At 62.8% G+C, this 56,561-nt stretch carries 54 protein-coding genes, 1 tRNA gene, 1 other RNA gene, 2 pseudogenes and 1 riboswitch (1 of these 59 running past the window's edge); of the genes and pseudogenes, 24 read left to right on the top strand and 34 right to left on the bottom strand.

All coding sequences use genetic code 11. The annotated features are described in order from the left end of the window. Positions 1-85: 85 nt before the first annotated feature. A complete protein-coding gene (gene pyrE / locus V1273_RS03245) occupies positions 86-649 on the bottom strand; it encodes an orotate phosphoribosyltransferase (RefSeq protein WP_334366230.1) in 564 nt (187 codons plus the stop codon). Positions 650-948: 299 nt separating this feature from the next. On the opposite strand from pyrE, the gene V1273_RS03250 reads away from it, so the two are divergent. Then, positions 949-1,575 (top strand): glutathione S-transferase family protein, encoded by a 627-nt coding sequence (locus V1273_RS03250; protein ID WP_065743862.1) that lies wholly within the window; start codon positions 949-951, stop codon positions 1,573-1,575. Positions 1,576-1,656: 81 nt separating this feature from the next. Here V1273_RS03250 and V1273_RS03255 read toward each other — a convergent pair whose 3' ends face one another. Beyond that, positions 1,657-2,292: a LysE family translocator gene (locus tag V1273_RS03255; protein ID WP_334408700.1), complete on the bottom strand. Its 636-nt coding sequence runs from the start codon at positions 2,290-2,292 to the stop codon at positions 1,657-1,659. A gap of 263 nt (positions 2,293-2,555) precedes the next feature. Further along, positions 2,556-5,612: a DNA polymerase I gene (gene polA / locus V1273_RS03260; protein ID WP_334408701.1), complete on the bottom strand. Its 3,057-nt coding sequence runs from the start codon at positions 5,610-5,612 to the stop codon at positions 2,556-2,558. A gap of 416 nt (positions 5,613-6,028) precedes the next feature. On the opposite strand from polA, the gene V1273_RS03265 reads away from it, so the two are divergent. Both V1273_RS03265 and V1273_RS03270 read left to right on the top strand, forming a co-directional pair. Beyond that, entirely contained in the window at positions 6,029-6,319 is a 291-nt protein-coding gene (locus tag V1273_RS03265) for a hypothetical protein (RefSeq protein WP_334408702.1), read from the top strand. Next, entirely contained in the window at positions 6,283-7,296 is a 1,014-nt protein-coding gene (locus V1273_RS03270; RefSeq protein WP_334408703.1) for an IS4 family transposase, read from the top strand. Before V1273_RS03265 ends, V1273_RS03270 begins: the two co-directional genes overlap by 37 nt. A gap of 26 nt (positions 7,297-7,322) precedes the next feature. On the opposite strand, the gene V1273_RS03275 is transcribed toward V1273_RS03270, so the two are convergent. Next, positions 7,323-8,375, bottom strand: a complete 1,053-nt coding sequence (locus tag V1273_RS03275) for an acyltransferase family protein (RefSeq protein ID WP_334408704.1) — start codon at positions 8,373-8,375, stop codon at positions 7,323-7,325. A gap of 181 nt (positions 8,376-8,556) precedes the next feature. Here V1273_RS03275 and V1273_RS03280 point away from each other — a divergent pair, with 181 nt between their 5' ends. The 5 genes from V1273_RS03280 to V1273_RS03300 all read left to right on the top strand — a co-directional run bounded on the left by V1273_RS03280 (position 8,557) and on the right by V1273_RS03300 (position 15,418). Next, positions 8,557-9,873 carry a UDP-glucose dehydrogenase family protein gene (locus V1273_RS03280; protein WP_334366234.1) on the top strand — a complete coding sequence of 439 codons (1,317 nt, stop codon included), beginning with the start codon at positions 8,557-8,559 and terminating at the stop codon, positions 9,871-9,873. Between the two features lie 139 nt (positions 9,874-10,012). Then, positions 10,013-12,625: an ATP-dependent helicase HrpB gene (hrpB, locus tag V1273_RS03285; RefSeq protein ID WP_334408705.1), complete on the top strand. Its 2,613-nt coding sequence runs from the start codon at positions 10,013-10,015 to the stop codon at positions 12,623-12,625. Positions 12,626-12,797: 172 nt separating this feature from the next. Further along, the gene (locus V1273_RS03290; protein ID WP_334412161.1) at positions 12,798-13,301 is read left to right on the top strand and encodes a TIGR02281 family clan AA aspartic protease; all 504 of its coding nucleotides are present in this window, start codon (positions 12,798-12,800) and stop codon (positions 13,299-13,301) included. Between the two features lie 39 nt (positions 13,302-13,340). Beyond that, on the top strand, positions 13,341-13,637 hold the full coding sequence (locus V1273_RS03295; RefSeq protein WP_334408707.1) for a nucleotidyltransferase family protein: 297 nt from the start codon (positions 13,341-13,343) through the stop codon (positions 13,635-13,637). Positions 13,638-13,918: 281 nt separating this feature from the next. Continuing rightward, a complete protein-coding gene (locus V1273_RS03300; protein ID WP_334383964.1) occupies positions 13,919-15,418 on the top strand; it encodes a phosphomannomutase/phosphoglucomutase in 1,500 nt (499 codons plus the stop codon). A 148-nt stretch (positions 15,419-15,566) separates the two neighbouring features. Here the strand turns inward: V1273_RS03300 and V1273_RS03305 are convergent, their stop codons facing one another. The 4 genes from V1273_RS03305 to V1273_RS03320 all read right to left on the bottom strand — a co-directional run bounded on the left by V1273_RS03305 (position 15,567) and on the right by V1273_RS03320 (position 18,539). Beyond that, positions 15,567-16,067 carry an Lrp/AsnC family transcriptional regulator gene (locus tag V1273_RS03305; RefSeq protein WP_028351627.1) on the bottom strand — a complete coding sequence of 167 codons (501 nt, stop codon included), beginning with the start codon at positions 16,065-16,067 and terminating at the stop codon, positions 15,567-15,569. 66 nt (positions 16,068-16,133) lie between these two features. Then, positions 16,134-17,096, bottom strand: a complete 963-nt coding sequence (locus V1273_RS03310) for a sugar kinase (RefSeq protein WP_334408708.1) — start codon at positions 17,094-17,096, stop codon at positions 16,134-16,136. 74 nt (positions 17,097-17,170) lie between these two features. Continuing rightward, positions 17,171-18,109 carry an NAD(+) diphosphatase gene (gene nudC / locus V1273_RS03315; RefSeq protein ID WP_334383962.1) on the bottom strand — a complete coding sequence of 313 codons (939 nt, stop codon included), beginning with the start codon at positions 18,107-18,109 and terminating at the stop codon, positions 17,171-17,173. A gap of 4 nt (positions 18,110-18,113) precedes the next feature. Continuing rightward, positions 18,114-18,539, bottom strand: a complete 426-nt coding sequence (locus V1273_RS03320; protein WP_334408709.1) for an HIT family protein — start codon at positions 18,537-18,539, stop codon at positions 18,114-18,116. Between the two features lie 245 nt (positions 18,540-18,784). Here V1273_RS03320 and ffs point away from each other — a divergent pair. The 5 genes from ffs to V1273_RS03345 all read left to right on the top strand — a co-directional run bounded on the left by ffs (position 18,785) and on the right by V1273_RS03345 (position 22,230). After that, positions 18,785-18,881: signal recognition particle sRNA small type (gene ffs / locus V1273_RS03325), an RNA gene on the top strand. 108 nt (positions 18,882-18,989) lie between these two features. Then, entirely contained in the window at positions 18,990-20,834 is a 1,845-nt protein-coding gene (locus V1273_RS03330) for a DNA polymerase III subunit gamma/tau (protein ID WP_334408710.1), read from the top strand. Positions 20,835-20,858: 24 nt separating this feature from the next. Beyond that, the gene (locus V1273_RS03335) at positions 20,859-21,179 is read left to right on the top strand and encodes a YbaB/EbfC family nucleoid-associated protein (protein WP_057841937.1); all 321 of its coding nucleotides are present in this window, start codon (positions 20,859-20,861) and stop codon (positions 21,177-21,179) included. Position 21,180: 1 nt separating this feature from the next. After that, positions 21,181-21,786 (top strand): recombination mediator RecR, encoded by a 606-nt coding sequence (gene recR / locus V1273_RS03340; protein ID WP_028351632.1) that lies wholly within the window; start codon positions 21,181-21,183, stop codon positions 21,784-21,786. 24 nt (positions 21,787-21,810) lie between these two features. Then, positions 21,811-22,230 (top strand): hypothetical protein, encoded by a 420-nt coding sequence (locus V1273_RS03345; protein WP_334408711.1) that lies wholly within the window; start codon positions 21,811-21,813, stop codon positions 22,228-22,230. Between the two features lie 164 nt (positions 22,231-22,394). Here the strand turns inward: V1273_RS03345 and V1273_RS03350 are convergent, their stop codons facing one another. Beyond that, positions 22,395-23,756 carry an AmpG family muropeptide MFS transporter gene (locus tag V1273_RS03350; RefSeq protein WP_334408713.1) on the bottom strand — a complete coding sequence of 454 codons (1,362 nt, stop codon included), beginning with the start codon at positions 23,754-23,756 and terminating at the stop codon, positions 22,395-22,397. 65 nt (positions 23,757-23,821) lie between these two features. Next, positions 23,822-25,030: a DNA recombination protein RmuC gene (locus V1273_RS03355; RefSeq protein WP_334408714.1), complete on the bottom strand. Its 1,209-nt coding sequence runs from the start codon at positions 25,028-25,030 to the stop codon at positions 23,822-23,824. Positions 25,031-25,212: 182 nt separating this feature from the next. Between V1273_RS03355 and def the strand changes: the two genes are divergently transcribed. The 3 genes from def to truA all read left to right on the top strand — a co-directional run bounded on the left by def (position 25,213) and on the right by truA (position 27,756). Further along, on the top strand, positions 25,213-25,740 hold the full coding sequence (def, locus tag V1273_RS03360) for a peptide deformylase (protein WP_334383956.1): 528 nt from the start codon (positions 25,213-25,215) through the stop codon (positions 25,738-25,740). A gap of 188 nt (positions 25,741-25,928) precedes the next feature. Next, a complete protein-coding gene (gene fmt / locus V1273_RS03365) occupies positions 25,929-26,861 on the top strand; it encodes a methionyl-tRNA formyltransferase (RefSeq protein ID WP_334383955.1) in 933 nt (310 codons plus the stop codon). Positions 26,862-27,018: 157 nt separating this feature from the next. Further along, positions 27,019-27,756: a tRNA pseudouridine(38-40) synthase TruA gene (truA, locus tag V1273_RS03370; protein WP_334383954.1), complete on the top strand. Its 738-nt coding sequence runs from the start codon at positions 27,019-27,021 to the stop codon at positions 27,754-27,756. A 121-nt stretch (positions 27,757-27,877) separates the two neighbouring features. Here the strand turns inward: truA and dapE are convergent, their stop codons facing one another. The 12 genes and pseudogenes from dapE to rpmH form a co-directional block, all read right to left on the bottom strand. After that, the gene (dapE, locus tag V1273_RS03375) at positions 27,878-29,044 is read right to left on the bottom strand and encodes a succinyl-diaminopimelate desuccinylase (RefSeq protein ID WP_334383953.1); all 1,167 of its coding nucleotides are present in this window, start codon (positions 29,042-29,044) and stop codon (positions 27,878-27,880) included. Then, positions 29,037-29,543 (bottom strand): DUF805 domain-containing protein, encoded by a 507-nt coding sequence (locus V1273_RS03380; protein WP_334383952.1) that lies wholly within the window; start codon positions 29,541-29,543, stop codon positions 29,037-29,039. The genes dapE and V1273_RS03380 overlap by 8 nt, the downstream gene beginning before the upstream one ends. A gap of 184 nt (positions 29,544-29,727) precedes the next feature. Continuing rightward, positions 29,728-30,573, bottom strand: a complete 846-nt coding sequence (dapD, locus tag V1273_RS03385; RefSeq protein ID WP_057846067.1) for a 2,3,4,5-tetrahydropyridine-2,6-dicarboxylate N-succinyltransferase — start codon at positions 30,571-30,573, stop codon at positions 29,728-29,730. A gap of 95 nt (positions 30,574-30,668) precedes the next feature. Beyond that, positions 30,669-31,652 (bottom strand): annotated as a pseudogene (locus V1273_RS03390) (IS30 family transposase); the annotation flags it as partial. Between the two features lie 155 nt (positions 31,653-31,807). Beyond that, positions 31,808-32,503, bottom strand: a complete 696-nt coding sequence (locus V1273_RS03395; RefSeq protein ID WP_334383951.1) for a pyrimidine 5'-nucleotidase — start codon at positions 32,501-32,503, stop codon at positions 31,808-31,810. A 429-nt stretch (positions 32,504-32,932) separates the two neighbouring features. Next, positions 32,933-33,976, bottom strand: coding sequence for a DUF1036 domain-containing protein (locus tag V1273_RS03400; RefSeq protein WP_334366252.1), 1,044 nt, complete (start codon positions 33,974-33,976; stop codon positions 32,933-32,935). A 32-nt stretch (positions 33,977-34,008) separates the two neighbouring features. Continuing rightward, positions 34,009-34,905: an acetylglutamate kinase gene (argB, locus tag V1273_RS03405; protein WP_028347942.1), complete on the bottom strand. Its 897-nt coding sequence runs from the start codon at positions 34,903-34,905 to the stop codon at positions 34,009-34,011. Between the two features lie 104 nt (positions 34,906-35,009). Continuing rightward, a complete protein-coding gene (locus V1273_RS03410; protein ID WP_334408716.1) occupies positions 35,010-35,381 on the bottom strand; it encodes a DUF423 domain-containing protein in 372 nt (123 codons plus the stop codon). Next, complete coding sequence (gene yihA, locus V1273_RS03415) at positions 35,381-36,031, bottom strand: ribosome biogenesis GTP-binding protein YihA/YsxC (RefSeq protein WP_334408717.1); 651 nt, start codon at positions 36,029-36,031, stop codon at positions 35,381-35,383. The genes V1273_RS03410 and yihA overlap by 1 nt, the downstream gene beginning before the upstream one ends. 152 nt (positions 36,032-36,183) lie before the next feature. Continuing rightward, positions 36,184-38,037 carry a membrane protein insertase YidC gene (gene yidC / locus V1273_RS03420; protein WP_334366255.1) on the bottom strand — a complete coding sequence of 618 codons (1,854 nt, stop codon included), beginning with the start codon at positions 38,035-38,037 and terminating at the stop codon, positions 36,184-36,186. A gap of 20 nt (positions 38,038-38,057) precedes the next feature. Continuing rightward, positions 38,058-38,402, bottom strand: coding sequence for a ribonuclease P protein component (rnpA, locus tag V1273_RS03425; protein ID WP_334366256.1), 345 nt, complete (start codon positions 38,400-38,402; stop codon positions 38,058-38,060). A 27-nt stretch (positions 38,403-38,429) separates the two neighbouring features. Continuing rightward, complete coding sequence (gene rpmH, locus V1273_RS03430; protein ID WP_008542748.1) at positions 38,430-38,564, bottom strand: 50S ribosomal protein L34; 135 nt, start codon at positions 38,562-38,564, stop codon at positions 38,430-38,432. 420 nt (positions 38,565-38,984) lie between these two features. On the opposite strand from rpmH, the gene V1273_RS03435 reads away from it, so the two are divergent. The 6 genes and pseudogenes from V1273_RS03435 (at position 38,985) to V1273_RS03455 (ending at position 44,133) form a co-directional block, all read left to right on the top strand. Further along, the gene (locus V1273_RS03435; protein ID WP_334366257.1) at positions 38,985-40,460 is read left to right on the top strand and encodes a HAMP domain-containing sensor histidine kinase; all 1,476 of its coding nucleotides are present in this window, start codon (positions 38,985-38,987) and stop codon (positions 40,458-40,460) included. Positions 40,461-40,783: 323 nt separating this feature from the next. Next, a tRNA-Arg gene (locus V1273_RS03440) sits at positions 40,784-40,860 on the top strand. Between the two features lie 30 nt (positions 40,861-40,890). Next, positions 40,891-40,986, top strand: a pseudogene (locus V1273_RS33985) (hypothetical protein); the annotation flags it as partial. A 146-nt stretch (positions 40,987-41,132) separates the two neighbouring features. Next, complete coding sequence (locus tag V1273_RS03445; RefSeq protein WP_334408719.1) at positions 41,133-41,759, top strand: glutathione S-transferase family protein; 627 nt, start codon at positions 41,133-41,135, stop codon at positions 41,757-41,759. A gap of 486 nt (positions 41,760-42,245) precedes the next feature. Further along, positions 42,246-42,701 (top strand): VOC family protein, encoded by a 456-nt coding sequence (locus V1273_RS03450; protein ID WP_334369121.1) that lies wholly within the window; start codon positions 42,246-42,248, stop codon positions 42,699-42,701. Positions 42,702-43,602: 901 nt separating this feature from the next. Beyond that, positions 43,603-44,133, top strand: a complete 531-nt coding sequence (locus V1273_RS03455; protein ID WP_334383946.1) for a dihydrofolate reductase family protein — start codon at positions 43,603-43,605, stop codon at positions 44,131-44,133. Between the two features lie 91 nt (positions 44,134-44,224). Here the strand turns inward: V1273_RS03455 and V1273_RS03460 are convergent, their stop codons facing one another. The 6 genes from V1273_RS03460 to V1273_RS03485 all read right to left on the bottom strand — a co-directional run bounded on the left by V1273_RS03460 (position 44,225) and on the right by V1273_RS03485 (position 49,112). Next, a complete protein-coding gene (locus V1273_RS03460) occupies positions 44,225-44,998 on the bottom strand; it encodes a type III pantothenate kinase (protein ID WP_334366292.1) in 774 nt (257 codons plus the stop codon). Between the two features lie 142 nt (positions 44,999-45,140). Then, a complete protein-coding gene (locus tag V1273_RS03465) occupies positions 45,141-45,512 on the bottom strand; it encodes a hypothetical protein (RefSeq protein WP_334408720.1) in 372 nt (123 codons plus the stop codon). 71 nt (positions 45,513-45,583) lie between these two features. Then, a complete protein-coding gene (locus V1273_RS03470) occupies positions 45,584-47,311 on the bottom strand; it encodes an ATP-dependent Clp protease adaptor ClpS (RefSeq protein WP_334408722.1) in 1,728 nt (575 codons plus the stop codon). Positions 47,312-47,681: 370 nt separating this feature from the next. Further along, positions 47,682-47,966, bottom strand: coding sequence for a GYD domain-containing protein (locus V1273_RS03475; protein WP_334366296.1), 285 nt, complete (start codon positions 47,964-47,966; stop codon positions 47,682-47,684). Between the two features lie 140 nt (positions 47,967-48,106). Next, positions 48,107-48,625, bottom strand: coding sequence for a methyltransferase family protein (locus V1273_RS03480; RefSeq protein ID WP_334408723.1), 519 nt, complete (start codon positions 48,623-48,625; stop codon positions 48,107-48,109). 55 nt (positions 48,626-48,680) lie between these two features. Further along, positions 48,681-49,112, bottom strand: a complete 432-nt coding sequence (locus V1273_RS03485; RefSeq protein ID WP_334408724.1) for a nuclear transport factor 2 family protein — start codon at positions 49,110-49,112, stop codon at positions 48,681-48,683. 125 nt (positions 49,113-49,237) lie between these two features. Here V1273_RS03485 and V1273_RS03490 point away from each other — a divergent pair, with 125 nt between their 5' ends. Next, on the top strand, positions 49,238-49,849 hold the full coding sequence (locus V1273_RS03490; RefSeq protein ID WP_334408725.1) for a GyrI-like domain-containing protein: 612 nt from the start codon (positions 49,238-49,240) through the stop codon (positions 49,847-49,849). Positions 49,850-49,905: 56 nt separating this feature from the next. Here the strand turns inward: V1273_RS03490 and V1273_RS03495 are convergent, their stop codons facing one another. The 4 genes from V1273_RS03495 to V1273_RS03510 all read right to left on the bottom strand — a co-directional run bounded on the left by V1273_RS03495 (position 49,906) and on the right by V1273_RS03510 (position 53,494). Continuing rightward, entirely contained in the window at positions 49,906-50,868 is a 963-nt protein-coding gene (locus tag V1273_RS03495; RefSeq protein ID WP_334408726.1) for a Bug family tripartite tricarboxylate transporter substrate binding protein, read from the bottom strand. Positions 50,869-50,972: 104 nt separating this feature from the next. Further along, complete coding sequence (locus V1273_RS03500) at positions 50,973-51,752, bottom strand: alpha/beta fold hydrolase (protein WP_334408727.1); 780 nt, start codon at positions 51,750-51,752, stop codon at positions 50,973-50,975. 29 nt (positions 51,753-51,781) lie between these two features. Beyond that, entirely contained in the window at positions 51,782-52,396 is a 615-nt protein-coding gene (locus V1273_RS03505; RefSeq protein ID WP_334366303.1) for an NADPH-dependent FMN reductase, read from the bottom strand. A gap of 57 nt (positions 52,397-52,453) precedes the next feature. Beyond that, entirely contained in the window at positions 52,454-53,494 is a 1,041-nt protein-coding gene (locus tag V1273_RS03510) for an LLM class flavin-dependent oxidoreductase (RefSeq protein WP_334408728.1), read from the bottom strand. Positions 53,495-53,609: 115 nt separating this feature from the next. On the opposite strand from V1273_RS03510, the gene V1273_RS03515 reads away from it, so the two are divergent. Then, complete coding sequence (locus tag V1273_RS03515) at positions 53,610-54,548, top strand: LysR family transcriptional regulator (RefSeq protein ID WP_334408729.1); 939 nt, start codon at positions 53,610-53,612, stop codon at positions 54,546-54,548. Positions 54,549-54,576: 28 nt separating this feature from the next. On the opposite strand, the gene V1273_RS03520 is transcribed toward V1273_RS03515, so the two are convergent. Then, positions 54,577-55,464: a bifunctional 5,10-methylenetetrahydrofolate dehydrogenase/5,10-methenyltetrahydrofolate cyclohydrolase gene (locus V1273_RS03520; RefSeq protein ID WP_334408730.1), complete on the bottom strand. Its 888-nt coding sequence runs from the start codon at positions 55,462-55,464 to the stop codon at positions 54,577-54,579. 14 nt (positions 55,465-55,478) lie between these two features. Beyond that, positions 55,479-55,558, bottom strand: a riboswitch (ZMP/ZTP riboswitch). A gap of 146 nt (positions 55,559-55,704) precedes the next feature. After that, positions 55,705-56,561, bottom strand: the 3' end of a protein-coding gene (locus V1273_RS03525) for a serine hydrolase (protein WP_334408731.1). It continues 1,075 nt past the right edge of the window; only the last 857 of its 1,932 coding nucleotides appear in the window; the start codon falls outside the window, past its right edge — the gene reads right to left on this strand; its stop codon occupies positions 55,705-55,707.

The following is a 56,561-nucleotide window of genomic DNA, read 5'->3' on the forward strand; positions in this document are numbered from 1 at the left end:
ACGCGCTGAAGCGCGACGGCTTCAGTTCGGGTAACCTTAACGGCGGATGGTAAATGAGTGATGAGCGGGGACGGGGAAGACCTATTCACCCCTTCAAAAATTCACCCGCCTTGTACAGCGAACGAAACTCAAGCCCTGCCTCGGCAAAGGCTTCGGTCGCGCCTTCCTCGCGGTCTACCATCGTAAGCACGAGCACGACCTCGCCGCCGGCTTCGCGCACGGCCTCGACCGCCTTCAACGCCGAGCCGCCCGTGGTGGTGACGTCTTCCACGATCACGATACGCTTGCCCTGCAGGGTCTCGCCCTTGGCCAGCCCCTCGACCGCGAGGCGGGCGCCATGTTCCTTCGGCTTCTTGCGCACGAAGAAGGCGGCGATCGGGTGGCCCTTGATCCAGGAGAGCTGCGCGATCGCGCCCGCCAGTGGGACCGCGCCCATCTCCAGCCCGCCGACGAAATCGAGATTGTCGTCCTTCAGCGCCTCATAGGTCAGTTCCGCCAACAGTGCCGCACCTTCGGGGTCGAGCATGGTCGGCTTGAGGTTGAAGTAGAAGTCGCTCTTGCGGCCCGAGGCCAACGTGATCTCGCCGCGGCCGAACGAGCGCTTGCGGATGATCTCGGCGAGGCGGGCGCGGGAGGCTGATTTGGACAAGACGGTTTCCCCGAAGGTTTCAGGCGGGGCGCAATCTATCGGCGCTGCTGGGCAGATTCTAGCGCCGATCCGACGCCGTCAACAGGGCACAATGTCGTCTCGGCCATCGGGTCGGCGCACCGCGCAGCCCGATGACAGGCTCCAGCGGATGACCCCGTATTCCGCAGCGGCGGTTGTAACGCCCTGAAGTTCCGGGGTACTGGATACCCCGCTTGTCGCCTTCGCTAAAGCTCCGGCGGACCCATTATCGCAAACCCCGGCGGAGCCTTGGCGGAGACGGGTCGCGGGGATGACAAAAAATGACGATCGAACTGCACACCTGGAACACGCCGAACGGCCGCAAGATCTCGGTTGCGCTGGAGGAAATGGGGCTGCCCTACAAGGTGATCCCGGTGAACATCACCAAGGGCGAGCAGATGGCGCCTGCCTTTCTCAAGCTCAGCCCGAACAACAAGATCCCGGCGATTGTCGATCCCGACGGTCCCGGCGGTAAGCCGGTCGGCATCTTCGAATCCGGTGCGATCCTGCTTTATCTCGGCGAGAAGACCGGCAAGTTCCTGCCCAAGCCGTTGGCGGAGCGCATTCCGGTCTATGAATGGCTGATGTGGCAGATGGGCGGCTTTGGTCCGATGCCCGGCCAGGTGCATCATTTCATCGCGCTGGAGAACGAAACCGACCGCGCCTACGGCCTCAAACGCTTCATGGCCGAAACCCGCCGGCTCTACGGCGTCCTCGACCGCAGGCTGGAGGGCCGGGAGTTCGTCGCCGATGCCTTGTCGGTCGCCGACTTCGCCATCCTCGGCTGGGCCTGGCGCCATCCGCGCCACAAGGTGGAGCTGAAGGATTTTCCGAACGTCGAGCGCTGGTACAACGCGATGATGGCCCGCCCGGCGACCAAGCGCGGCATGGAAGCCAAGCTGGATTGATACGCGCTGTCCCGACCCACCATTGTCGCCGCCCGGCCTTGTGCGCAATTGCGTACAAGGCCGGGCGATGACGGCCGGAGCTCACGCCCTTTTCGCCTCGAACGCCATCTTCACCGCAAGCCCGGCCAGCACCGTTCCCATCAGCCAGCGCTGCAGCAACAGCCACGTCGGCCGCGAGCCGAGAAACATTGCGATCGATCCGGCGGCAAGTGCGATCACTGCGTTGACGCTGACGCTGATCACGATCTGGATCGCGCCGAGCGCCAGCGACTGCGTCAGCACGCTGCCCACCGTGGGGTCGATGAACTGCGGCAGCAGCGCCAGGTACAGCATCGCGATCTTCGGATTGAGCAGATTGGTGACGAATCCCATCGCAAACAATTTGCGCGGGCCGTCGATTTGCAGCTTTCTCACCTGAAACGGCGAACGCCCGTTCGGCTTCAGCGCCTGCCACGCCAGCCACAGCAGATAGGCAGCGCCCGCGAAGCGCAGCGCGTCGTAAGCATAGGGCACCGCGAACAAGAGCGCGGTGATGCCGAACGCCGCGCACAGCATGTAAAACACAAACCCGAGCGCGACGCCGCCCAGCGACACGATCCCGGCCGCCGGCCCTTGCGTGATCGAGCGCGAGATCAGGTAGATCATGTTCGGCCCCGGCGTCAGCACCATGCCGAGCGAGATCAGGGCAAAACCAAGCAGGGTAGGGAGATGAGGCATGGGAGACTCGCGGCGAGGAATGCGCATGTTTCTAGCGTGCAGCGCGCGGCGATGTCATTTCGTATATTGCTCCGAGGACATTTCTATGGAGCCGCATCGGCGGTGCGCTCCCTCTCCCGCGTGCGGGGGAGGGCTGGGGTGGGGGTGTTGCCGCATAAGAGATGTCAGAGTTCGCGGAGAGAACCCCCACCCGCCGCGCTCACGCGCGTCGACCTAAGAGCGAGCTTCGCTCGTCTCGACCCCGCAAGCGGGAGAGGTAAGAATCAATGCGCCTCATCCCAGTTATTCGCCGCCCGAGCATCCACCTGCAGCGGCACAGACAGCGCCACCGCCGGGAACGGCGCGTCCTGCATGACGTGCTGCACGACCGGCAGCGTCGCCGCCACTTCGTCGTCCGGCACCTCGAAGATCAGCTCGTCATGCACCTGCAACAGCATCTGCGCCGACAGCTTCTTCTCCGCCAGCGCGTCCTCCATGCGGATCATGGCGCGGCGGATGATGTCGGCGGCGGTGCCTTGCAGGCGCGCGTTGATTGCGGCGCGCTCGTTGAAGGAGCGGACCGAGGCATTGGAGGCCTTGATGTCGGGGTAGTGCATCTTCCGGCCAAATAGCGTCGTGACGTAGCCGTTGGTGCGGCAGAAATCTCGCGTCTCGTCCATGTAGGCGCGAATGCCCGGGAAGCGCTCGAAGTACTTCTTGATGTAGGCAGAGGCTTCCTCGCGGGCGATGCCGAGCTGGTTGGCGAGGCCGAACGCCGAGATGCCGTAGATGATGCCGAAATTGATCGCTTTGGCGCGCCGCCGCACTTCGCCCGGCATGTCCTTGATCGGCACGCCGAACATTTCGGACGCCGTCATGGCGTGAATGTCGAGCCCGTCGCGGAACGCCTGCTTCAAAACGGGGATGTCCGCAATTTCGGCCAACAGCCGCAATTCGATCTGCGAGTAGTCCGCCGACACCAGCTTGTGCCCGGGCGTCGCGATGAAGGCGCGGCGGATCTTGCGGCCGTCCTCGGTGCGAACCGGAATGTTCTGCAGGTTTGGTTCGTTGGATGAGAGCCGCCCCGTGGTGGTCGCGGCCAGCGCGTAGGTCGTGTGCACGCGGTGGGTCTGCGGGTGCACGTAATTCGGCAGCGCGTCGGTATAGGTCGATTTCAGTTTCGAGACCTGCCGCCACTCCAGAATTTTCTTCGGGAATTCATGACCCTGCTCGGCGAGTTCGTCGAGAATCTGCGCCGAGGTCGACCACGCCCCGGTCTTGGTCTTGGTGCCGCCGGGGATGCCCATCTTGCCGAAGATGATGTCGCCGATCTGTTTGGGGCTGCCGACATTGATCGGCTCGCCGGCGATCTCCTGCAACTCGGCCTCGACGCGCGCCGCGGTCTGGGCGAAATCGCCCGACAGCCGCGACAGCACCTGGCGGTCAATCGAAATGCCGCGCCGCTCCATCCGCGCCAGCACGGTGACCAGCGGCCGCTCCAGGGTCTCGTAGACCGTCATCATGTGCTCCGCGGCGAGCCGCGGTTTGAGCACGCGATGCAGCCGCAGGATCACGTCGGCGCTTTCGGCTGAATAGACGGCCGCCTTGTCGATCGCGACCTGGTCGAAGGTCAGCTTGTTCTTGCCGTTGCCGATTAGCTCGGTTTCGCTCGTGACGGCATGGCCAAACCAACGTTCGGCGAGCGACCCCAGCGCATGTGAATTGCGTCCGGCGTCGAGCGCGTACGACATCAATTGCGCGTCGTCGACGTTGCCCAGGGTGACGCCGTGCTGCGCCAGCATCACGGCGCTGAACTTGATGTCGAAGCCGATCTTGATGATGCCCTGTGATTCCAACAGCGGCTGCAGCCCCGCCAGCGCCTCGGCAGCCGTGATCTGGTCCGGCGCGAGGCCAGCGTCGAACAGGCCGGCACCGCCGCCGGATTGCTTGTGCGTGAGTGGAATATAGCAGGCGTCGTTTGGCGCCAGTGCCAGCGCGATGCCGCAGATGTCGGCCTGCATTGGATCGTCCGAGCTCGCCTTGGCGACGATCGCAAACGTGCCGGCGTCATAGGCCCGCGCAACCCAGGCATTTAGCTCATCGAACGTGCGGATGGTCTGGTACTTGGTCCGATCGACCGGCAGTTTTCGCGCGGCCTCCGCGCGGACCGCGGCCAGCGATATCGGCGTACCCTTGTGGCTCGCCGCCTTGTCCTGCTTGTCGCCGCCGGTCTTGCCCGGTGCGGTGCCGGCTTTGCCGGCGGGCAGACTGTCGAACAGCGTGGTGCCTTCGACATAGCCCTCCGGCTTCTTGCCCGATGGCGGCACCGCGAACACACTGGCGCCGCTCTTGTTGCCTGCATCCGGCTCGATATCGGCGGGATCGATCTGCGAATATTCGGCGACACGGCGGGTAAGGGTGGAGAATTCCATCGCCTTGAGGAAGGCGATCAGCTTGCGCGCATCCGGCTCGTGCACGGCAAGGTCATCGAGCGGCACTTCGAGATCGACCTTGTCGTCGAGCAGCACCAATTGCCGCGAGATCCGCGCCTTCTCGGCGTTCTCGAGCAGTGCCTCGCGCCGTTTCGGCTGTTTGATCTCGCCGGCTCGGAACAGCAATTGTTCGAGGTCGCCATATTCGATGATCAGTTGCGCGGCGGTCTTGACGCCAATGCCGGGCACGCCGGGAACGTTGTCGGTGGAATCGCCGGCCAGCGCTTGCACCTCGACGACTTTCTCAGGCGGTACGCCGAATTTCTCGATCACCTCAGGGATGCCGATGCGGCGGTCCTTCATGGTGTCGTACATGGTGACGCAATCGGTCACGAGCTGCATCAGGTCCTTGTCCGAGGACACGATGGTGGCGGTGGCGCCGCGCTCGCAGGCGATGCGGACATAGGTCGCGATCAGATCATCGGCCTCGAAGCCGACCTGTTCCAGGCACGGCAGATCGAACGCCCGCACCGCCTCGCGGATCAGCGCGAATTGCGGGATCAGATCGTCCGGCGCCGCTGTCCGGTGCGCCTTGTAATCGGGATAGAGCTTGTTGCGGAACGTGATTTCCGACTTGTCGAACACGACGGCCAGATGCGTCGGCCGGTTATCCTCGGGCATCTCGCGCAACAGCTTCCACAGCATGTTGCAGAAGCCGAGCACTGCATTGACCTGCAGCCCGTCGGATTTGCGGTTCAGCGGCGGCAGCGCGTGATAGGCGCGGAAAATGTAGCCGGAACCGTCGACCAGGAAGACATGGTCGCCCTTGGCAGGGGCTTTGGCGGGCGCCTTGGCAGGCGCTTTGGCGGGAGCGGGTTTCGCGGCGGCTTTGGGGGCTGATTTCGGCATGGCCGAAATTTAGGGATTTTTGCGCGGATTGACAGCCTTGAGGGGCGGTAATTTGGGATTGCCGCACAGCCAATTTTCGTCGTCCCTGCGCACGCAGGGACCCATAATCCCGGAGAGTAGTTTTGTACTGGGCCGGGGCGATAGCCGATGTAACCACGGGGAACGGTGGTTATGGGTCCCTGCGTTCGCACTAGGGCATGCACACATCTAGTTCAGGTGCGGCGGATTGACTCAGGCCTGCTGCAAGGATTCCAGAATCGGGAAGTCGTGTGATTCCTATTTCGGCACTTCGGCTTTGGCAGAGGTGTCGGCATGTTGTCACAGATTAATTGGACGCTGGGTCGGTTCGGGGATCTCCGCCTTGATAAAGGGGGGCGGCGCTGCTCGAATGCATGGTCGCGGGCAAAGATGTGTGTTTGCGGCGACTTTCGAAGGGCGATCGGGCGCTCGAGGTGCGGTTCAACCGCTTCCTGCGCAATCCCAAGGTGACAACGGAGCAGATCATCGAAAGCTGGGGTGAAAGCACAGTCGCAGCGGTCGAAGGCCGCCACGTATTGGCGATCCAGGACACCAGCGAGATCAACTTCCATCCCACGGCGCGGCGCCGCCGCGGTCTCGGAGAGACCGCCAAGGCAACGTCCACGGCGCGCTACTCCATCCCCTGCTGGCAGTGGATGCCGACGACGGCACCTGCCTTGGCCTGTTGAGCGGCCAGGCGTGGACGCGCAAGGGCCGCCGCACCGTCTCACACGACCGGCGCGACTTGTCGGACAAGGAATCGCAGCGCTGGATCAGCACCGCCCTTGCAGCCAAGCCGTTGCTGGCCGGCGCTGCCATGGTCACCGTGATTGGCGATCGCGAGAGCGACATCTTCGCGCTTTATGCGAGCGCGGCTGAGGAACACTTCCATGTGATCGTCCGCAGCATGCATGATCGCAAGCTCGCGGACGACACCAGTTTGTACGCAGCCATTGAGCGCATAGCTGTGACAGACCGGCGTGCCGTCTGGCTGCCCGCGCGAGTGCAACGGCCGGAGCGTGTCGCAAATCTCGAACTGCGCTTTGGTGTGATCGAACTGGCTCGACCGCAGACCAAGTTCCTGCGCCATCTGCCTAAGAGCTTGCCGCTATATGTGGTCGACGTCCGTGAACCCAATCCCGAAGCTGGCGTCGAGCCCCTTCATTGGCGGCTTCTCACCACCCACCCGGTAACCGGCAAAGAAGAGGCCTGGCGCATCGTCGAATGGTACAAGCGGCGCTGGCTGATCGAACAGTTCTTCCGCGTCCTCAAGACGCAAGGCTTCAAACTCGAAGACAGTCAGATCGGCTCAGCCGAGCGTCTCCTCAAGCTGGTCGCCATCGCCGCCAAGGCGGCGGTCATCACCGTCCAACTCTTGCAGGCGCGCGATGGCCGCGGCAAGCAACCCGTCAGCCTCGCCTTCAATGCCGATGAAGTTGCGGCGCTCACTGCCCTTAACGCACAGCTTGAGGCCAAAACCATACGCCTGAGCAACCCGCATCCATCCGATAGCCTTGCCTGGGCTGCCCGGATCATCGGTCGGCTCGGCGGCTGGGACGGCTACCCGTCATCCAAACCGCCCGGTCCAATTACCTTCAAACACGGCCTGGAATACTTCCACGCCGTCGCTGCCGGATGGAGCCTCAGAAATGTGTGCATGCCCTAGTGCGTGCGCAGGGACGACGATAGAGATTACTCCGCCGGCTGCAGCGCCGGCGCGGCCTTTTTCGGCACGATCCAGAACGCGGCCGGGCGCTCGAACAGGAAGTTCGCCCGCAGCGCCAGTGCCAGGCGCCAGATCACCACCGCTCCGGCGACGCCTGCAACCGTCACGATCAGCGAGACCATCCCGATATCAGCGATCAGGCCGGCCTTCAAAAGCAGCGTTCGGGTCACCGCCATCGGTAGGAAGAAGGCGAGATAGATGACGATGGAATGCTCGCCGCAATAGCGCAGGAAATTCAGCCACTGCATGCGCGCCAGCAGCGTGCCCATGACGATGATGGCGCCGGCGCCCGCAAAGCCGAGCGCCAGTGAAACGAGCGGCCATTCGTCAAAGCCGGATACGACCAGCGCGCCGTTGACGAGCGTCCACAACGCGACGCCCACGAGTGCGAGGGCCGGGCGCGCCCGCGCGCGGTCCGACAACGCGAACACGTAGTTGGCGAACAGGTAGCCGGAATAGAAATAGACGAAACGCCCGCAGAATTCGTCGATCACGGTCCAGCCGGTCGTGATATGCGCCATCTCGAGCGCCGCGGCCGCGAGCCAGATCGCGAGCGGCGGGACGCCACGCAACAATTTTGTGACAACGAAGAATACCGGCAACAAATAAATGAACCACAGCGTGCCGAACGGCTCGATGAAGGATTCCAGATACATGAATCCGACATGCCGCCAACCCGATTCAGCGGCGAAGCCAGGAGCCTTGAAGCCGAACTGGATCGTCACCCACAGCACATAGAAATAAGCGAAGTGCAGGACCTTGCGGTCGAGATAGGTGCGCCAGTCACGGTCGATGACAACGGCAAGAAACAGGCCCGAAATCAGGAAGAAATCCGGCATCCGGAACGGTTTTGCGAACATCACGAACGCATGCATGAAGCCGCTCTGGCCGGCCGCCGCTTCGACCCCCAGCACCGAATGCATCATCACCACCATGATGATGCAGATGCCCTTGGCGTAGTCCACCCAGTCGATGCGGGTGGAGCGTTCCGTGACGGCGGATGTACCGTTTGAAGTCATCGGTGTCCCTTTTCGGCGCGAGGCGGCCGCATCTTCGGCCCGATCCGTTGCTTTCTCCTTTATCCATACAAAGCACATGCCCGGATCGGGCGCTTTTTCCGGTTTCCCCCTTTGGTGAAAAATGCTCTAAGACGCCCGCAAAATCGGGATTGGCGTTAACCATCAAATACGGATTGTTTTCATGCGAATCGCCATGATTGGCACGGGCTATGTGGGGCTGGTATCCGGCGCCTGCTTTGCCGATTTCGGCCACCAGGTCACCTGCGTGGACAAGGACGCCGGCAAGATCGAAGCCCTGCGCCGAGGTGAGATCCCGATTTTCGAGCCCGGGCTCGACGCGCTGGTGGCCTCCAACGTCAGGGCCAAGCGGCTGGATTTCACCACCGACCTGAGCGCGCCGGTGGCGGAAGCCGACGCCGTGTTCATCGCCGTCGGAACGCCCTCGCGGCGTGGCGACGGCCATGCCGACCTCACTTACGTCTACAGCGCTGCGCGCGAGATCGCAGCCGCGCTGTCCGGCTTCACCGTGGTGGTCACCAAATCGACCGTGCCGGTCGGCACAGGCGATGAGGTCGAACGACTGATCCGCGAGGCCAATCCGTCGGCCGACGTCGTGGTCGCCTCCAATCCGGAATTTTTGCGCGAGGGCGCCGCGATCCGCGACTTCAAATTCCCCGACCGAATCGTGGTCGGGACCGACGACGAACGCGGGCGCAAGGTGCTGGGCGACGTCTACCGGCCGCTGTCGCTCAACCAGGCGCCGTTGATGTTCACGGCGCGGCGCACCGCTGAACTGATCAAATACGCGGCCAACGCGTTCCTCGCCACCAAGATCACCTTCATCAACGAGATTGCCGATCTCTCGGAAAAGGTCGGTGCCGATGTGCAGCAAGTCGCGCGCGGCATCGGGCTCGACAACCGCATTGGCTCAAAATTCCTGCATGCCGGTCCGGGCTTCGGCGGCTCCTGCTTTCCGAAGGATACCCGCGCGCTGGTCAAGATCGCCCAGGACCATGACGTGCAGCTCCGCATCGTCGAGGCCGTGCTCGGCGTCAACGACATCAGAAAGCGGGCGATGGCGCGCAAGGTTTCCAACGCAACCGGCGGCCTGCGCGGCAAGACGGTGGCGGTGCTCGGCCTCACCTTCAAACCCGATACCGACGACATGCGCGAGGCGCCGTCGATCCCGCTGGTGACAGGTCTCCTCGACATGGGCGCCAAGGTGCGCGCACACGATCCGGTTGGCATGGAGCAGGCGAAGAAGGAATTGCCCGAGATCGAATATTGCACCGACCCCTACGAATGCGCGCGCGGCGCCGATGCGCTGGTGATCGTCACCGAGTGGGTCCAGTTCCGTGCGCTTGATCTGGAGCGCCTGAAGAATGAAATGGCGCAGCCCGTGGTGGTCGACCTGCGCAACATCTATCGCCCCGAGGACATGGCCGCGCAGGGCTTCACGTATGAGAGTGTCGGACGGGCGCCTGAGCCGAAGGTGTAGCCGCAACCACAGTTGTCATACCCTGCGCAGGCGGGGTACCCAGTACGCACGATCTTCGTAATCAGTAGCGTCTGCGTTTATGGATCACCCGCCCCAGTGCGCAATCGCGCACAAGGCGGGTGATGACGGATGAGAGACATTGCCTCTTACCTTCGACACGCCCCTGCCGATCGACGCGGTGCTCGACGAACTCGGGCGTACGCTCGCGGCCAACAACGCGGCGGTGCTGGTGGCGCCTCCGGGGGCCGGCAAAACCACGCGGGTGCCGCTGGCGCTGCTCGATGCGCCCTGGCTGAAGGACAAGAAGGTCATCATGCTGGAGCCGCGGCGGATCGCGGCGCGGGCCAGCGCCGAACGAATGGCGCGGACGCTCGGCGAGCGGGCAGGAGAGACCGTCGGCTATCGCGTCCGCTTCGGCTCCAAGATCTCGCACGCGACCCGGATCGAGGTGGTCACCGAGGGAATCTTTTCACGCCAGATTCTCGATGATCCCGAGTTGAACGGCGTTGCTGCCGTGCTGTTCGATGAATTTCACGAGCGTTCGCTCGACGCCGATCTGGGGCTCGCGCTCGCCCGCGATGCGCAGACCGGCCTGCGCGAGGACCTGCGCATCCTCGTGATGTCGGCGACACTCGACGGCGCAAGGGTCGGCAAGTTGCTCGGCGACGCGCCTGTCGTTGCCAGCGAAGGTCGCGCTTTTCCGGTGGAGACGCGCTATCTCGGCCGCAAGGCCGATGCGCCGATCGAGCGGCAGATGGCGGATGCGATCGCGACCGCGCTGCGTGCCGATCCCGGCTCGGTGCTGGCGTTTCTGCCGGGCGCTGCCGAAATCCGCCGGACGCAGAATTTTCTCGCCGAGCGGGTTCATGACGCGAGCGTCGAGATCGTGCCGCTGTTCGGCGCGCTGGAGGCCGCCGTGCAGGACCGCGCCATCGCGCCGGCACCGAAGGGGCAACGCAAAGTCGTGCTGGCGACTTCGATCGCCGAGACCTCGCTCACCATCGAGGGCGTCCGCATCGTCGTCGATTCCGGCCTGGCGCGGGTGCCGCGTTACGAGCCCGATATAGGCCTGACGCGGCTGGAGACCGTGCGCGCCTCGCGCGCCGCGGTCGACCAGCGCCGCGGCCGCGCTGGCCGCACCGAGCCCGGCGTGTGCTACCGGCTGTGGGACGAGCCGCAGACGGCGTCGCTTGCCGCCTACACCCAGCCCGAAATTCTTTCGGCCGATCTATCCTCGCTGGTGCTCGATCTCGCGCAATGGGGCGTCCGCGATCCGGCGACGCTGGCGTTTCTCGATCTCCCGCCGGCGCCGGCGTTGAAGGAAGCGGGCAGCCTGCTTCTCGAACTCGGCGCTCTCGATGGCGACGGCCGCATCACCGCAGAGGGCAAGAGCCTGCGTGCGCTGGCGCTGCCGCCGCGGCTGGCGCGCATGATCGTGGATTCGCACCGGCTAGGCGCGGGCGAAGAGGCCGCCGAAATCGCCGCTGTTCTCACCGAGCGCGGCCTCGGCGGCGACAGCGTCGATCTCGATGTCAGGCTCGATCAGTTCCGCCGCGACCGCTCGCCGCGTGCTTCCAGCGCGCGTAGCCTCGCACAGCGCTGGGCCCAGCAGGTGGCGGCGACGGAGCGCGCCAACGAGTCGTCTCTCTCTTCTCCCTCCCTCCTTTCGGGGGAGGGCCGGGGAGAGGGGGCCACACGGGCAGTCTTTCCTGCGGCCACCCCCTTCCCCCGCCCCTCCCCGCAAGGGGGAGGGGAGCCCGGGCAGTCTCGCGTCCCTAACGCCGAACTTTCAACAGGCGTCATGCTCGCACTCGCCTTTCCCGATCGGGTCGCCCGCAACCGCGGCAACGGCAGTTTCGTGCTCGCCAACGGCCGTGGCGCCGCCGTCGAGCAAACCTCGTCGCTGGCGCGCGCGCCCTATATCGCGGTCGCCGAACTGACCGGCACCGCAGCCCAGGGACGCATTCTGCTGGCAGCACCGATCGCCCAAGGAGACATTGAATCGCATTTCGCCGATCAGATCGAAAGCACCGAAGAGATTTCGTTCGATCGCGGCGCGATGGCGCTGCGTGCGCGCCGCAAGCGGACGCTGCACGCAATCACGCTGTCGGAAGCGCCGATGGCGCTGTCGCCGTCGGCAGAGACCGCACGCATCTTCGCTGCGGGCTTGGTCGCCGCCGGACTCGATAAGCTGCCGTGGTCGAAATCCCTGAAGCAATGGCGCGACCGCGTGATGTTCCTGCGCAAGGCGGAAGGTGAGAGCTGGCCCGATCTGTCGGATGCTGCGCTGGCAGCCGAAGCCGAAAACTGGCTGGTGCCCGCGCTCTACGACAAGACCTCGCTGAAGGATTTTTTCCCCGGCGATCTCTCGGATGCGCTGATGACGCTGTTGCCATGGGAATTGCGCGCGCGGCTGGAGCGCGAGGCGCCGACGCATTTCGAGGCTCCGACCGGCACCATGCTCGCGATCGACTACGAGGCCGAGCAGGGCCCGACCATCGCTGTGCGCCTGCAGGAACTGTTCGGGCTCAACACCCATCCTTCGATCGCCAAAGGCAAGGTGCCGCTGGTGCTCGAATTGCTGTCCCCGGCGCAACGCCCGGTGCAGGTGACGCGCGACCTTCCAGGCTTCTGGCGCGGCAGCTATGCCGCGGTGCGTTCCGACCTCCGCGGCCGCTATCCCCGCCACCCCTGGCCGGAAGACCCGGCCACCGCGCTGCCGACCCGCCGGGTCAAGCCGCGCGGGACGTGAGGGGACCGATACGCGCGGGTCAAGCCCGCGCATGACGATTTCGCCCCATTAACGCTTCGCTCATCCTTTTCGTCAAAATGGCAGGCCCAGTCATCGCCGTTAGTCGCGGTTTCGCGGCTGGCGTGGTGATATCGGCGGTCTGGCAGTCGAGTGTGGCGTGATGCGTAACCTGATGATCCTTGCCGCCGTCCTGGTCGGCCTCGGCACCTACATGGCGCAGATGGCAAACAAGATGTCGCCGGCCTCGGCCTCCGCCAGCACGTCGCCTCAAAAAGCTCCCGTGCAAACGGTCGCGCAAGCCTCCAGCCGCAGCCTCGACATTCGCCGCGATGCGCGCGGCCATTTCCAGGCTGACGGCCGCATCGACGGGCAGCGCATCAACTTCATGGTCGACACCGGCGCCTCGCTGGTGGCGCTGAACGAAAAGTCGGCGGCGCGGTTTGGCCTGCGTCCCTCGCGCAGCGACTACAACGCGACCGTCACCACGGCCAACGGCACCATCAAGGCCGCGCGTACGCGGCTTGCGATGATCGAACTCGGCGGCCTCGTGGTGCGCGACGTCGACGCCGTGGTGCTGCCTGACGAGGCGTTGTCCGAGAACCTGCTCGGCCTGTCGTTCCTGTCGAAGCTGAAGCGCTTCGAATACGCCAACGGCAAGATGGTGCTGGAACAGTAGAGCTTTCCACCCGGCCTGGCGGCATGCTATATTTTTCAGATGAACAGTTACGAAGCCTTGGAGACCCTGCGACGCTCCGAACACGCCCTGCGCGGGCGGGGTGTGAAGCATGCTGCCTTGTTCGGGTCTGTGGCACGCGGCGAAAATCGTCCTGACAGCGATATCGATATCATGATCGAATTCGATCCGGAGGCTCGTGTTACGGTCTTCGACTACGTGGATATCAAGGAATACATCGCGCAGCTTTTTGATCGGCCCGTGGACGTTGTGAACCGCGAAGGGCTCAAGCCTTATGTCCGCCCGGCGGCAATGGCCGACGCGATCTATGCCTTCTGATCCTACGAACCGCGCGCTCCGCGATATCCTCCATCACATCGATTTGGCGAAGAAAATGGCAGACGCCGGAAACGTCTATCGTCGCGACTACGAGGACGTTGCTGCCCAATTTGTCATCGAAGCAGAGATTCGGAGATCGGGCGCCTAAGTCCGGTGGCGCCGTTTGCCGCAACTGCCAAATTCGCCGCAATTAGCCGCCACAAGGCGCCGGTCCCGCCTATCGCCGGGCCGGCGTATTCGCTATGGCTGCGGTTCCCTCGCTTTCATGACAAGGCTATCCCATGTTCCCGAAGCCCAAATCCGTGCTGGTTCCGAATACCTATGACTTCGAATCCGGGCCGATGGTGAAGGCGACTGGTTTCCGCGAATACGACGCGCGCTGGCTGTTCGAGAAGGAAATCAATTTGATGGGTGTTCAGGCGCTGGGCATGGGGCTCGGTACGCTGATTGCGGAACTCGGCGTGAAACAGGAAATCGTCACCGGCCACGATTTCCGTGGCTATTCGGCTTCGATCAAATACGCGTTGATTTCCGGCCTGATGGCCGCGGGCTGCAAGGTGCACGACATCGGGCTCGCGGTGACGCCGATGGCCTATTTCGCGCAGTTCGATCTCGATGTGCCCTGCGTCGCCATGGTCACCGCCTCGCACAACGACAATGGCTGGACCGGCGTCAAGATGGGCGCCAACCGCCCGCTCACCTTCGGCCCCGACGAGATGACGCGGCTGAAGGAGATTGTGCTCAACGCCGATTTCTCGAACAGGGTCGGCGGCTCCTATCAATTCCACGAGAATTTTCCGGCGCGCTATATCGCCGATCTCACCAAGCGTCCGAAGCTGAAGCGCAAGCTGAAGGTTGTTGCCGCCTGCGGCAACGGCACTGCGGGCGCGTTCGCGCCGCAGGTTTTGGAGGCGATCGGCTGTGAAGTAATTCCGCTCGACACCGAGCTCGACCACACGTTTCCGAAATACAATCCGAATCCGGAAGACATGGAGATGCTGCACGCGATCCGCGACGCCGTGCTCAAGCACAAGGCCGATGTGGGCCTGGGCTTCGACGGGGACGGCGACCGCTGCGGTGTCGTCGACAACACCGGAGAGGAAATCTTCGCCGACAAGGTCGGCGTGATGCTGGCGCGCGACATGTCGGCTATCCACAAGGAAGCGCAGTTCGTGGTCGACGTGAAATCGACGGGATTGTTCGTCACGGATCCGGTGCTGCAAAAGCAGGGCGCAAAAACGGCCTACTGGAAGACCGGCCATTCCTACATGAAACGCCGCACCAACGAGATGGGCGCGCTGGCGGGATTCGAGAAATCTGGCCACTTCTTCTTCAACAAGCCGTTCGGCCGCGGCTATGACGACGGCCTGGTCTCGGCAGTTGCGATCTGCGAGATGCTCGATCGCGCACCTGACAAGTCGATGGCAGACCTGAAGAACGCGCTGCCGAAAACCTGGTCGTCGCCGACGATGTCGCCGCATTGCGCAGACGAAGTGAAATACCGCGTCGCCGACGCCGTGGTGAAGCACTTCGAAACGCTGCAGAAGAAGGGCGACAAGGTCGCCGGCCAGAAGATCCGCGATCTCGTCACAGTCAACGGCGTGCGCGTTACCGTGGAAGATGGAAGCTGGGGCCTGGTGCGGGCCTCATCGAACAAGCCGGAACTGGTTGTCGTGGTCGAGAGCCCGGTGAGTGAGGCGCGCATGCGCGACATGTTCGAAGCGATGGATTCCGTGCTGCGCACGCATCCGGAAGTGGGTGAGTATAACCAGAAGATTTGAGGGGGGCGCATTGCTGCCCCACTCTCGATCGTCGTCCCCCGCGAAGGCGGGGGACCCAGTACGCCGCGGCTTCTCGATCGAAAATGGGCGTCTCTGGAATACTGGGCGGTCAAGCCCGGCGATGACAGCTTCGCGAATGGCCATAACTCTACGCCGCCGGCACTGGCAGTGCGGTCACCGACTTGATCTTCTCCATCGCAAACCGAGAGGTGACGTTCTTCAGCGGCACTGCGCTGATCAGCTTTTTGTAGAACACGTCATAGCTCGCCATATCGGCGACCACGACGCGCAGCATGTAATCGACGTCGCCGGCCATCCGGTAGAATTCCATCACCTCGGGCATGGCGCTGACGGCGTCGGCGAACTTTCGCAGCCAGGCCTCGGAATGGTCGGCGCTCTCGACCGAGACGAACACGGAAATGCCGAGCCCGATCTTGTTCTGGTCGACCAGCGCCACCCGGCGCAGGATCACGCCATCGGCCTCCAGCCGCTGGATCCGCTTCCAGCACGGCGTCGACGACAGCCCGACCCGGTCCCCAATCTCGGCAACCGATAGCGAGGCGTCCTCCTGCAGCACGGTCAGGATCTTGCGGTCGATGGCATCCAGCCGGCGGCTGGCTTCAGGGAGCTGAACGGCTAGGTCAGTCATGAGAAGAATGTTCCATATGAAAGGTCTGATCCTCTCATATATAGAAAATTCTTCTATAGCAAGCCGCTAGTGGTTGGTCGAGGTCTGGCCTGCGGCTTGGCCGTGAGTCAAAAACTCTTCAACTTCAGCACGTTGCGGGGCTGCGAAAGCTCCCCCGAAGCGGGTGCATTTCAACGCCGCCGCGGCGGAGGCAAATCGAAGCGCCTGCCGCAGTTCCTGCTTCTCGGTGATCGCGAGCGCAAACGCGCCGTGGAACACGTCGCCGGCGCCCAGGGTGTCTACCGTATGCACCGGGAAAGCCGGGGTTTCCTGGATACCGCCGTTCTCGTCGAGCCAGATCGTGCCCCTCGGGCCTCGGGTTCCCGCCAGAAACGAGGGGGTCAGCTTTGCAATTTTCTTCAGCGCCTGGGCATCGTCGCTAACATCTGCGGTCTCCTGCAGCGGCTCGCTCGAGAACACCAGATGCGTCGAGGCGTTCAACAGTCCCTCGCGCATCGACATCGCGCGATCGACGTCGACAATGACGGGAATGCCGCGCCGGACCGCCTCGGCGCAGAGTTCGGTGCAGAATTCCGCGCAGCGGCTCTCGGTGAGAATGGCGGCGCAATCGTCCAGCAGCGTGTCGAAGTCGGGCAACTTCACATGCCACAGGTTCGGATCGCGGAAGGTCACGATGGTGCGCTCGCCGGAAGGATCGATCATCACCGCCGAGATCGGCGTCACCAGCCCCGGCATGTGGATGAGATGTTTTGTCTCGATGCCCTCATGCGCCATCTGCTCGAAGATGAAGCGGCTCGATGTTTCCTTGGCATCGCCCATCGGCCCGCAAATCGAGGCGCGGCCACCGAGCCGAACGATGCCGATCGCGCCATTGAGCGCGTTGCCGCCGCAGATTTCGTCGAATGCGGTGGCGTTCTCCTTGGAACCGCGCCCGGGAACACCCGGAGTATGAAAAGTGAGGTCACGCACCGGCATGCCGATGCAGAGGACACGCGGAGGTATTTTCGGCGCCTTGTCCTGAAAGTTCATGCGTGAGTCCGTCATGTCCGTTCAAAGTCCCGAGTTAATCGAGCAAGCAGGCGCCGGTTCCGTGCTACGCGCAGTTATCCCCGCGGATGCAACCATTGGCCGATCAAATGATGCGCGATCGCGAAGGGGTGCGCGGCAAACAGGCCGTCGGGGTGTTGGCGCTTGTGCATGAGAGCGACTTCGGCGCGATCGAACCAGCGCGCGTCCTCGAGCTCTGCGCGGTCCACTACGATCTCCTCGTTGAGCGCGCGCGCGGAACATCCGATCATTAGCGATGACGGATAGGGCCACGGCTGCGTCATGTAGTAGCTCACGTCGGTGCAACGAATGCCGGATTCCTCGAAAATTTCCCGGCAGACCGCGTCCTCGATCGTCTCGGCCGCTTCGACGAAGCCGGCGAGGCACGACCACATTCCAGGCATAAACTGCTTCTGCCGGCCGAGCAGGCACCGATCACCGTGCGTAACCAGCATGATTACGACCGGATCGGTGCGCGGAAAGTGTTCGGCCTTGCAACTCGGGCACTCGCGCTTCCAGCCGCCTTCCCTCATCGCGGTGCGGGTACCGCAATTGGCGCAATAGCCGTGGCGCTGATGCCAGGTCACCATCGATTTAGCCATAGCGATCGCGGAGAGTTGTTCCGGCGGCACGGTGCCCTGCATGGCCATGCCGCGCAGCTCGGTCACGGCGACGTCGTCGCGCGTCATCAGTTTTTCCACGGCGGCCGCCGAAATGCCCATGCCGAACACCGGCGCGCCGTCGCGCAGGCCCAGAAAGATGGTGCCGGGATTGGCGCCGAGCTTCACGGCTTCTTCGACGCCGAGCAGCACGCGCGGCCCATCCGCCTCCTGCTTCACCAGGAGCGAGTCGCGGTAGATCACATAGGCGCTGGCGTTGCGCTGGTTCTCCAGCGCGAACAATTTTTCGTCATTGGTGCGCAGATGCGCGGCGCGATCGAGAATATGGGTAACGAAAGCGGGCTTCCCCAGCGGATATTTGTCGAATGCGGACATCTATTCAACCCAACCAGATCTTGCGGCGAAGCGCGTTGATGAAATTCTGGACTTCCTCGGCGTCGTGCGCCAACGGCGGCATCACGCCCCAGACCGGGCGCGGCCAGGCCGCATCGCTGGTGCGCCGCGCGATGACATGGACATGCAACTGCGGCACCAGATTGCCGAGCGCCGCGACATTGAGCTTGTCGCATTTGGTGATCTCTTTGAGCGCCCGCGAAACCCGGGAGATTTCGGTCATCAACTGCGCCTGCTCGACATCGTCGAGGTCGATGATTTCCACCGCACCTGCCCGGCGCGGCACCAGCAGCAGCCACGGGTAATGCGCGTCCTTGATCACCAGCACCTTGCACAGCGGCAGGTCGCCGATGTCGATGGTGTCCTTTTTGAGCTGGGAATGCAGCGACCAGATGGAGGAATCAGAGGGCATTAGGGTTCCCGTGCCCGATGCATGTCGGGCCTAATAAGTGCCTTCTGTGAGCACTCCTATGGTTTCATACCAAGCTGTCATCATCCGCGAAAGCGGATGATCCAGTACGCCGTGGCCCTTCCGTTTTACTGTTAGGCTGCGGCGTACTGGATACCCCGCTTTCGCGGGGTATGACAGGGAAACGCGGAGTATTACAGGGAAAGCCCCGCTTGCTTTCCGGTCCTTTTGGCCCCAAATAGGGACCGGGAGATTGGCGGTGGACGAGCCACTCGCCAACCGGGTCAGGTCCGGAAGGAAGCAGCCCTAACGAGGTCCGGATCGGGTCGCTCGTCAGTCTCCTACCTGTTTTTCGAGCGAATCGCGCATGAACGCGGCCAGTCAGCGCCATGCGCTCGATTCCGTTCCTATCCGCAAGCCGGCCCCGAGAGACAATCAATTGCGGATCGACCGATGAGTGATGCTGGCGCTCCCCCCGATATGACAGCAGGCGCCGGCCAGGGTGGCTTGGAGCTCGGCGGCCAGCCCGCCACCGCCAAGCCCTACCGGGTGCTGGCACGAAAATACCGCCCCTCCAGTTTCGACGACCTGATCGGCCAGGAAGCCATGGTCCGCACCGTCTCGAACGCGTTCGAAACGGGCCGGATTCCGCAAGCCTGGATCCTGACCGGCGTCCGCGGCGTCGGCAAAACCACCACGGCGCGGATTCTCGCCCGCGCGCTGAACTACGAGAAGCCGGATGGTTCGGTTAAGGGGCCGACCATCCACATGCCGGATCTCGGCGTGCACTGCCAGGCGATCATGGAAAGCCGGCACATGGACGTGCTGGAAATGGACGCCGCCTCCCATACCGGCGTTGACGACGTCCGCCAGATCAATGACAGCGTGCGCTACGCGCCGGCCAGTGCCCGCTACAAGGTCTACATCATCGACGAAGTCCACATGCTGTCGACGGCGGCCTTCAACGCCTTCCTGAAGACGCTGGAAGAGCCGCCGGAGCATGCCAAATTCGTCTTCGCCACTACCGAGATCCGTAAAGTCCCGGTCACCGTGCTGTCGCGCTGCCAGCGTTTTGACCTGCGCCGGGTCGAGGCCGACGTGCTGATGGGGCATCTCTCCAACATTGCGAAAAAGGAAGGCGTCGAGGTCGAGCCCGAGGCGCTTGGCATCATCGCGCGCGCCGCCGAGGGCTCGGTGCGTGATTCGCTGTCGCTGTTCGATCAGGCAATTGCGCATGCGGCAGGACTTGTCCGTGCCGACGCGGTACGGCAGATGCTGGGGCTGGCCGACCGGACCCGGGTGATCGACCTGTTCGAGCATCTGGCGCGTGGCGATATCGCCAGCGCCTTTGGCGAATTCCGCAGCCAATATGACGTCGGCGCCGATCCGGTCGTGGTGCTGTCCGACCTCGCCGAATTCGTCAATTTCGTTACCCGCGTGAAGATCATCCCCGCCACCGCCGACAACGTCGCGTTCGGCGAGACCGAGCGCGTCCGCGCCCGTGAATTTGCCGCAAAGTTGTCGATGCGGGTGCTGTCGCGGATGTGGCAGATGCTGCTCAAGGGCATCACGGAAGTGCAGACCGCGACCCGGCCGGCGGCTGCCGCCGAAATGGTGCTGGTGCGCATCGCCTATGTCGCCGACTTGCCGACACCGGATGAGGCGATCCGGATGCTCGACCAGAACGGCGGTGGCGCGCAGATCGCGTCTGGCAGCGCGGCGCCGTCACGGGCTGCGCCCACCGCACCGGTATCTTCAATGTCTGCCGCATCGCCGATGCGGACGCCTGCCTCGCCCCGCTCCGGCGCGGAAGCGTCCGCTCGCCCGCGAATCGCCGCGCCATCGGCACAAACGGACTCCGCGCCCGTGCTGCGGATCACCACTTTCCCGCAGCTTGTCGCACTCGCCGGCGAAAAGCGCGATCTCCTGACCAAGGCGGCGCTGGAAGCCGATATGCGCCTGGTCCGCTTCGAGGACGGCCGGCTTGAGGTGGCGCTGGAGCGCAATGCGGCGCGGGGGCTGGTCAACGACCTCTCCCGCAAGCTGGAACTGTGGACCGGGCGGCGCTGGACCGTGATCGTCTCCAACGAGGCCGGCCAGCCGACATTGCGCTCGCAGAACGAGCAAGCGAGAAACGAGCACGCCCGCGCAGCCGAGGCCGATCCGCGCGTGCAGGAGGTGCTGGCGCGGTTTCCCGGCACTAAGGTCGTCGAGGTGCGAAGGCTTGCCGCCGAGCCGCCGGAATCCGATATTATCACTGACGACTTGAACGAGACTTCCGACGGCGACGACGACTGATCGGACTCTCGAGAGGACGGATGAATGGCTGATTTTCTCGGCATGATGAAGCAGGCGGCGGAGCTGCAATCCAAGATGCAGGCGATGCAGGAAGAACTCGGCAATCTGGAGGTCGAGGGCATTTCCGGCGGCGGGCTGGTTGCCGTTCGCATGACTGCGAAGATGGAAGTGAAGGGCGTGAAGATCGATCCGTCGCTGATGAAGGCCGAGGAGCGCGAAGTGCTCGAGGATCTGCTGGTCACCGCGCAGAACGACGCGCGGCGCAAGGCGGAAACCGCGGCGATGGAAAAGATGCAGGCGCTGACCGGCGGGCTCGGCCTGCCGCCCGGACTTGGTCTCACCTGAAATGGCCGCAAGCGTTGCCGGCCCTGAAATCGAACGCCTGATCCAGCTCCTGGCGCGCCTGCCGGGGCTCGGGCCGCGCTCGGCGCGGCGCGCGGCGCTGCACCTGATCAAGAAGCGCGAGGCGCTGATGACGCCCTTGGCTGGCGCGCTGCAGGTGGCCATCGACAGGATTCAGGTCTGCAAGACCTGCGGCAATATCGATACGCAAAATCCCTGCACGGTATGCACTGACCCGAGGCGCGATCCCTCGACCATCGTCGTGGTCGCCGACGTCGCCGACCTCTGGGCGTTGGAGCGGGCGAACGCGACCAACGGCCGCTACCACGTGCTCGGCGCCACATTGTCGCCACTCGACGGCATCGGTCCGCAGGACCTGACCATCGACGCGCTGGTGGCCCGCGCACACGAGTCGCAAGTCAGCGAAATCGTGCTCGCGCTGAACGCCACGGTCGACGGCCAGACCACCGCCCATTACATCACCGATCTCCTGCAGGACGCCAACGTCAAGATCACCCGGCTTGCCCATGGCGTGCCGGTCGGCGGCGAGCTTGATTATCTCGACGAAGGTACGCTATCGGCTGCCATGCGGCAGCGCACGCTGTTCTAACCATCACCAACGGAACTGATCGACATGACGAAACCTCGATTCGGCAAACGCTATTGTTTTGCGGTCATCATGGCGGCGACTTTGATCGCGCCTTCCGCATGGGCGCAGCAGGTCGAGCCCGCACCGAAGCCCGGCAAGCCGATCAAGGCCGGCGACGTGCTGTCCGGCGAACTCAACGCCATGAAGGGCGGCAAGAAGCGCGCCGCGACCTACCAGATCACCAGCGAGCCGCGCCGGCTGCCGCCGCCGAACGGGCTCTGCAATCTCGAAACCGGGCCCGAGACGTTCCAGCTCGTCACCAGCAGCGAGGCCCAGACCGCGCAACTGAAGAATTTCATCGGCAAGGAAATTTCCGTGAAGGTCGACGAAGTCGCCTGCGCGCAGGATGCCGGGCAGATCAGCGAAGCCGTGATCACCAAGTGGAGCGTGGTGACCAAGCATTAGATCGACGCGTCTTGCATCTATCTTCGTCGTCCCTGCGAACGCAGGGACCCATAACCACAGGTGCTCGTGGTTAGATCGCGCTGGAGCTCCAGCGCATTTCAACAAGCAAGATTCGTGGTTATGGGTCCCGGCGCGCGCTTCGCTTGGCCAGGACGACGGAGAGATTAAACCTTCACCGGTCCCACCGCTTCAAAATGCCCGCGCCGCTGCAGCCACGTCAGCAGGATCAGGCTCGGCACCGCGACCGCAACCGAGATCACGAAGAACAGCGGCCAGCCCGTCGCCTCCGCCACATAGCCGGCGCCGGAGGATAGATAGGTGCGCCCGACGGCGGCCAGTGCGGTGAGCAGCGCGTATTGGGTCGCCGTGTGCAACGGGTTCCGGCATAGCGCTGAGAGATAGGCGACGAAGATCACGGTGCCGATCGCGCCGGTGAAGTTTTCCGCCGAAATGGCGGCCGCCAGTGCCCATTGGTTGGTGCCGACAAAGGCGAGCCACGCAAACACCAGGTTGGAGATCGCCTGCAGCACGCCGCCGATCCAGAGGCTTGCGACCAGCGAATATCGCCGCGCCACATAGCCGCCGGCAAAGCCGCCGATCAGCGTCGCGGCGAGACCGACGCCCTTCACGATCGCGGCGTAGTCGTTGCGGGTGAAGCCGAGGTCGATCACGAACGGCGCGGTCATGGTGCCGGAAAACGCGTCGGTGAGTTTGAACAGCACCACGAAGGCCAGCGCCGTCAAGGCATGCTTGCGCGACAGAAATTCAGAGAACGCCCCGATGGCGGCATGCATAACGCGCGAGAATGCAGCCTCGTCGTGGGTCTTGGCCTCCGCGCGCACCGATTGTTCGGGCTCGGTAGCGGCCAGCGCCGTGACGGTGCCGATCAGCACCAGCGCGGCCATGGTCACATAGCCCCACATCCACGCCGAGCTACGCCCGATGCCGGTGTCCTCGAACGCGCTTACGAGGAACAGCACGCCGGCGGTCGAAACCAGCATGCCGATCCGGTAGGCCGCGACGTAGGAGGCCATCCCGGCGGCCTGTTCGCTTTCGGGCAGGCTCTCGACGCGGAATGCGTCGACCACGATGTCCTGCGTCGAGGACATGGTCGCGACCAGAAGTGCGCCGAGCGCCACGAACAGCGGCGAGCGCGCCGGGTCGGTCAGCGCCAGCAGCATAATCGCGCCGATCAGGAGCAGTTGCGAGAACACCAGCCAGCCGCGCCTGCGGCCGAACGCGCGCGTGAAGATTGGCACATGCAGCGCATCGACCAGCGGCGCCCAGGCAAATTTCAGCGTGTAGGGCGTACCGACCAGCGCGAACAGTCCGATGGTGCCGAGATCGACGCCGGCTTCGCGCATCCACACCAGGAGCGTCGATCCAGATAGCGCCAGCGGCAACCCGGACGAAAAGCCGAGCAGCAGGACGATCAGCACGCGCGGCTGGAGGTACACGGCCCAGGCCTCGCGCCAGGTTGGCGCGGGGGCTTTCTCGGGCGCGGAGGTGGCTTCTGGTGCTGTCATGCAGGGGTGTTAGCAGATTTTGCAACACTGTCATCGCCCGGGCGATGACAGTCTAATATGCGGCCCTACTCCCCCGCCTGCAGCTTGCGCGGGGCGGGGAACAGCTCGGGGGTGCTGCTCTTGACGAAGCGCGGCACTTCCACCGGCGCATCGGCCTTGCTGAAATCGAGTTCCTCGATCCGCCCGGCGCGCTTTTCGATTTTGTCGGCGGAGATCAGGATCTGGCGGACGTCCTCGTTCACGTCGCCAAAATGCTTTTGCAGCTTCAGCACGCGGTCGCGCAAGCGGCCCAGATCGTCGCCGAGGTTGAGCACTTCGGTGCGGATCTGGTCGGCGGCATCGCGCATGCGCGCGTCTTTCAGGATCTGTTGCATCACCTGGATCGCCAGCATCAATAGCGAGGGCGACACCAGCACGACGCGGGCGCGGTAGGCTTTTTGGATCACGTCGTCAAAGCCGTCGTGGATTTCGGCATAGACCGATTCCGACGGCACGAACATCAGCGCGGTATCCTGGGTCTCGCCGGCGATCAGGTACTTCTCGGCGATGTCATTGACATGTTTCATCACGTCGTTGCGCAGGCGCTGCGTGGCGAATTTTCGCTCCTCGTCGCTGCGCGCGTCGTGCAGCGCGGTCATTGCCTCCAGCGGAAATTTGGCGTCGATGCAGAGCGGGCGCTGATCCGGCAGGAACACCACGCAATCCGGCCGCTTGCCGGACGAGAGCGTGTATTGGAACTCATACGAGCCCTGCGGCATGCCGTCCTGCACGATTGCTTCCATCCGCGCCTGGCCGAAGGCGCCGCGCGACTGCTTGTTGGCGAGGACGTCGCGGAGCGTGGTCACTTGAGACGTCAGGTCGGTGAGGTTCTTGTGCGCGTTGTCGATGATGCCGAGCCGCTCGTGCAGCACGCGCAGGCTATCCATGGTGTGGCGCGTGGTCGCTTCCATCGATTGGCCGACGCGATGCGTCACCGAATCCAGCCGCTCGTTGACCGCGCGCGCCATCTCGGCCTGGCGGCCGGCCAGCGCCTGCGCCATGGCGTCGACCCGCCCCGTCGATTCGCTCTGCGCCCGCAGCATCTCGCTCAGCCGCTCTTCCAGCTCGTCGGCGCGGATCGCCTGCGCCATTGCCAGTTCCGCGCCGCGGCGGGCGGAGCGGGCGATGACGATGGCAATCGTCAGCAGCAGCACCAATGCGAGCGCGCCGAAGCCCGCCAGCGCCTCGCCCACGTGAATCGGCAGGTCGCCGACGATGAAGAGAATTTCGTTCATGTCAGCCTTGTAGCCCGATTCGCCGCTTGAAGCGAACGAAGGGGGAACATTTATGGTAAATGATGGATCAATTTTCGTGGTTAACGCCGGCTTAAAAATCATGGTTAAGGCCGCCTTAACGGCCGCTGCGGCGGATTGACCCCGGCAGGTCAGCGGCTTAAATCCCGCGCCAGAGAAAAATCATGGCCATCAGAGAAATCATCATCCTGCCGGACAAGCAGTTGCGGCTCGTCTCCAAACCTGTCGAAAAGGTGACGACGGAGATCCGCAAGCTCGCCGACGACATGTTCGAAACCATGTACGACGCGCCCGGCATCGGTCTGGCCGCGATCCAGGTCGCGCAACCTTTGCGGTTGATCACCATGGATCTCGCCAAGAAGGACGAGAACGGCGAGACCAAGCCGAAGCCGCGGGTGTTCATCAACCCGGAAATCATCTCCTCGTCCGAGGAAATGTCGGTCTACGAGGAGGGCTGCCTTTCGATCCCCGAATATTACGAGGAGGTCGAACGCCCGGCGCGGGTTCGCATCCGCTACACCGATCTCGACGGCAAGGTGCATGAGGAGGACGCCGATGGCCTGTTCGCCACCTGCATCCAGCATGAGATCGACCACCTCAACGGCGTGCTGTTCGTGGACTATCTGTCGAAGCTGAAGCGCGACCGCGTGATGAAGAAGTTTATGAAAGCCGCCAAGCGCGCGGCGGGGTAGGCGTTTTTCCGCCGTGATCCATCAGCCGTCATGCCCGGGCTTGACCCGGGGTATCCACGTCCTTTTTGTGCCGCACTAAAGACGTGGATGGCCGGGGGCGCAGACAAGTGTACGTAGTCTGCGCAAAGCAGACTACTATGCCCGGCCATGACGGAATAAACTAACGCCGTCCCGGGATTTTTCACTTCATGCCACTCCGCCTGATCTTCATGGGCACGCCCGATTTCGCAGTGCCGACGCTGCTCGAACTCGTGGCCCACGGCCATGAGGTTGTGGCGGTCTATACCCGTGCGCCAAAGCCGGCAGGGCGCGGCATGAAACTGCAGTCGACCCCGGTCGAGCAGGAAGCGCGGCGGCTTGGGATTCCCGTAATGACGCCGGGGACGCTGAAGACGCCGGAAGCGCTTGCCGAATTCCGCGCGCACAATGCCGACGCCGCCGTCGTCGTCGCCTACGGCATGATCCTGCCGCAGGCCATCCTCGACGCGCCGCGCTACGGCTGCTTCAACCTGCACGCTTCGCTGCTGCCGCGCTGGCGCGGTGCCGCCCCGATCAATCGCGCCATCATGGAAGGTGATGCCGAGACAGGCGTGATGGTGATGAAGATGGATGTTGGCCTCGACACCGGCGACGTCGCCATGGCCGAGCGGCTCGCGATCACGGACTTAATGACGGCGGCCGACCTGAACGACGCGCTGGCGCCGCTCGGGGCCGACCTGATGGTGCGCGCCATGGGCGGGCTCGAGCGCGGCGGGTTGCAGCTCAAGAAACAGAGCGAAGACGGCGTGACCTACGCCGCCAAGATCGACAAGGCCGAGGCGCGGATCGACTGGAAGCGACCGGCACGCGAGGTGCTGCGGCATATTCACGGACTGTCGCCGTTTCCGGGCGCCTGGTGCGAGTTGGCTGCCGACGGCGAGCCGGCGCGGATCAAGATTCTGCGCTGTGAGTTGGCGAAAGGTTCAGGTGCGCCCGGCGAGGTGCTCGACGATGGTTTGACGATCGCCTGTGGTGACGGCGCGATCCGCATTCTGGAACTGCAACGCGAAGGCAAGGCGCGGATGAAGGCCGCGGATTTCCTGCGCGGTACGCCGCTGAAGGCTGGTGCGCGGTTTTCTTAACGCTGTCATACCCCGCGAAGGCGGGGTATCCAGTACGCCGCGGCCTTCGAGATTGAACCGAGGAGCCGCAGCGTACTGGATCATCCGCCGGAGCCTGTCATCCGGCCGGCCAAAGGCCGGACCGGTTGGCGGATGACGACGGCCCTACTGGATTGAGATGCCCCGCTACAAACTCATCATCGAATACGACGGCACGCCGTTCTCCGGCTGGCAGATCCAGGATAACGCGCCGACCGTGCAGGGCGCGCTGGAAACCGCGGTGAAGGCGATCTGCGGCGAGGACGTGCGCGTCCATGGCTCGGGCCGTACCGATGCCGGGGTTCATGCGCTGGCGCAGGTCGCGCATTGCGATATCCAAAAGCCGTTTCCGCCGGGCCGGCTGCGCGATGGGCTGAACGCGCATTTGCGCCCGCATCCGATCGGTGTGCTCTCGGCGGAGATCGTGGCCGATGATTTCGAGGCACGTTTCTCGGCCAAGAGACGCCACTACCGCTACCGGATCACCAACCACCGCGCTAATCTGGCGCTCGATATCAAGCGGAGCTGGCGGGTGCCGCGGCATCTCGATACGGATGCGATGGACGCCGCAGCCAAGAGGCTGCTCGGCAAGCACGATTTCACGACGTTTCGCGACACCGAGTGCCAGGCAAAATCGCCGGAGAAGACGCTCGACCAGCTCGACGTGATCAGGGAAGGCGATCAGGTTTCGATCCTCACTTCCGCGCGCTCGTTCCTGCACAGCCAGGTCCGCTCGATGGTGGGCTCACTGGTCTGGGTCGGCGAAGGCCGCTGGAGCGCCGACGACCTCGCCGCGGCGCTCGCCGCCCGCAACCGCGCCGCCTGCGGCCCGGTGGCGCCTCCGGAGGGGCTGTATCTGGTGCGGGTGGAGTATTAGCTGACGCTGACGATGTAGGATGGGTGGAGCGAAGCGATACCCATCATGTTCGCGGCGAGATGATGGGTATCGCTGCGCTCCACCCATCCTACGGTTCTGTGCGGATGGTGGCGGCGGTGCACTAGGCAAAATACCTTTCCAACACCCCGCGATAGATCTTCGTCAGCTTCTCCAGATCCGACACCGGCGTGCGTTCGTTGATCTGGTGCATGGTCTGGCCGACGAGGCCGAATTCGATCACCGGGCAGTAGCTCGAAATGAAACGCGCGTCCGAGGTGCCGCCGGAAGTCGAGAGCTCCGGCTTGCGTCCGGTGATTTCCTCGATCGCGCTTACTGCGAGATCGGTGAACGCGCCCGGCTTCGTCACGAACACGTTGGAGTTGGAATATTCCCACACGATGCGGGCGCGGATGCGGTTGCCGCAGGCCTTTGCCAGCCGCTCCTCGACCAGCGCGCGCAAGCTTTCCTGCGTGTGGTTGTCGTTGTAGCGGATGTTGAATTTTGCACGCGCCTGTCCGGGGATGACGTTACCAGCAGTATTGCCGACATCGACGGAAGTGAACTCGAGGTTTGACGCCTGAAACTGCGCGCTGCCATGGTCGAGCGGCTCGTCGGAGAGCGCTGCGATCAGCCGTGAAATATCAGGCACCGGGTTCGACGCGCGGTGCGGATAGGCGACATGGCCCTGCACGCCGTCGACGTAGAGCGTGCCGGACTGCGAGCCGCGGCGGCCGATCTTGATGCAATCACCCATCACCTCGACGTTGGAAGGTTCGCCGAGCACGCAATGATCGAATTTTTCGCCGCGCTCGGCGCACCACTTCAACAGCTTGATGGTGCCGTTGACCGAAATGTCCTCTTCGTCACCCGTGATCAAAAATGAGATCGAACCCCGGCCATCTTTTTGGGGCTTGCCGCCGTTGTCGGCAAGATATTGCAGCACGGCTGCGACGCTGCAGGCGATGCCGCCCTTCATGTCGACCGCGCCGCGGCCATAGAGATAGCCGTCCTTGACCTCGCCCGAGAACGCGCCAAGCGTCCACGCGGCCTCGTCGCCGGGTGGCACCACGTCGGTATGGCCGGCAAAGGTGATGTGCGGCGCGCTGTCGCCGATCCGAGCGTAGAGGTTGTCGATATCGGCGGTGCCTGGCTCGCCGAAGGTGACGCGATGCACCTCGAAGCCGGCGCCCTTCAGCAGACGTTCGAGCACGCCGAGCGCACCGGCGTCGGCAGGGGTGACAGAAGGGCAGCGGACGAGATCGCGGGTGATGGAGACGGCGTCATTCATACCCCGGCTTAACACGCCAAACCGGCGGCGGGCCAGCCTTGTGCGGCGCCATTTCGATCTCGCTTTGCTGATCCCAGCGCGGCCGCGCATCGCGCGGCGGAGGCGGCGTCAGCGGGTTGGCGCCGAACCGGTTGGTGTTTCGCGAGCCCTTCAGGCAGTACATTTCGACGAAGCCCCACACGCAGAGGACGGACGCGGCAACGGCTAGCGGCAGGTCGGCGTAGGAATCGGGAAGCCGGTCTGCAAACTGATTGTAGAGGCCGGGCAGAACGAAGAACGGCGCCATCCACCATCCGCTCTTATCGCGATCATGCAGCCGCTTGATGGAGGTCGCGAAATAGACCCACATGAGCAGCGACGTGCTGACCAGCTTGATCAAGAGCCGGGGGAGGTCGGCCAATGTCAGGGACCGATATGCGTCGGGATCGACCAGCTTGAAGAGGTCCGTAGCGCCGAAATGGAAGGATACCGGGGCCGCCGAACAGGCTGTGGATCGCAACGATTACCGTCCCCAAAGACATCATCAAGCCCAACAGGACCAGCATCGCGAGCCACATTTTGGCGCGGTTGATGCGGCCGTCGAAGCGGAAAAGGAACCAGACCCAGTCCATGCGAAACCCCGGGCGGCGGCAAAGCCCGCGGCCCGGAGATTGGTCGCATCGGAGGGATTTTAGGTTCGAGCCCTAATCCCGCAGCAATTCGTTGATGCTGGTCTTGGCGCGGGTGCGCTCGTCGACGCGCTTGACGATCACGGCGCAGGCCGTCGATGGGCCGGGCTGGCCGTTCTTCAGCGGTTTGCCGGGCAGGGCGCCGGGAACCACGACCGAATATTCCGGCACTTCGCCGATGAAGGTTTCGCCGGTCTCGCGGTCGACGATCTTGGTGGAGGCGCCGAGGAACACGCCCATTGCCAGCACCGCGCCCTTGCGCACGATCACGCCTTCGGCGACTTCCGAGCGCGCGCCGATGAAGCAGTCGTCCTCGACGATCACAGGTTCGGCCTGCAGCGGCTCCAGCACGCCGCCGATGCCGACGCCGCCGGAAATATGCACGCGCTTGCCGATCTGCGCGCAGGAACCAACCGTCGACCAGGTGTCGATCATGGTCGCCTCATCGACATAGGCGCCGAGATTGACGAAGGAGGGCATCAGCACGACGTTGCGGGCGATGAACGCCGAGCGGCGCACGATCGCGCCGGGCACGGCGCGGAAACCGGCATCGCGAAAACGGTTCTCGCCCCAGCCCTCGAATTTCGACGGCACCTTGTCCCACCACGACGCCTTGCCGGGGCCGCCGGGAATCTGGCCCATGTCGTTGAGGCGGAACGACAGCAGCACCGCCTTCTTCAGCCACTGATTGACCTTCCACTTGCCCGAGGCCTCACGCTCGGCCACCCGCGCCTCGCCTTTGTCGAGCAGCTCGAGTGCGTGATCGACGGCCTCGCGAACCTCGCCCTTGGTCGCCGTCGAAATGCCGTCGCGGGCATCGAAGGCGGAATTGACGGTGGATTCGAGCGCGGACAGGGACATCGGGATTCCTCGGGGGATTGGGCAAAGTCGGTGGGCTTTTTCGGGATTTGGAGGGTGAGAGTCAAGGCACGATGTCGTCCCTGCGAACGCAGGGAGGTGGATTCACACTCGAAGTGCAACGCTTTGGCAAAGGACTCGGCGGGGGTCCTGAAGTCAAGGCATTTGCGTGGGGTGTTGTTGTAGGTAGCGATGGACTGGCGGAAGCGGGCGGTTGAGAGGGCTGCCAGATCGGTTTTGCGTGGGATGAAGCGGCGCATTCGTCCGATGGCGTTCTCGATGCCGCCCTTTTGCCAAGGGGCGTAGGGATCGCAGAAGAAGGTCTCGATCGCCAGATCGTGCAGTGCCAGGTGGCCGGCGAATTCGGTGCCGTTGTCGAAGGTGACGGTCTGGCGCAGCGTATCCGGCAGGGCAGCGAACAAGCGAACGAGATGGCGTGCGACGCCGTGGGCGGCCTTGCTGGCGAGGCGCACGGCCAGCAACAGGCGAGAGGTTCGCTCATGCACGGTGAGGATGGCCTGACCGTATTTTGAGAACATCATCAGGTCGGCCTCCCAATGACCAGCGGTCTTGCGATCGGCAGCCTCGAGAGGTCGATTGGCCAGGGAAACACGGCCTTCAATGAAGCTTGCGGGGCTGGCTTTCCTGCAGCGATGGCCGCGCTTGCTCTTGCCGCGCGGCAGATAGCGCCGCCAGCGGCAGTCGTTGCTGCGCTTGAGCTGCGCGTAGATGAAGCGATAGATGCTCTCGTAGGAGATCACCTTGCGCCCATGCTCGCGCGCCAGCCGGCCGGCGACCTGTTCGGGAGACAAGCCGTGGGCGAGCCGTTCCATCCGAGCGCGGCGCAGGTCGGGCTCCCGTTCCAGGCGAGAGCCCGTCCAGCGCCGCGCTCGCGCCTGTTGCTGGGCATAGCTCGGCTTGTATCCGACCTGGGAACCCCGATTGCGGTTCAGCTCCCGAGAGATCGTTGATGGCGAGCGATCCAAAGCTGTCGCGATTTGCCGAAGCGAATTGCCGGCGGCAGAAAGCCGGGCAATCTCGCATCGATCTTCAAGGGAAAGCTGCTCGTAACTCTGCCCCATGGCAACACCTCCCGTTGGAAGTGTTGCACTTCGTTTGTGAACCTAGGGACCCATAACCACAGGCCGTGGTGAATTGAGCATGGCGTCAACCACCGACCTTAATCAGCGCGGCCGCCGCGTATGGGTCCCTGCGTTCGCAGGGACGACGGAAAGAGTTATCCGTTGCCGCTCAACCTCTGCAAAAACCCCGTCAAATCATCCGTGACATGATCGACGTAAGCTGCATCGCGGCCTTCCAGCTCCCAGTCCTCGCGCACCACTTCCTTGGCGCCGTCAGGCACCACCAGCACCGTGGTCATGCCGAGCTGGTGCGGCACCACGAGGTTGCGGGCGAGATCCTCGAACATCGCCGACCTCAGGGGATCGACGCCGTGGACGCGCAGGAACCTGTCGTAGGTCTGCGGCGCCGGCTTCGGCTCCAGCTCGGCGGCGATGATATCGAACACCGCCTCGAAATGCGCAGCCAGACCGAGCCGCTCCAACACCGCGCCGGCATGATCGGTCGAGCCGTTGGTCAGGATCAGCTTGCGCCCCGGAAGCTTTGCGATCGCAGCCCCCATCGTCGGGTTCGGCTCCAGCGGCGAATGATCGATCTGGTGCACATAGGCGAGGTAATCGTCGGCGCGCACGCCGTGCTCGGTCATCATGCCGCGCATGCTGGTGCCGTAACGGCGGTAATAGTCCTTCTGGATCACGCGGGCTTCTTCCGCGGAGATCTTCAAGTAAGCGCTGATGAACTCGCCGATCCGTGCGTCGACCTGCTGCCACAGATTGACGTGATGCGGGTACAGCGTGTTGTCAAGATCGAACACCCAGGTGTCGATGTGGCTGAAGGAGCGGGGGGATCTCATTTTTGACACTGCTCTATCTCCCCGTCGTCCCTGCGAACGCACTAGGGCATGCACACTTGTTGCGCCGCAAATACTCATGAAAAGCCAAGGGTTTTTGCACTTCTCAAGTGTTGCGACGTAGTTTTGCTGCGCGCGCTCTCCACCCCACCGAAGCGCTGGATTCCGATCTTGCGCGAAAACGCCAGCCTCGATTCCAAAATTTCGATGAGCTCGCATCTTCGATTCTAAAATTGCATATGAAGCCTGAATCGCACTGCAACATGTGTGCATCCACTAGTGCGAACGCAGGGACCCATACGCCGCGGCGGTTGTTGGTGAGCACAGTGCGCATTGCCTTTTGTCGCGGGTAGGATCCTAGGCCTAACTCGGTTCGGTGGTTATGGGTCCCTGCGTTCGCAGGGACGACGATAGAGCGTGCGCCGTGCTTCATCACGGCATCGCAAATCGCAGCGTCTTGCCGCCGCTACTCATATCGACCGTCGCAAAGCCGATTGCGGCAAGTCCGCGCGTGCCGCAATCGCTCTGTTCGGATATCTCGAACTTGCTTTCGCGCGTGCAGAGCTGTTTCGGGCCGCCCCAGTTCAACGGCTTGTCCCGATACTTGATGGCGCGGTTTTCGCCGTCGACGGCTTCGGCAAAACTGTAGACCTGTTTGGGCTGGCCGATCACATCGGGATGCAGGCACTTGCCGGGATCGATGCGGTACCAGCCGCGGCTGGTCACCGCCTTGCCGTCGTCGGTGGCGACCGCCGCCATGATCTTGTGCGGCGTGTCGTTGCACCAGGTCAGCCCTGTGGAGGAGGGCTTTTGCACGGCGTCGATCATGGTGGCGAAGAAGTTTTGCGACTGCACGATTTCGGCCGCCAGTCCGCGGCTCTTCAGAAAGGCGCTCAAGGCCCCTTGCGTCTTCGGTCCGTCGACGCCGTCGATCGGCGCGGCGTCATAGCCCGCGATCACCAGGAGCCGCTGGATGCCGGCGAGCCGCGCCTGCTCGTCGTCATACTCGGAATCTTCGGCCAGATAGGCGACAAGGGTGCCGTCGTCGGTCCGCGTCGGCGTGATCTGGGTGAACGGCGCCGGCGTCTGGTTGCCGCGGCACTGGCGGGCGGCGGCGATGACGAAATTGTCCGGCGCGATGCACAGCGTGTCGTTGCCGTTCTGCGGGATCGGCGAGGCGCCGTAGACGCCCAGCGCACGCGCGTTCAACAGGATGCGGTCGGCGGTCAGCGCGCCCTGCAGCACCACCCGGCAGGCGGCCGGATCGATCCGGAACCAGCCGCGCGTCGCAGTCGCCGATTTCTCGTCGATGCCGATCGCGGCCTCGACGACGTAGCTCATGCGGTTGCAGAGCTTTAAGTCGGCAAACGCGGGCAGCGCGGAAACGAACAGCGAGGTCATTGCGGCCGGCAGCGAAATCAGGAAGCGTGCAAAGCGCGGCCGTCGCAATGCCCTCCGCTCGTCATGCTTGGCCATGACGGCCCGTATGCGCGTCGCCGCTTTGCTCATCACTTGTGGATCAGCGTGCCGGTGCCTTGATTGGTGAACAATTCGAGCAACACGGCGTGCCGCATCTTGCCGTCGATGATGACGACGCCCTGCACGCCCTGTTCCAGCGCGTAGATGCAGGTCTCGACCTTCGGGATCATGCCGCCGGAAATCGTGCCGTCGGCGATCAGCTTTCGCGCGTCCTTCACCGATAATTCCGGAATCAGCTTCTTCGACTTGTCGAGCACGCCGGGAACGTCGGTCAACAGCAATAGTCGCTTGGCCTTGAGCGCGCCGGCCACCGCGCCGGCAAACGTGTCGGCGTTGATGTTGAGGGTGTGGCCGTCATGCGAGGTCGCCAGCGGCGCCAGCACCGGGATCAGTTCATAGCCGATCAACTGGTTCAGCAGCGTGAGATCGACCTTGTCGGGATCGCCGACAAAGCCGAGATCGATCGCTTTCTCGATGTTGGAATCCGGATCGACCATGGTCCGCGACGTCTTGGTCGCCTTCACCATGTTGCCGTCCTTGCCGGACAGTCCGACGGCCTTGCCGCCGGCTTCATTGATGTAGCCGACGAGTTGCTTGTTCACCGAGCCCGCCAGCACCATTTCGACGATCTCAATCGTGGCGGCATCGGTGATGCGCAGCCCGGCGGCGAATTCCGACTGGATACCGAGCCGCTTGAGCATGGTCGCGATCTGCGGCCCGCCGCCATGCACCACCACCGGATTGATCGCGGTCTGCTCCAGAAGCACGATGTCGCGCGCAAACGCCTTGGCGGTTTCCTCCGCGCCCATGGCGTGGCCGCCATATTTGATGACGATGGTTTCCTCGTCATATTGCTGCATATGCGGGAGCGCTTCCGACAGGATGCGGGCCTGATCGAGCGGGCTGATATCTTGCGCTGATGTCATGAAGCGGGTCTCGCCATTTTCGGATGTCGGGCCGGGTTCTATCCGATTGGCGGGCAGGGCGCAAAGTGGGTTGTTTCCTTCTCCCCTTGTGGGAGAAGGAAGAGTCACTCCCGCCGCGGCCAGGCCGCCGAAACCGCCAACGCCAGCCAGCTCGCGATCAGCAGTGTCCCGCCAGTCGGCGCGGCCATCGTAAACAGCCCATGCCCGGCATAGTGCCGCAGCGTCAAATCGCCGGCGAACAGGCTCGCTGCGAGAACAAGGCCGAAAGCGGCCGCGATCCCGATTTTCGCGTGAACGATCCCGCGCTCGGCCAACGCGACGCCGCCCAATACCGCGCTGGCGTGAAACAACAGCATTGACGACGCCGACACCAGCCGCGACGCATCCGCGCCATGGGCGGAGGCTGCCGCCAGCATGACACCATCAGCGCCCATGATGGCAGCGAACACGATCAGGATGCGGCCGGTGCGGTTCATCAGCCGCGCTCCTTCAACAGGCGCGCCATCGCCGCGCGCAATTCCGGCATGCCGGCACTGGTGCGCGAGGAGGTCACCAATACATCCGGAAACGCCGCCGGATGCTTGGCGAGCGCGGCCGTTGTCTCGGTGATATTGGTCTGAAGCTCGGCGGCCTTCACCTGATCCGCTTTCGTCAGCACCACCTGGTAGCTCACGGCGGATTTATCCAGCGTCTTCAGCACGTCCTGGTCGACATCCTTGATGCCGTGGCGCGCGTCGATCAGCACATAGACCCGCGCGAGCGTGGCGCGTCCTAACAGGAATTGATGAATCAGCTTGGTCCAGGAGGCGACCTTGGTTTTCGGCGCCGAGGCATAGCCATAGCCGGGCATGTCGACCAGCCGCAGCCCGGCCTTGTCAGGCCCTTCGAAGAAAATCAGTTCCTGGGTGCGGCCCGGCGTATGCGAGGTGCGCGCCAGCGCGTTGCGCCCCGTGAGCGCGTTGATGAGACTCGATTTGCCGACATTGGAGCGGCCGGCAAACGCCACTTCCACGCCCGCCATCGGCGGCAGTGTCTCGATCGAGGGCGAGGCCCAGACGAACTTCCATTCGCCGGCGAAGAGTTTTCGTCCCTCTTCGATCAGCTCCGCATCGATGTCAGCGCTCATGCGAAGATCCCATGCCCTTCGTCATGGCCGGGCTTATCCCGGCCATCCATGTTCGTTTCCGTCACCAGCACCGTAAAGACGTGGATGCCCGGCACAAGGCCGGGCATGACGGGTTGGAGAATGTCGGTATGGCTGCCGAAGGCGCCGCCGCGTCACGTCTTCTCGGCGGCCTTCTTCGGCGCGAACGTCGCCTTGAGATTGTCGAACAGCTCCACCTTCACGCCGTTCTTTCGCATGATGTAACTCTGCTGGATCACCGAGAGCAGGTTGTTCCAGGCCCAGTAGATCACGAGACCCGCCGGGAAGCCGGCCAGCATGAAGGTGAAGATCAGCGGCATCCAGTCGAAGATCATCTTCTGGGTCGGATCCGGCGGCGTCGGGTTCAGCTTCATCTGGAACCACATCGTGATGCCCATGATGATCGGCCAGACGCCGAGCGCGAGGTAAAATCCGATCACCGGAATGTGCGTCGGATCGAAAGGCAGCAGACCGAACAGATTGAACAGGTTGGTCGGGTCCGACGCCGAGAGATCCCTTATCCAGCCGTAGAACGGCGCATGGCGCATTTCGATGGTGACGAACAGCACCTTGTAGAGCGAGAAGAACACCGGAATCTGCAGCGCAATGGGAAGGCAGCCCGCGATCGGGTTGATCTTCTCCTTGCGGTAGATCTCCATCATCTCCTGCTGCTGCTTCTGGCGGTCGTCTGGATAGCGCTCCTTCAGCGCCTGCAGTTGCGGCTGCACCGACTTCATCTTCGCCATCGAGGCGTAGGACTTGTTGGCGAGCGGGAAGAACAACAGCTTGATCAGCACCGTCACCAGCAGGATGGAGAGGCCGAAATTGCCGACCAGATGGAAGAAATAGTCGAGCAACAGGAACATTGGCTTGGTGATGAAGTAGAACCAGCCCCAATCGATCAATAGATCGAATTGGTTCAGCCCGAGCTGCTTGTTGTAGCCGCCATGGCCGGCAAACGGGAAGTTGATGCCGACGACGCTGGCCTCCTTGGCGCCGGCGAACAGCCGCGCATTGGCGCTGCCAGTGCCGCCGATCGCAATCGTCTGCGGATCCAGCAGGTAGTCGGTCTGGTAGGTGCGCTTGGTGCCGGCCAGGTTGGAGGAGAAGCGCGCCTGCAGCCTGGCGGTGGTGTCCGGCAACAGCGCCGACGCCCAGTATTTGTCCGTGATGCCGAGCCAGCCATTGGTGACGTTGAAGGCGACCGACTTAACTTCGTCGATCTTCGAGTAGCTGTATTCCTGCAGGCGCTGGTCGCCGAGATAGCCGATCAGGCCTTCATGCAGGATGTAGTAGCCCGAGACCTCCGGCGTGCCGTGGCGGGAGATAAGGGCGAACGGATAGAGCGTGACCGGCGCATTGCCGACGTTGGTGACGTCGTCCTTGATGGTGAAGAGATAGCGGTCGTCGATTGCAATGGTGCGGCGGAAGGTGAGACCTTCGCCATTGTCCCATTTCAGCGTGACCGGCCTCTCGGGACTCAGGCTGCCGGAGCCTTCCTGCTGCCACACCGTCTCGCGATCGGGAAGCTTGGCGGTTGAGCCGGAGGCGGCGACCCAACCGAATTCCGCGTAATAGGGATGCGCCGTCCCCGAGGGCGAGAACAGCACGATCGCCGGCGACTTCGGATCGACGGTGTCGCGGAATTTCTCCAATGCGAGATCGTCGATGCGCGCGCCCTTCAGCGCGATGCTGCCGGAAATACGCGGCGTCTCGATCTTGATGCGGGGCGAGGCGGCAATCGCGGTGTCGCGGCTGACGACCGGCTGGGCCGGCTGGCCGGCAGGCGCGCCGGCGGAGGGCGTCGCGCCCGGTTGCGGCGTGGTGGAGCCGGGAGCCGTCTGCGGCTGCGACTTGTTAAGTTCGGCCTGGGTCTGCTGTTGCGCACGCTGCCGCTCCATCTGCGGCATATTGTAGAAATACTGCCAGGCGATCAGCACGAGGCCGGACAGAATGACGGCGAGGATGGTGTTGCGGTTGTCGGTCATCGTTTTTGAGGTCTCGCCATTCAATTCGGATGTTTGGTCGGCTGCCGGTCGAGGCGATGCAGCGCCGAGCGGAGATCGTCGAGCATGGTTGCGAAGTCGCGGGTGAGCGCGGCGCGACGGCCTACCAGCACATAATCATGGTGCGGTCGCATCGATATGACGTCCAGCCGCTTCACCAGTTCGCGAAGCCTGCGCCGGATGCGATTGCGCTCGGTAGCAGTACCGTTCTTTTTGGTAACGGTGAAGCCGATTCGGATCGGGCCGTCATCGTCGCGGGCTCGGCGCTGCACCACGAAGGCAGCGCTGTTGGCCCGCGTGCCATTGGCAACGGCGAGAAAGTCCGCCCGCTGCCTCAGCCGATCCATGAATGAAATCTCCGGAAAGGTTCCGGCTCAGGCGCTCAGACGCTTGCGGCCGCGCGCACGGCGAGCGGCGAGAACCTTGCGGCCGCCGGCGGTGGCGAGACGGGCGCGGAAGCCGTGACGGCGCTTGCGCACCAGTTTGCTGGGTTGATAAGTCCGCTTCACGGGTAGTTCTCCGCTGACCGGGCAATTTGCCTGTTGGATTGAGATGCGTCCGATGATGCGGGCCGGCCCGAAATGGGCCATTTACGGCCCAAAGCGAGCCGCCCCCGGCTGAAACCGGGCCATCGCGGACAATTGGCGCGGCTTATACGGGAGCGACCTGTTTTCGTCAATGTCGGGGGCTGCCGCATCAGCCCTTCTTTGAAACGTCGCAATTGGGGCGAATATATCTGTTTTCGTGGGGTTTTCAGGGGCAGGACGGCGACGCGCCCGGACCATTGGAACCACGGCACATTAGCGATCGGTAATTTGACCGTTCGGTGGCCCAAACGCATCCTCGGAATCACGGGAACGCGAACTTATATGGGCCGCGCGACCTGGGTTCGGCGGGCTCCGAAAGCAGAGATATCAAGGCGGATAATCGTGTCAGCGACCGACCAGCCGACTCTTCAAGCGCCGCGGCCTTCGGGCCCGCGGCGGCTCGGCCTGTCCGGCAAGCTCCTGCTGCTCACCATTCCGCTCGTGATGATCGCGCTCCTGATGATCTACGTGCCTTCGATCGCGAATTTCTGGACCAATCGGCTGAACGACCGCCTCGCCGCGGCCAATACCGCCGCCTTGGTGCTGGACGCCGCGCCGCTCGGCATGGTCCCGGATTCGCTGGCCCGGCAGATTCTGACCAGCGTCGGCGCGCGGGCGGTCGCCATCAAGATGGGGCAGCAGCGTCGGCTGCTCGCCAGCGCCGACCTGCCGCCGGCGATCGACCGTGACATCGACATGCGGACGCTCACGGTGTGGTCCGCTATCGTCGAGTCCTTTGAGACCATGCTGGAGCGAGGCAACCAGACCATCCGCGTGGTGGGGCCCGCGCCCGGCGGCGCCCAATTCATCGAAGTCGTGGTCGACGAGAAGCCGTTGCGGCTGGCGATGTACCGCTTTTCCAGCAACCTGCTGCTGGTCTCGCTGGGGATCGCGATGCTGGCCGCGGGGCTGGTTTACCTCGCGCTGCATTATCTGTTTGTCCGCCCGATGCGGCGGCTGACTGCCAATCTCGTCGGCTTCCACGAAAACCCCGAAAGCGCGGCGCGCATCATCGTGCCGAGCCAGCGCAGCGACGAGATCGGCGTCGTCGAGCGCGAACTGTCCGACATGCAGCGCGACCTCGTCTCGATGCTCTCCCAGAAGAGCCGGCTTGCCGCGCTCGGGCTTGCGGTGTCGAAGATCAACCATGATCTGCGCAATCTTCTGGCGTCCTCGCAATTGCTGTCGGATCAATTGGCCAGTGTGCCCGATCCGCGGGTGCAGCGCTTTGCGCCGAAACTGATGCGCTCGCTGGAGCGCGCCATCGACTTCTGCCAATCGACGCTGTCCTATGGCCGGGCTCAGGAAGCCGAGCCCGACCGCCGCTTGATCCAGGTCGAACCCGTGGTCACCGAGGTGCGCGAATCTGCCGGCCTTGCCGCCGACGCCTCGATCACCTGGATCAACGCCATCGAGCGCGGGCTTTCGATCGACGCCGATCCCGACCAGCTCTTTCGCGTGCTGCTTAACCTGGTGCGTAACGCGGTGCAGGCGCTCGACAGCCGCCCCAAGGGCGACACCGCGACATTGCAGATCCGAATCACCGGCCGCCGCGAAGGCTCGGTCGCGATCATCGAGGTTTCCGACACCGGTCCGGGCGTGCCGGCAAAGACGCGCGAGCACCTGTTCGAGGCGTTCCAGACCTCCGGCCGCCCCGGCGGCAGCGGGCTGGGCCTGGCGATCGCCGCCGAGTTGGTCCGCGCCCATGGCGGCGACATCCACCTGGTCGAAGGCACCATTGGTGCCACCTTCCGCGTCTCGATTCCCGACCGCCCGGTGGAACTACAGAGCGTCCGCAACGAGCGGGCCCGGGCGTAAGCAGTTGATCCTCCACGTCGTTCCGGGGCGATGCCACCGGGTCCGCGCGAAGCGCGGCCCGATGACAGGCTCTGCATCCTCCGCATCGAAGCCGGAATCCAGAAGTCGTGGCGCGAGATTCCCCGATGTGCGGGGCACATCCGAGGTTTGCGCTGTGATGCGCCCGGAATGACGGAAATACTGCCCGGAATTGGCCCCCCGATCGCATTTCCCCACCTTGCCAAGCGAAGCCGGAGCGGGTAGCTAAAGCGCTCTTTCGCGACCGTCCGAGGTCTTTGTCGGACGCATCCGGGCCTCTTAAAGCCCAAATGCCAAGCGAAAACGCGCCCGTAGCTCAGCTGGATAGAGCACCAGACTACGAATCTGGGGGTCAGGAGTTCGAATCTCTTCGGGCGCGCCATTTCACTGCGATCAAGCGCGCGGCTTTGCCGTGACCCGCACCTCCGGCAGCCACTATCGGCTGGTCCACCGAGCCGATTCGGCGCGCAAAGTGACGGTGCCGTACCACGCCGATGATCTCAAGCGCGGCACATTGCGCTGTCGGCGTCATCAGAAAGATGCAATGCGCTCGGCAGACTACCTCTCGGTAGAACAACACACGATCCTGAAAGGCGCTGTCGGCAGCGGTTGCTATAGGCAGATATCTCAAGCAAACGCCAAGGGAGAGACCCCATGTATATCCTTTATCACTTTCCATTTTCTCAGCATGGGCGACGGGTCGTCGCGCTACTTGAGGAAGCTCGCATTCCCTATGAGTTGCGCGTCGTCGACATGGCGTCCGGCCAGCACATGTCTGACGACTTCCGCAAAATCAATCCGAACCATCAAGTCCCGGTGCTGATCGATGGAGATCTCACGCTCACCGAATCGAACGCTATTCTGCGCTACCTCTGTACCAAGCATGACCTGATTGAGTGGTATCCTCGGGCCGCCGACTCGCGCGCCCGGGTGGAACAATGGCTTGACTGGAACCAGTGCCGCCTCGGCCCCGCCGTGGTCGATATCGTCCTCAACAAGGTATTCCTCGGCCCCAATGGCGACGCCTCCGCAATCGAGCGTGGCGAACGGCGATTGGCGGATGTCGCTCCGGTCCTGGAAGCCAGGCTGTCACGTTCCGCCCATGTCGCCGGAGACACGCCAACGATCGCGGACCTGTCGATTGCATCGAACTTGACCCAACTCTATCTTGCCGACGCTTCGCCAAAGACACCCGCCACCGTTGCATGGTATCGCAAAATGGAAGCGCTAAGCGGTGTCAGGGCATCGTGCGCGCCCATGCAGGCCAAGACGAAGGGTTAACGGCCAACCTCGTCCCGAGCACACGCCACAAAACGCTAGAGCATGCTGTTTTTTACCGGAATCGGGATTCCCAGTCTGGAGAATCTCTGATTCAAACTCGATGCTGGGAACGCGGGCCCAGCATGGATGGCGCGCCCCCTTTTGGAAGACACGCGGCCTGCGCAAGGGCAAATACTATCGCGCCGAGCCAGCCTGCAGATACCGCGGCCGGCCAGAACGGCAAGGGTGTGAGCCGGTTGAGCGCGAGCCCAGTAAGCACTGCGACCGCCCACGCGATCGGCGGCCGGACAATGACGTCAGCGGTACCTGCCGTGTCAGCCATGGCGGAACCTGCGTTCCTTTCGATGTAGCCAGCCGAAGTTATTTGCAGGCGTAGCGTAAAATCGCAGGCAGTCCGAAATGAGCGTGCCCGAAGCTCTTCGCGCCGTGGATGGCGTAGTGCTACCGTCCAGCAGCTGCACCATCACCAGGGACACGACCGAAATCATGACTAAAAGTAAATTGCTACGAATGGACAATGTCGGCATCGTGGTGGAATCTCTCGATGATGCCATCTCTTTTTTCACCGAGCTTGGCCTGACGCTTGAGGGGCGAGCCATGGTTGAAGGAGAATGGGCCGGACGCGTCACTGGACTGGGTAATCAGCGCGTCGAGATCGCCATGATGCTCACTCCCGACGGCCACAGCCGCCTCGAGCTCTCGCGTTTTCTCACCCCGTCTGTAGTCGCCGATCACCGGAACGCCCCGGTGAACGCCCTCGGCTACCTGCGTGCTATGTTCACAGTGAGCGACATCGACGAAACACTCACCAGACTCCGTAAGCACGGTGCGCAGCTCGTCGGCGAAGTGGTTCAGTACGAGGATTCGTATCGGCTCTGCTACATCCGCGGCCCCGAAGGACTTCTCATCGGACTGGCAGAACCACTCGGTAGTAATCGGTAACGGTTAAGGGAGAACCCCGCCCGCGTCAGCAGGTGGGGTTTGGACGTGCCACGCTTCAGCTGGATCGCGTGGCGTAGTGCGATTTCGCAATCTGTCGCAACTTTTCGAGCGATAGCGGTCTCGCGGCTGGCTGCAGCGTCATAGCGTTCCGGCGAAAACGTAGTTATCAGTTTCATCTACGCTCGGGCGCCATTTTGCGATTTGTACGATTTCACCGCCAAAACGCGCCGCTATCATGCTGCGTTTCCGCTCCGCCCCGCGGCGGGTTCAATGACCAGGTGGATGGCATGCCAAAGACGCGTGCTGTTTTGGGCTCCGCTCTTTTCCTCGTCGCCGCGCCCGGCGTGTTGGCAGTGCTCCTCCCATGGTGGGTTACGCACTGGGAGGTTCGATCGCCATTCCTTGGGCTTGAGCTGACGCGCGCCATCGGCGCGATATTGATCCTTGCCGGCATACCCGGACTTGTGGGTTCATTTGCTCGCTTTGCGCCGTATCATTCGGGCTGATCGTTGGCGTAGCGCGCAATCGTACAACCTCGCAGTTTTGCCGGCTGGAACGCGCGGCAGGCCACGGCATCATGGCGCCACGGCGAACGAGTAGTGCCCATCTTCATCGACCGTGGCGCGCCATTTCGGTTCAAAGGCACGAACGCCTAGCACCGCCGCCTCTACGCCAGAGGCGGCGGTTAGCGTTCGGAGCAGCTCGCTCCGCAGCCCACGAATGCGAGCCTCTTTCCGGCTCACGACTTACACCCGCTGCGCGACAGTGCGCGCACTTGATCGCGGGCGAACGTGCCGTCGCCGTTCCCAATTGCGATTTAAAATCAGTCAATCTAGCTTACAACCGATTTCATGACGCAATCAGAACCGCGTGGATGGGCCGCGTGAGGAAGGAATTGGGTATGGCTAAGCTCGTGTTCGGAATGAACCAGTCCCTGGACGGCTACGTCGACCATATGGCGTTTGCGCCAAGCCCTACGCTCTTCCGCCACTTCATCGAGGAGGCTCAGGGGCAGGCAGGTAGTGTGTACGGTCGCCAAATGTATGAGATCATGCGTTACTGGGACGACGATCATCCTGAGTGGGGTGCAGAGGAACACGCCTTCGCGGCGGCGTGGCGGAAACAGCCGAAATGGGTCGTCTCGCGCTCGTTGAAGTCGGTCGGCCCCAACGCCAGGCTTGTTGAGGATGATCTCGAGGGCGCGATCCGCAAGCTGAAGGCCGAGCGCGACGGGGAGGTCGAAGTTGCTGGCCCGAACTTGGCGCAAAGCCTCACCGAACTTGGCCTGATCGATGAGTATCGAATCTACCTGCACCCTGTCGTGCTTGGCCACGGCAAGCCATATTTCGCCGGACCCCGGCCGCCGCTCCGCCTTGTGACTCATGATCGGATTGGCGAGGATGTGATCAGGTTGACCTACGTTCCTGCTTAATCTCGCGACTCGCCGGATGGAAATCGCAGCGATCTGCGCTCGCTAGCGGCGCTGGCGAAGTAGGAACGGCGGATTGTATTCGAGTGCATCGTCACCTTAATCCCGTACTTCGCCGGTATATCTCCAGCAGACCGCGAATCGTCAGGTCGGGATCGAAGTGATCTATCGCCTTGGTGGCGTCGTGGAACAACGATGCGACACCGCCGGTGGCGACGACCGTCATTGCTTCGTTCCGCTCAGCCTTAATGCGAGCAATCATTCCTTCGATGAGCGCAACGTGACCCCAGAAAATGCCGGACTGCATGGCGCTAACCGTGTCGTCGCCTACCACCCGTCGTGGCTTTTGCAGCGCAATTCTGGGAAGCTTCGCGGCGGCTGCATGCAGGGCCTCCATCGACAGGTGGACGCCTGGCGCGATCACACCTCCCTCGAAGCCGCCATCACTCGCGATCACGTCCAGCGTGATGGCGGTCCCGCTGTCGACAATGATCAATGGCCCGGAATAGAGCTTGAGCGCGCCGAGCGCATTGACCAGACGGTCCGATCCGACCTCCGAGGGCTTCTTGGTCCGCACCTCGATGCCCAGCTCGGTGTTCTCACCAATGATCAACGGCTCGGCGTGCAGGTAACGACGCGACAGGTTTCGCAGGTTGAAGATCGACTGCGGCACTACGCTCGATATCACACAGGCATTCAAAAGGCTGAGCTCAAGTTTGTGCATCGCCATGAGCTGCGACAGCCACACGGCGTACTCATCGGCTGTACGGCTAGGTTCGGTAGCCGATCGCCATTGGGCGATCCAATGGTCGCCGTCGTGAACCGCGAACAGGCTGTTGGTGTTTCCCTGCTCAATTGCCAGAAGCATCGATCAAGTCCTACGTTGCAGCTTCACATTATCTGGGCGCGGCGCCACGGTGAAGCAATAGTGCCCATCTTCATCGGCCGCGGCGCGCCACTTATCGACTGCATCGCGCAAATATCTTGACCTGCGAGGCCACCCCTGCGCTTCAATGGCCTTCGCGCTCGGCGTCGCCCTGAACCGCGTCTTCCGCTTGTGCGGCGACCAGTGCCGGCACGCCGCGGGATCGAATGACGATTCCGATGACGTCGACATCGACCTTGAGCAGATCGAGCTCTCGCGTCATCTCGCGCAGTTCCTGGCCCTTGCGCGCGATTTCCTCGGAAACGTCGATAGCCATGTTGCGCTCGGTGACCCCGCCCGGGCTGCCGACGAACATTTTGGCTCTGAGCCACTCCAGCCGCGCCCGCTGCGTATCGCGCGCGAACTTCTTTTCGACGAACTGTCGCCGTGCCTCTACGTAGGCCGCCAGCAATTCGACGTCGGACATTTTGTACAGGGCGTCGGCTGAAACGCTCATGGCCGCTGGCTCAGACGATCGGGTTCATGGCAGGTAGCGGGTCAAAACCTATTCTACCAAGCCAGGTCCGATCAAGAGCCTGCCATTTCCTGCGCGCCGCCGAGCAGCGTGACGTTGAGTCTGCCGCCAGTGAACAACATGTCGTCCAGCGCTTCGCTGATGTCGCCGGATTCGACCGTCGAACCGCCGTCCCGAAAAATGCTCGCTTGCGCGATACGCCGCATCAATTCCTTGATGGACGCGGCGCTGACGCCCTTCGTGCGGTTCACGGTCTCATCAATGATGGTCTGATCCATCGGCAGGTCCTTGCCATAGAGCCGAACAAGCTTGCTGCGGCCGATGCCGTCGGGCAGCGGCACTTCGATCGCCTGGTCGATGCGTCCGGGCCGGCCGGCCAGCGCGCCTTCAAGCTGCTCCGGCCGGTTGGTGGTGAGGACGAACAGGATGTCGGAGTCCTCCTTCAGCCCGTCCATTTCGTTGAGCAGCTTGTTGAGCAGCGGCTCTTCACACGATCCCATCTCTTCGCGATCGCGGGCGATGAGGTCGACGTCCTCGATCACTACCATCGTCGGCTGCAACAGGCGCGCCAGCTTCATGTAGGCGCCGAGCAACCCCACCTGCTCGGCCGTGATGATCAACGTCGTATGTCCGGGCAAGTTGGTCGCGAGGTAACGGATCGTGTGCGTCTTGCCGGTGCCCGGCGGACCGTAAAGCAGGATGCCCTTGCGGGTCGACTGGCCCAGCTTGCGAAGCGCCGCGCGATTGCCGACAAAGCCCATGACGTTGCGATCGAGCAGCTTCAGCGTCTGTTCGGGCAAGATGACTTCCTCACGTCCGACTGCCGGCAGCCGGTGCACCATGACCCCGCTCGACCGTCCGCGATAGTCGGATCCACCTTCGAGCGAAAGGATCTTGCCGCGATAGGAACGCGCGGCGTGCACCGCCTCTTCAAGCCCGGCGAACGAACGTTGCACGAGTGCGTCGCCGGCGGCGCCGGCCGGCACGGCGATCTCGATGAGTATCGCAGCCTCATGCTGGTATTCGCGATGAAACGATAGCAGCACGGCGTAGCGGAGTTCGCCGGCCCTGCACAGCCACAGTCCGTTATGCAGGCATTTCACCGGCTGCGCTTCACCGATCTCGACGTCGTGGTACTGCGGCGGCGCAAGCGCGGGTGCGTTCCGGCCATCCTTCATCAGGGCCGCAAATACCAGCGTCTCATAGCGATACTCCTCGTGAATGCCGAAGAAGTGCAGCGGCGAGGCGAGCAACTGGGCGACCGCGACCTGGACGTCGGCGAGCATGTGGCCGGGAAACTGCCGCGCTCTCGTCACCAACTGGTTTCGCGGGATTCCGGCAAAGTGCCAGTCAAGCGCGAGCCAGGCGTATTTGAACTCGTCTCCAGGCACGGCCTCCGATGCGCGCCTGACGGCAAGCAGGCAGCCGTTGCAGAGGCACGCCGTGCCGCCGGCGAGCAGGATTTCACTGCCAGTCGCCGGTGCTCCGCAAAGATCGCATGCGCCTTTCGTGGCCGCGGTTTCGCTGGTGATCAGCAAACCATGACCGGCGGCGCTGATGCTTTGCCGTGCCGAATCCAGCAGCGCCTTGGCGACCGAGCCCGGGTAGGGGCCGCAGGCCACCTTCTCTTTGTTCTCGATCAGCGCGGTGAATGCGATCGCTTCCCGTTCCGACTTGCCGAATACGTTGCGAAGGAGCTGCCGGACGAATTCGACGGGCGTATCGTCATCATTATGAATGAAGAGCGTGATCGACCCGGCGTCGGTGCAAATGTCATGCATGAAAGGAAAGACCTCATACGCGTTGTTCCCAAAGAACAAAAAGAGAACACAGGCAGCGAGCCGCGTCACGCGGTCAGAGAACCGCCACTTCCAATGTGGGAATAGCATTGATCTTCTCGCCAAGCTCCTGCTCGGCCCGCTCCAGATCGTAGCGCTTCTGCATTGAGCCACAGGTCCGGACCAAGCCGCACCACCGCAGTAATCGCTGCGTAGCGGCTTGCGGCATCCTTCATCGACCGTGGCGCGCCCGGCCTTCGATCACTCCGGGGTAAGCGCGGCACCCGCGCCCGGGAACAATGCCGCACCCTGCTCGCCCAAGCGAAGTGGGCACGGGTGGGTCGCAGGAAAGCCGTGAGCCACGCCGCGACGCCTAGTTCGCCGCGTCCTTGATCGCGGCTTCGAAGGTCTTGGGGTCGAAGGCCGGCATGCTTTGGACCCGCCCCAGACCCTGGGTCGCGTACCAGACGGAGAACGCGAGCATCGCCGCCTCATTCGGGGCATCGACGATGTCGACAAAATCGTAGTAGCCCTGCGTGTAGTGGATCGACTCGACCTTGATGCCTAGCTTGTCGAGTTTTGTCTTGGCCTTGCCGATCCGCTCCGATTGCTTGCTTGCCCATTCCGGGCTCAGATTACCAAGCAGCACATATTTCATGGCCACCTCCACGAGAGGTTGATCATTTTGCGCGAAGGACCACACAATTATACGCCTTCCCACGACCCATGCCCATGCCGATTTGCGGAGCGGGAACGGCGAGGCACGGGTTCCCCGGCGCTGGTCCTGACCGAAAAGCCCTATAGCCAGCGCCGGACCCGCGCGCAGTAGCGGCGATAGACGTCCCCGAACTTGCGCTCGAGATAGGCTTCCTCGCGAGCGATCACACCGTAGCGGATGACTAGCGCGAAAGGCAGCAGCGTCATCAACAGCCAGAGGCTGTTGAAGGCAATGGCCAAGCCGATGAGCCCCAGCACCATGCCGAGATAGATGGGGTTGCGCGTGAAGCGGTAGGGGCCAGCCTCCACGATGGTCGTGGTCGGCAGGTTGGTGGGCACGTTCGAGCCAGCCCGGGTCATGGTAGAGATCGCCCACGCGACCAGCGCCAGCGCGAGGGCAAACACTGTCGCGCCCAGCCAGCCTGCAGGTAGCGCGGCCGGCAAGAACGGCAAGGGCATGAGCCAGTTGAGCGCGAACCCGGCGAGCACCGCGAGCGCCCACGCGATCGGCGGCCGGACAATGACGCCAGCGGTATCTGTTATGTCAGCCATAACGGGACCGGTGAAACCGCGCTTGATCTGGCTGAAGGCTGTTTGCAAGCATAGCACAAAATCGCAGGCTGCACCGGGACGCGAACGGTGTGGGAAGCGGAATTCAGACGATGCCGTGTTCTTTCAGAACGGCTTGCTCGTCTCCTGACACCCATCCAAAGATCTTTGGTGTGTCTTCGAGCTGCTGCACCAGATAATGGACCTCAAAATCAATGGAAACATCCGGTTCGCTGCCACGGTCGTAGATCGCGGTCCAAGCGACGTGCGCCAGGCAATGGTGCTCGTCGATCGGTGCGATGCGGACATTGCGAAGTCGCATATCCTTCGTACCGATCCGGCGATAATTTTCAAACCCCTGTTGCATCATCTGCTTCAGGTGTTCGTCATTCCGGCCGACACTGACGCCAGCCGGAGAGGCCGCAACGAACGCAGTGGCGTATGAGGACGCCACTTGGTCCATATCCACTTGATCCCTAAGCGCCGTTCGGAACAGGTTCTCATAGCGCTCAAACAAGTCCTTTACGTTCTTCTCCATAAGGTGCCGCCTCCTCACTTTGGCTCTCCGGGCTCGAGGTATTCTGCGCGAGGTGGTCTAGTGTAGTCTAGTAAGGCTGATCTGGTTCGGCCGTCCAAACATGTTCAGAATGCTGTGAGGGGTAGATGGAGAAGCTGGATCTAAAGAAGGTGAGGAAGCCACTCTTCACCGCTCCCCTTAACCGCTTCGTGACGATCGATGTGCCGCCGGTCTCCTACCTCATGATAGATGGTCACGGTGACCCGAACACAGCCCAAGCTTATAGGCTGGCCGTCGAAAGCCTCTACGCGACGGCCTTTACGATCAAATTCTCCTGCAAGGCAAACGGGAAAGACTTCGTCGTGATGCCATTGGAGGGACTTTGGTCAGCTCCCGACCCTGAGAGCTTCTCCGCACGGCGCAAGGACGAATGGGAATGGACCATGATGATCATGGTGCCGGACTATGTGGATGACGAAACCTTTCTGGCCGCCAGGATCAAGGCGCGAGAGAAGCTCGGCGCGCTTCCTGACAGTCTGAGGCTCGAAAGCCTGGAGGAGGGCCTCTGCCTCCAGGCATTGCACGTAGGCAGCTACGACGACGAAGGACCGCTGCTCGCGAGGTTGCACGGGGAGGTCATGCCTTCGGGCGGCTACGACTTCGCCGGTCGGCATCATGAGGTCTATCTGAGCGACCCTCGCAAGACGGCGCCTGAAAAGCTCAAGACCGTGATCCGCCAACCTGTGCGGCGGAACTGAAAGTGGAGCTTGATCAGCACGTCAAGCGCCACAGAGGCCGGCTACGAAACTTGCAGCTAGTTGGCGGCGCGAATGCCCCGCTCACGTATGATCGCGCCGAACCGCTCGGAGTCTTTGCGGGACTTTTCCTTGAACTCTTCCGGAGACATCGGTGCGGCAATATTTCCGAGGGTCGCGATACGCTCGTTCAACGCGGCGGTTGCAAGCGATCGATTAATTTCCTTGTTCAAACGCGCGACAACATCGGGTGATGTTCCGGCTGGCGCGTAGATGCCGAATACGGCATCCGCGTCAAAGCCCGTAAGGCCGAGCTCGTCGAGCGTGGGTACATTCGGAAGTTGGGGCGATCGTTGGGGGCTTCCGATCGCAAGAGCACGCAGCTTGCCGGCTTTCACGTGCTCGATGGCGATGCCGGGATCGAACAGGAAGTCGAGTTGCCCCCCGAGCAGGTCATTGAGCGCAGGTGCCGCGCCGCGGTAAGGCACGTGCACTGCGCTTGTGCCGGTCATGTTTTTCAACATTTCTGCCGCAAGATGGGGAGAACTGCCGATGCCGGGCGATCCAAAATTCCGCTTTTCCGGATTGGCCTTCAGGTCAGCAATGAATTCCTTGAAATCCCGCACCGGATTGTCCGCCCGAATGACGAGATAGAAAGGCACGCGCGCAACTGAGGCGACGGGGATGATGTCCTTCGTGGGGTCGAATGGCATTTTGGCATACAGATGCGGATTGATCGCCACCATCCCGCCTGAAGACATCAGCAGGGTGTAGCCATCCGGCGCGGACCTCGCCACGAATTCTCCGCCCAGATTTCCGCCAGCGCCTCCCCTGTTTTCGATTACGACCGACTGACCGAAAGTTTCGCTGAGAGGTTGACCTACAAGGCGCGCGAGCTGATCTGCTGCTCCTCCCGCGGGAAAGTTGACAATGAGGCGAATGGACTGGCTCGGCCAACTCTGTGCCAGCGAAGTGGACATCAGGCTCGCGGTGAAGGCGATCGCGACCACAATGGCTTTCATGATTATCTCCCCGGGTTTTGCTATTTGAAGGAATGGCGATGGGTCGCTCGATCGATCCGCAGCATCCCGTTCCGCATTTGAAAGAGAGCGGCGGTAAATCACCTTCACCCCGCGAGGAAATCGCCGATCGCCGCGACACAGGCGGGGTCTTCCTGCATGGCGAAGTGCCCAACGCCGGGCACGATATGAGTGCGGGCTTTTGGAATCGCGCCTGCCCAGAGTTCCGCCTGACTGGCAAGCGCGATCCTGTCCCTGTCGCCCCACACGATAAGCGTTTCGTTGGGTATCCGGCTTAGCCATCGACCGAGATTCGGGTGTCCCATGCCGTGGGCCTTCCGAATGTTGCTCAGCGCCTGGCTTTCCTTCTCCCTTGCCGCAATGAACTGCTCCGGCGGGGGTGCAAGCGAGCCTCCGGGAAAGTATCGGGCCGCAACTTCCGTTCGATGCGCCAGGTAGTGAGGCAAATCTTGCGGAGCGATTTTGGTGGGGTCGGCGCCGCGATGGTCAGGATGGTTGAGCCCGGCAGGGGCGTTCAGCACCAGACGAGCAAAGCGTTCGCCGGCGACCACCGCCATTTCTGCCGCCATCCAGCCGCCCATGGAATGACCCACGAGGTGCGGCCGATCCAGCCCCAATGCTGCGATGAGCCGCAAATTGTGGACGATCAAATCCTGCATCCCGCAGATATGCGGCGCAGGTCCACTTTCGCCGAAGCCGGGGTGGAATGGCAGATAGACCCGAAACCTGTCGGCCAAACCGCGCGCCCATTCTTGCCCCTCGATCGTTGCCGCTCCGTGAAGCGCCAGGACGGCCGGACCCCTTCCGATGACTTTTATGACCGTGTCCACGGCATCGATTTCGAGCTTTATCGTTTCGAATACCACGTCAAACTCCCTTTTGGCCGCGAGCCGGACTACGGTTGGACCATCGTTTCTGTCGAGAAGGAGTGCGCTGCCAATCTGCCGCGAGATTGCGTGCGCACGAAATCGATCACCTGCTGGCCCACCGTCTCGAGCTGACGTTTGGTTGCCGCATCGGTGCAATTTCCCTCGGCGTCGAACAGTGCGCTGGATGTGTTCAACATTGCACCAAACGGCGTTGGCCAGCCTCTAAGGGAATGAGCAACCGTCCGAAGCGCGGCTAATGTCTGCCCAACCGCCTGCCATCCGCCAGCACAAGCAATGCAGCCGACGGGAATTCCATCCAGGTAAGCGCGTGTATCCGTTCTAAGTTCTTCCGCGTAGTCCAGCGCGTTCTTTATCAGTCCAGATATCGATCCGTGGTAGGCCGGCGACGAGATGATAATGCCGTGGCATTCACGAAGCGCGGCCAGGAGACGCGAAGCCTGATCGGACTGTTGCTGTCCGGGCATATACATCGGCAGAAGCAGTTCTGCACCGGAGAGAAGCAGGGTCCTTGCGCCTTCATCCTCGGCGGCCTTGAGGCTGATCACGAGCGCGCGTTCGGACGATGACCCGCGCCGCGGGGTTCCTCCTATCCCGAGAACAAGAGGCTTATCCTGAATCATGCTTCGCTCCAGTTGTTGTGCCGCAAGCCCGCAATGCTCGGCTCGCAATCGGGCTCATCAACCTATCTGCGCGCGTCGCAATTGGGGGATCACCTCCTCGCCGAAGAGAGCGAGTGTCTCACGGCGACGCGGCGTAAAGCTCCTTCCCAGCATCGCGAGGAAATGGCCCGCGCCGCATTTGCGGCATTGATCGATGATTTGTTCAGCGACCTGTGCCGGCGTGCCGGCGATGTAGTCGTCGTCATGCAGTGAAAAGCCGGCTCCAGCCCGCGGCGCATCGAGCAATGAGGATGTGCCTTGGACAACGCGCGGATCGCCAGCCACAACTTTCAGTGTCGCTGCCTTCGCGGCATGGGATTCGTCGCGCGCCTCAGCCGCATCGTATGAAATGGAGACATTGCGCCGGATTGCGAGCTGATCGGGCCCTGCCGGAAATCCCAACCGGGCAGACTCCTTCCGATACACGTCAAAAATTTCCGATATGCGAGCGACGGATTCGAAGCCGGTGCAAATCTTCGACTGCCTTTGAGCGGATTTCTGCGCGGATCCGGTACTTACAACAGTCGTCCATTTTGGCGGAGACGGCTGCAGGAAGGCGTTCGGCATCAGGCTGAGGTTTTCGAATTTCCAATACTTTCCGCTGTGGCTGATGACGTGGTTCACGAGGGCGGCGTCGAGTATTTCCAAAGCCTCGTTGAACCGCTCGCGGGCCTCCTCTATCCCTAAACCTATCCGCGCCAGCTCCTGCGGCACGCCGGCGGCAAAGCCGATCTCGAGGCGCCCCCTTGTCAGGTGATCGAGCATCGTCAGTTCTTCGATGATGCGCCATGGCTCATAAAGCGGCACGACCATTCCCATCGTTCCCAGCCGCAGCCGGGTCGTGTGGCGAGAAATAGCTGCGATCAAGAGGTTGGGAGAGGGGCTATATGAGTGGCCGAAGTGATGTTCGCTAAAGAGTATTCCTTCGAACCCTAGCTTCTCGGCTTCGAGCCAATGCGCGTAGCCTTCGTCGAACACGGCAGTCACGGTACTGGGCAGGGTCTCCCCGTCGCTCAGGTTCGGGGCCTGCATGAATTCAAAGATCCATGGCTTGATCAAAGCGTTTCTCCCAATGCACGACCTATTTCTTGATTGCGTCTTGAGTACACGGGAGTTTTAAATTTGAAAAATCGATTATATTGATCTGTGATATTTGAGCGATGGATGTAAGCCGATGCGCTTCGAAGGCCTGGACCTGAATCTCCTGATCGCGCTTGATGCGATCCTTGAAGAGCGCAGTGTCATGGGAGCCAGTCGACGCCTTCATCTCAGCCAGCCGGCGATGAGCGCCGCTGTTGGCAGATTGCGTCAGTATTTCAACGACGAGATTTTCACGATTTCACAGCGAAAGCTGGTGCCGACGCCGCTGGCGCAATCGCTGGAAAGACCAACCCGGGACATCCTGCTGCGAATCCGGGCCAATCTGATCTCGCCGCCAAAATTCGACCCGGCGAGTTCCGAGCGGCGTTTCCGGCTGGTCGTTTCCGATTATGCGAGCATCGTATTGATGCACGCCGTCATGAAGCGCGTCTATCGCGCCGCGCCGCGGGTTTGCCTTGAAATTCTTCCCTTCGGTGATCGCGTCGATGACCAGCTTCAGCGAGGGGAGGTCGATTTCGTCGTGATCCCCGATACAAATCTCATTGATGGCCATCCCAGCCAGCATTTGTTTGCAGACGAATTCTGCTGCGTCGCCTGGCGCGGAAGCCGCCAGATCGGGCGCTCGATCTCGCTTGGCCGCTATCTTCAGCTTGGACACATAACGGCTCAGCTCGGGCCCATTCACGGAGTATCCTTCGATGAACGCGCCCTCGTGCAGTTAGGTTATAAGCGCCGCATCGAGGTCATCGCCCCGAACTTCACCGCGATGGCTGCCATGGTGATCGGAACGGACCGCATCGCGACAATGCATCATCGCCTCGCTGTAATTTTCGCGCGAAACTTTCCGCTGAAGCTGCTGCGTGCACCGGTCCGCATCCCCGCATTCCGAGAAGCCCTACAGTGGCCGGCGTCCTTTCACCTGGATCCCGCACTTGTTTGGTTGCGCGAGATCATTACCGACGTTGCTGCTGAGGTTGACCGGACTCCAGCCAAGCAAATGAAGGTTGGGTAGGCGCGACAGCGTGCAGGGAAGGGCGAGACTAGTGTGCCGCGGTAGACGCCAGCCGCATCCGTGCCGCTAACCGGGCGCTCGCTGCCTTCACCGTATTCTCCATCAGGCATGCGATGGTCATCGGACCGACCCCTCTTGGCACGGGCGTAATGGCGCCGGCAACCTGCACCGCCTCCTCGAAAATGACGTCGCCCTGAACGGCATATCCGCCGTCCTGCTTCGCGACACGCGTGGTGCCGACGTCGATGACGATGGCTTGCGGCTTGATCCAGTCGCGGCGCACAAGTCCGGGCTTGCCGACTGCGCTGACCAGGATGTCCGCCTCGCGGCAGATGCACGCGATGCCGCGTGTATGGACATGCGTTTGGGTCACCGTCGCGCGCTCTTCCAGAAGCAGCGTTGCCATCGGCTTGCCCACGATATTCGAGCTGCCGATGACGACGGCGTGATAGCCGGTAAGATCCGGCGCGATCGATTTGATGAGTTTCAGGCAACCCGACGGCGTGCATGGCACGAGGGCGTCGGCGCCATGCAGCAGGCGGCCGGCATTCAGCGCATGCAGGCCGTCGACATCCTTGGCCGGATCGATCGCGCCCATGATGCGCAACGTGTCGATGTGCGCCGGCAATGGGAGTTGGACGAGAATACCGTCGATATCGTCCCGCTCGTTCAGCGTCGCAATGACGGAAAGCAGCTCGGCTTCGTTGACGCCATGCGGCAGGATTTTCGTCTCGCCGCGCAAGCCCAACTGCTTCGCTATCTTGATCTTGCTTCGGACGTAGATGTGGCTGGCCGGGTCATCGCCGACCAGCACCACCGCCAAGCCCGGTGCTTGGGATAGCTGCCCCAATTCACCCGCAACACTGTCGAGAAGAATTTGCGCCTGTTTGCGCCCGTCGATGATTTCCGCAGTCATGGCACCTCCGTAAAGAGCGGTGCCCAGGCGCGCGGCATCTAGCTTCCGCGCTCCCCGATGGTTGTCCATCTGAGCGCCAGTCGCGCGGAAGCAGGCTTCATAGTTGATTGGATGGCCGAGGGCAATGGCCGTCGTAGCACCACATCACAGGGAATGCCGACGCGGCCGGATTGAGCGTCGTCGAGGGGATGCCGGGGGGTGGACGATGCGTGGGACCTCGCGTCTGCGCTTTGGTCTCCGTCAGTTGATCCGCTGACCAATGATCTGCCAGGGCCCCGGATCTAGCACCAGGCGCATCTTCTGATCGGTACCGTCGCGGCGGAATGCAAGGCGCGTGTGGTCGCCGCCATCGACAAAGAATTCGCTGCTCGACATGGGGACAACCGTGATCGGTGCGCCTTTCTCAAAGTCAAGAACCGACAGGGCACCACTGGCCTCGAGCTCGAGCTTGCCATCCTTGACGGCGACTTCAAGGTCAGCTCCTGCCGCTCGGATCGGGGCGCGCACGACCGTCAACTCGATCGGCTCGTGCTGCTCGTTGCGCACGATCTTCAGGTGGATCGAGGTGTTGACGGGCCCGCGCATCTTGTCGAGCACTTGGTTGAGGGACTTGCCTTGCGTCGCCTCGCCGTCCAGATGCGTGATGATGTCATTGGCCATGACGCCAGCTCTGGCGGCAGGCGCGTCCGGCATCGGAGACGCCACCTTGACGCGACCACCCTGCATCGCGATTTCGAGGCCGAGACCGCCGAATTCGCGGCGCTCTTGCTTGTCGCGCGAACTCGACGATGCGAACCTGTAGGTTCCGACGTAAGCCGCAAGTCTGTTCGCGTCGACTCTCAACGGAGCCCGTGCGGCGTCGGGGGCGCCCTGGTCGGGAACGCGGAAGGCCCCATAGGTGAGATTGCGAAACGCATAGTTGAAAGGACCGCCCTTGCCTGGCGCAACCTGGATCAAGTGGACGGCGGTCAGTTGCTCCGCTGGATCAACCCAGAAATAAGTGCCCGAGGCGCCCATCCAGGTGAAGCTGCCGACCGATCCAGGCACCACGCTCCACGCGGCATCGCTGCGGACCGCAAAGCCGAGTCCCCAGGTCG

This window comes from Bradyrhizobium sp. AZCC 1721 (genome assembly GCF_036924715.1).
In the GTDB taxonomy this organism is placed as follows: domain Bacteria; phylum Pseudomonadota; class Alphaproteobacteria; order Rhizobiales; family Xanthobacteraceae; genus Bradyrhizobium.

What these genes read in the sequence shown, in the direction of transcription:
- V1273_RS03250 (WP_065743862.1), top strand. Translation starts at nt 949, where the DNA reads ATGACGATCGAACTGCACACCTGGAACACGCCGAACGGCCGCAAGATC.
- V1273_RS03255 (WP_334408700.1), bottom strand. Translation starts at nt 2,292, where the DNA reads ATGCCTCATCTCCCTACCCTGCTTGGTTTTGCCCTGATCTCGCTCGGC.
- polA (WP_334408701.1), bottom strand. Translation starts at nt 5,612, where the DNA reads ATGCCGAAATCAGCCCCCAAAGCCGCCGCGAAACCCGCTCCCGCCAAA.
- V1273_RS03275 (WP_334408704.1), bottom strand. Translation starts at nt 8,375, where the DNA reads ATGACTTCAAACGGTACATCCGCCGTCACGGAACGCTCCACCCGCATC.
- V1273_RS03280 (WP_334366234.1), top strand. Translation starts at nt 8,557, where the DNA reads ATGCGAATCGCCATGATTGGCACGGGCTATGTGGGGCTGGTATCCGGC.
- V1273_RS03290 (WP_334412161.1), top strand. Translation starts at nt 12,798, where the DNA reads ATGATCCTTGCCGCCGTCCTGGTCGGCCTCGGCACCTACATGGCGCAG.
- V1273_RS03295 (WP_334408707.1), top strand. Translation starts at nt 13,341, where the DNA reads ATGAACAGTTACGAAGCCTTGGAGACCCTGCGACGCTCCGAACACGCC.
- V1273_RS03300 (WP_334383964.1), top strand. Translation starts at nt 13,919, where the DNA reads ATGTTCCCGAAGCCCAAATCCGTGCTGGTTCCGAATACCTATGACTTC.
- V1273_RS03305 (WP_028351627.1), bottom strand. Translation starts at nt 16,067, where the DNA reads ATGACTGACCTAGCCGTTCAGCTCCCTGAAGCCAGCCGCCGGCTGGAT.
- V1273_RS03310 (WP_334408708.1), bottom strand. Translation starts at nt 17,096, where the DNA reads ATGAACTTTCAGGACAAGGCGCCGAAAATACCTCCGCGTGTCCTCTGC.
- nudC (WP_334383962.1), bottom strand. Translation starts at nt 18,109, where the DNA reads ATGTCCGCATTCGACAAATATCCGCTGGGGAAGCCCGCTTTCGTTACC.
- V1273_RS03320 (WP_334408709.1), bottom strand. Translation starts at nt 18,539, where the DNA reads ATGCCCTCTGATTCCTCCATCTGGTCGCTGCATTCCCAGCTCAAAAAG.
- V1273_RS03330 (WP_334408710.1), top strand. Translation starts at nt 18,990, where the DNA reads ATGAGTGATGCTGGCGCTCCCCCCGATATGACAGCAGGCGCCGGCCAG.
- V1273_RS03335 (WP_057841937.1), top strand. Translation starts at nt 20,859, where the DNA reads ATGGCTGATTTTCTCGGCATGATGAAGCAGGCGGCGGAGCTGCAATCC.
- recR (WP_028351632.1), top strand. Translation starts at nt 21,181, where the DNA reads ATGGCCGCAAGCGTTGCCGGCCCTGAAATCGAACGCCTGATCCAGCTC.
- V1273_RS03345 (WP_334408711.1), top strand. Translation starts at nt 21,811, where the DNA reads ATGACGAAACCTCGATTCGGCAAACGCTATTGTTTTGCGGTCATCATG.
- V1273_RS03350 (WP_334408713.1), bottom strand. Translation starts at nt 23,756, where the DNA reads ATGACAGCACCAGAAGCCACCTCCGCGCCCGAGAAAGCCCCCGCGCCA.
- V1273_RS03355 (WP_334408714.1), bottom strand. Translation starts at nt 25,030, where the DNA reads ATGAACGAAATTCTCTTCATCGTCGGCGACCTGCCGATTCACGTGGGC.
- def (WP_334383956.1), top strand. Translation starts at nt 25,213, where the DNA reads ATGGCCATCAGAGAAATCATCATCCTGCCGGACAAGCAGTTGCGGCTC.
- fmt (WP_334383955.1), top strand. Translation starts at nt 25,929, where the DNA reads ATGCCACTCCGCCTGATCTTCATGGGCACGCCCGATTTCGCAGTGCCG.
- truA (WP_334383954.1), top strand. Translation starts at nt 27,019, where the DNA reads ATGCCCCGCTACAAACTCATCATCGAATACGACGGCACGCCGTTCTCC.
- dapE (WP_334383953.1), bottom strand. Translation starts at nt 29,044, where the DNA reads ATGAATGACGCCGTCTCCATCACCCGCGATCTCGTCCGCTGCCCTTCT.
- dapD (WP_057846067.1), bottom strand. Translation starts at nt 30,573, where the DNA reads ATGTCCCTGTCCGCGCTCGAATCCACCGTCAATTCCGCCTTCGATGCC.
- V1273_RS03395 (WP_334383951.1), bottom strand. Translation starts at nt 32,503, where the DNA reads ATGAGATCCCCCCGCTCCTTCAGCCACATCGACACCTGGGTGTTCGAT.
- V1273_RS03400 (WP_334366252.1), bottom strand. Translation starts at nt 33,976, where the DNA reads ATGGCCAAGCATGACGAGCGGAGGGCATTGCGACGGCCGCGCTTTGCA.
- argB (WP_028347942.1), bottom strand. Translation starts at nt 34,905, where the DNA reads ATGACATCAGCGCAAGATATCAGCCCGCTCGATCAGGCCCGCATCCTG.
- V1273_RS03410 (WP_334408716.1), bottom strand. Translation starts at nt 35,381, where the DNA reads ATGAACCGCACCGGCCGCATCCTGATCGTGTTCGCTGCCATCATGGGC.
- yihA (WP_334408717.1), bottom strand. Translation starts at nt 36,031, where the DNA reads ATGAGCGCTGACATCGATGCGGAGCTGATCGAAGAGGGACGAAAACTC.
- yidC (WP_334366255.1), bottom strand. Translation starts at nt 38,037, where the DNA reads ATGACCGACAACCGCAACACCATCCTCGCCGTCATTCTGTCCGGCCTC.
- rnpA (WP_334366256.1), bottom strand. Translation starts at nt 38,402, where the DNA reads ATGGATCGGCTGAGGCAGCGGGCGGACTTTCTCGCCGTTGCCAATGGC.
- V1273_RS03445 (WP_334408719.1), top strand. Translation starts at nt 41,133, where the DNA reads ATGTATATCCTTTATCACTTTCCATTTTCTCAGCATGGGCGACGGGTC.
- V1273_RS03450 (WP_334369121.1), top strand. Translation starts at nt 42,246, where the DNA reads ATGACTAAAAGTAAATTGCTACGAATGGACAATGTCGGCATCGTGGTG.
- V1273_RS03455 (WP_334383946.1), top strand. Translation starts at nt 43,603, where the DNA reads ATGGCTAAGCTCGTGTTCGGAATGAACCAGTCCCTGGACGGCTACGTC.
- V1273_RS03460 (WP_334366292.1), bottom strand. Translation starts at nt 44,998, where the DNA reads ATGCTTCTGGCAATTGAGCAGGGAAACACCAACAGCCTGTTCGCGGTT.
- V1273_RS03465 (WP_334408720.1), bottom strand. Translation starts at nt 45,512, where the DNA reads ATGAGCGTTTCAGCCGACGCCCTGTACAAAATGTCCGACGTCGAATTG.
- V1273_RS03470 (WP_334408722.1), bottom strand. Translation starts at nt 47,311, where the DNA reads ATGCATGACATTTGCACCGACGCCGGGTCGATCACGCTCTTCATTCAT.
- V1273_RS03475 (WP_334366296.1), bottom strand. Translation starts at nt 47,966, where the DNA reads ATGAAATATGTGCTGCTTGGTAATCTGAGCCCGGAATGGGCAAGCAAG.
- V1273_RS03485 (WP_334408724.1), bottom strand. Translation starts at nt 49,112, where the DNA reads ATGGAGAAGAACGTAAAGGACTTGTTTGAGCGCTATGAGAACCTGTTC.
- V1273_RS03490 (WP_334408725.1), top strand. Translation starts at nt 49,238, where the DNA reads ATGGAGAAGCTGGATCTAAAGAAGGTGAGGAAGCCACTCTTCACCGCT.
- V1273_RS03495 (WP_334408726.1), bottom strand. Translation starts at nt 50,868, where the DNA reads ATGAAAGCCATTGTGGTCGCGATCGCCTTCACCGCGAGCCTGATGTCC.
- V1273_RS03505 (WP_334366303.1), bottom strand. Translation starts at nt 52,396, where the DNA reads ATGATTCAGGATAAGCCTCTTGTTCTCGGGATAGGAGGAACCCCGCGG.
- V1273_RS03515 (WP_334408729.1), top strand. Translation starts at nt 53,610, where the DNA reads ATGCGCTTCGAAGGCCTGGACCTGAATCTCCTGATCGCGCTTGATGCG.
- V1273_RS03520 (WP_334408730.1), bottom strand. Translation starts at nt 55,464, where the DNA reads ATGACTGCGGAAATCATCGACGGGCGCAAACAGGCGCAAATTCTTCTC.